Origin of the sequence: Marinobacter sp. DSM 26671, from assembly GCF_900112835.1 — a bacterium.
In the GTDB taxonomy this organism is placed as follows: Bacteria; Pseudomonadota; Gammaproteobacteria; order Pseudomonadales; family Oleiphilaceae; genus Marinobacter; species Marinobacter flavimaris.
In genome coordinates, this window is sequence record NZ_FONF01000003.1 from 287,080 (window position 1) to 344,394 (window position 57,315).

A 57,315-nucleotide genomic window follows, 5' to 3' on the forward strand; every position below is an offset into this window, starting at 1 on the left:
GTCGAACGACAAGGTGAACCATCTGATCGCCTTCCTCGAGCTCACCATCCTCACCCGGCTGGCCTGGCCGGAGCTCCGGCCCATCTGGTTTGCGCCGGCCCTGCTGGGCTTTGGCCTTGGCATTGAGCTTATCCAGGCAACCCTGCCCTATCGGGAATTTTCCCTGGCCGATCTGGCTGCGGACGGCGCCGGCATTGCCATCGGACTTCTTCCCTGGCCCGGCATCCGAAACACCGGAAAACCGGATTTGCGAAACTCGCCAGAATCGCTGTGAGATATCTCTTACAAAGGCGTGAGATCTTGCAGTGACGTTGTGTACGCGGCAGTGCCAGAAACTCTTCAGGGAAAAGCTAACTCACTGATAAATTTGTTTTATTGTAGACACCCACGCTGACATCTCCTGCGATGCGTGCACAGTTCACACGTTTGTCAGAATCCAGTTGGTATATTGTTGTTGTCAAGGATGACAGGGAAATGGACGACGCACTGGATGCACCCCGGCAAGGACCGCGGGGAGAGGTAGGGACACAAGGACGCCTCGCTTAAGGGATAACTATTCGGATAGCCGGCTCGGATGCCGGCACCACGGAGTGGCTCAAGGATCTCGCAACACGGCTGTTGCCAAATGCGCAAGGATGCGCCGACCTGTTCCGAGAAAGGGTAACCGTTTGGTCGCCCTTTATTTTTTTATACCTTCTTTTTTCTCACCTCTGATCCATCACTGGTTGTTCTCGGCCAGGTAGATACGAACCCTATTGAACTCCTCGAATTCGTTAAGATCCGGCCAGGTCCGGGCCTCAAGCGTTGTCTGCTTGCGGTAGGCATCGTCACCCAACACTTTCATCCGCGAATCCGCCAGCAGCACCCGAGGAGCCGCCTCGCGTAAAACGCCGAGCAACGGCCGGTTTTCCGGATCATAGAGCACATCCGCGGCGGTCACGACATCTATTTCGTCCGGTCGGGCTGCCCAGTCAGGGCAAAGGCCAACGGAAACACCATTGAGAGCCGCATTTGCATTGGCCGCGTCCAGCGCAGCCGGATCAATGTCACAGGCGATGGCTTCCTTCGCTCCGGCCATTGCCGCCGCGACAGCCACGATTCCGGATCCCGAGCCGAAATCCAGGACGCGCTTGCCCTCAACCCAATGGGGATTGTCCAGAATCCAGTTGGCGAGCACCTGGCCGCTGGCCCAGCAGAACGACCAGTAGGCGGGTTCGGCAACGACCGCCTGGGCCTCTTCGTGCGATAACGGCCCCTCAAGCACCCTCGGGTCAAAGAGGTACAGGGCAATGCGCTCACAACCGGCAGGACGGGAAACGGCCACCCGGCCTCGGGAGAGGGTTTTGCGCAGGTGCTGATTCAGACTGTCCACTGACATGGGGTACCCAACCTCAATTTTCCGGAAGGCGTCATTGTACCCGTGACCAGTCCGGGAAACAGGCGGCGACAAGCAGAAAAACCCCATTTCCGCTATACTGCCGCCTCCATCTGACAACTGGTTTACCGCTGAAATGGCAAGCAGACCCGACACCGACGACTACCTTTCCCTGTTCCTGAATGATGTGCCGCTGATGGACGTCCGGGCACCGGTAGAGTTCAGCCGTGGCAGCTTTCCGAATACCGAAAACGCGCCCCTGATGAACGATGAGGAGCGCCATCGGGTCGGCATCTGTTACAAGGAGAAAGGTCAGGACAAGGCGATTGAACTGGGGCACCAGCTGGTGTCCGGTGACATCAAGGCCCAGCGCATTGAAGCCTGGAAACGTTTTGTCGCCCGCCACCCGAACGGCTACCTGTTCTGTTTTCGGGGTGGCCTGCGCTCCCGGCTCACCCAGCAGTGGATCCGGGAGGCCGGAATTGACTACCCGCTGGTCAAAGGCGGCTACAAGGCATTGCGCCGATTCCTGATCGACAGTCTGGAAGCGCAGATCGAATCCGGCGAGTTCCGGATTCTCAGCGGGCGCACCGGCACCGGCAAGACCCGGGTACTGAAACAGCTCCCCAATCCGGTGGATCTTGAAGGCCTGGCCAATCACCGGGGTTCCAGCTTCGGGCGTCAGGTAACACCGCAGCCTTCACAAATCGATTTCGAGAACCGGCTGGCGGTAGCCATGCTCAAAGCCCGCCACCTGAACAGTGGTCCGGTCTATCTGGAAGATGAAAGCCGCCTTGTTGGCCGTTGCGCCCTGCCCGAATCCCTCAAGGAGCGGATGGCCAGGTCGCCGTTGCTGATCCTCGAGCAACCGATGGAAGAGCGTATTGGCATCATCCGCGAGGATTATGTTGAGGGAATGTACTCGGATTACGTGGACCGCGACGGGGCCGAAGCAGGCTGGCTGAATTTCCGGGACTATCTGCTGAGCGCCATTGACCGCATCCGCAAGCGCCTGGGCGGGGAGCGACACCAGCAGCTGCGCGGCCTGATGGACCAGGCACTCCTGCAGCAGGAAGCCACCGGAGAGACAGCGGCCCACAACGCCTGGATCCAGTCACTGCTCCAGGATTATTACGACCCAATGTACGACTACCAACTGGGCAAGAAAGAAGGCCGGATTCTTGTTCGTGGAGGCCCCAAGACCATTCTCGACTGGGCCAACAAAAGCTCGGTTGCGTAAGGCCCTGACTGAATATTACGCCTGCAGTACACACTCACGACATTTGTCTGCTATATAAAGAAGTAGACGAATCATGTTGTTGCAGGAATTTGTCCGTTAATCAGACACTTATGAAAAATACCAACGAACAAGGAGTCCTTTATGGAAGACCTATTTGGCGCTGAAGGCGGTGCCTCGGAACTCATGAATCAGGCCATGGCTCTGGTCATGACATACGCCCCCAAGGTCGTGTTGGCCATTGTCACTCTGATTGTGGGCATGTGGCTGATCAACCGGTTTGTCGGCGTTCTAGATAACAAGCTGGGCAAAAAAGACCCCACTCTGAACAAGTTTCTCTGCGGCCTGATCGGAGCAATCCTCAAGATTCTGCTGCTGATCTCTGTCGCCTCCATGGTCGGAATTGCCACCACCTCCTTCATTGCCATTATCGGTGCTGCCGGCCTGGCCGTCGGTCTTGCGCTTCAGGGCAGCCTCGCCAACTTCGCCGGCGGCGTGCTGATCCTGATCTTCAAACCGTTCAAGGTTGGTGACACGATTGATGCCCAGGGCTACCTCGGCTCCGTCCGCGAAATCTCCATCCTGTACACCATTGTCGACACCTTCGATAACCGCCGGATTGTGATCCCGAATGGTCAACTGGCCAACGCCAGCCTGACCAACCTGAGCGCCTATGAAACCCGTCGCTGCGACATGAGCTTCGGCATCGGCTACGGTGATGACATCGACAAGGCCAAGGCCATCTGCAAGCGCCTTATTGAAGAAGACGAGCGCGCACTGAAGGACCCCGAACCACTGATCGTTGTTGGTGCACTGGGCGAAAGCTCCGTCGACCTGACCGTTCGGGCCTGGACCAAATCAGGTGATCTCTGGCCCTTCTACTGGGACATGCATGAGAAAGTGAAAAAAGCATTCGACGCCGAGGGTATCAGCATTCCGTTCCCCCAGCGCGATGTTCATATGATTAAAACCGACTGAGATTCGCGATCGGTTTCTCATTGATACATCCGGTTACTCGCAAACTGCGTAACCTCAACTAAGCTGACCATTAATGGCGGGGTTGACCAACCCCGCCAGGCCATCGGGGCCAGGCAATTAGATCAACACAGGCTCCGGAACGCTGTCATTGCTGGTAGGAGGTTGTCACTATGCCGGTACAGCAGTTGAAGGAATTCCTCGATGAGGCGGGTGTGGAATACATGTGCCTCTCCCACCCTCCTGCATTTACCGCCCAGGAACTCGCCCACCACGTCAAGATTGCCGGCGACCGTGTCGTCAAAACGGTGATCATCGAACTGGATGGTAAAATGGCAATGCTGGTGATGCCGGCCACCTGGCGAATCCGCTGGGACAGGTTATCCCGCATCCTCGACACCGACTTTCTTGACCTCGCTGACGAACAGGAATTCCAGGACCGCTTCCCGGATTGCGAGGTAGGCGCCATGCCCCCCTTTGGCAACCTGTTCGGAATGACCGTCTATTGCGCCGAAGCGCTGACCGAGCAGCCCGAACTGGCGTTCGCCGCAGGCAGCCACAGCGAATCGGCACATATGAAAACCTCGGATTTCCTGACCCTCGTGCAACCCATGGTCCTGAACCAGGGATTCAACAAACCGGGTGCACAGAAGCCCGCCTGGCTGATCAAGAACCGTCGCAGGCCTGACGACGCTGCCGAGCCGCGGGTGTCAGGTATGGCAGGCTATTGAGGGTTTTCATTCCGGCTTGATCCCGGTCTCTTGTCTGGCTGCCGTCATCGCGTAAACTGAGGGCATCAGACAGGAAACCGATATGACTCAAGTCTTTGATATTGTCGTAGTTGGTGCCGGCATGGTCGGCGCTGCTCTCGCCACTGGCCTCGGCCAGAATGGCTTCCGCGTTGCCCTTGTCGACCGGGCTCCGCCCCCCGACTTTGACCCGGAAAGCGCCCCGGACATCCGGGTTTCTGCCCTGAGCGCCGGCAGTGAGCGCTATCTCCAGAGCCTGGGCGCCTGGGACCACATCCTCGGGATGCGCTCGACGCCCTATAGGCGACTGGCCGTGTGGGATGAAACCCGCTATCCACTGCAGAACCTGGTGCCCCGAAAACTGGCTGAGGTCCAATTCGACGCCACCGAGCTGGGCGCCCACCACCTGGGACACATCGTCGAAAACTCAGTAACCCAACAGGCGCTCTGGCAAACCGCCGAGGCCTGCCCCCAGATATCCCTGTTCCACGGTCAGGGTGTCGCCTCACTGGCGCAGTCCGGTGATACAGCCACGGTCACCCTGGATGACGACCGCGAGCTGCTAGCAAGCCTTGTAGTCGGTTGCGATGGCGCCCAATCCCGGATCAGGGACCTGGCCGGCATCGGCGTAACCCGTAACCAGTATGACCAGCAGGCAATGGTTATCTCGGTACGCTATCAGGGGCCGGTTGAAGACATTACCTGGCAGGGCTTTCACCCCTCGGGGCCCCGAGCCTTCCTGCCATTGCACAGTGCCGGTCCGGAACATCCGGGTGAAAGCTGGGGCTCCCTGGTCTGGTACGATTCGCCCGATGAACTGGCACGCCTGAAAGCCCTGGACGACAGCACCCTGATGAGCGAAATCCAGTCGTCGTTTCCCGCGAGTTTGCCCTTGCTGACCCACATCGACATCAAAGCCTCGTTCCCCATCGCCCGCCAGCACGCCAAACAATATCACTCTGGACGAGTTGTCCTGGCCGGTGATTCTGCCCATACCATCAACCCGCTGGCCGGCCAGGGGGTGAACCTGGGATTCCAGGATGCGCAAGCCCTCCAGTCAGCCCTCAAAGAGGCCAAGCGCGCCGGCGATGATCTGGCAAATCCGAAGTGGCTGAACCTCTACGAACAACAGCGCCGGCCGGCGAACCGCAGAATGATGCTGACCATGGATCTGTTCTACCATCTGTTCAGCAACCGGATTCCACCCGTCCACCTGCTACGCAACCTCGGCCTCGGCGCCGCCCGCGCCCTACCCTTCGCCCGCAACCGGGTTGCCCGCTACGCCATGGGCATCGACGAGAAACTGCCGGCCGTGGTGCGGCAGATAGCCTCCCGGATTCCGGGCCTGAATCAGCTTTAGAGCCAAACAACAATCCCAAGGACAAGTGCAAAGGAGCCACCATGTCAGAGACGATTTTCACCAAGATCATCAACCGGGAAATTCCCGCGGACATCCTCTACGAAGACGACATCGCCCTCGCTTTCAGCGACATAAACCCCCAGGCGCCGGTTCATTTCCTGGTCATCCCGAAAAAGGCCATCGCCACCATTAACGACATCACCGAGGAAGATCGGGAACTGGTGGGGCATCTGTATCTGGTGGCTGCGAAAATTGCCAAGGAGAAGGGCTTTGCCGACGACGGCTATCGAGTCGTCATGAACTGCGGGGAAAATTCAGGGCAGACGGTGTTCCACATTCATCTGCATGTTCTTGCCGGGAAGCCGCTGGGCTGGCCGCCGTATACCGAAAAAATGAAGCATGCCTGATTGCTTTAGGCTTGGGTGCCGGCAAGCGGTCCGGTAATGCTGTTTGGGACACGCTCAAGGCATCCATGCGCGCTTAGCTTTCGCCATCCCTGGCGAAAGATAGTCCCAAACAGCATTGCCGGCCCACTTGCTCAAACCTGGGAGCTATCGCTCGTAGGCGCCCAATTATCTGTTTTGTTAAGGGACCAGGCTGACTCCCAGCTCTGATCGGACGGCGTGTGGTGCGGCTTTCCGGGACTGTCTTTCGCCATGGATGGCGAAAGCCAAGCGACCATGGACGGCTCGAGCGTGTCTCGGAAAGCCGCACCACGCGGCGGCCCTCCTCCCAGGCCAAAAAATCAGCGGCCGACGACTTTCTCAGCCTCTTCAACCGGCGTATGACGAACGTCCTCGCCTTTGACCATGAAAATCACGTTCTCAGCAATGTTACATGCGTGGTCACCCACCCGCTCCAGGGCACGGAGCACCCACATCACCGACATGCACCGTGAAATGTTACGGGTATCTTCCATCATGAACGTCAGCAGGGTCCGAGCAGCTGCCTGATATTCCTCATCGACGCGCTTGTCTTCCTTCATGATCCGCAACGCCTGCTCGGAATCCAGCCGGGCAAAGGCATCCAGGGCATCGTGAAGCATGCTGAGCACGTGGGTGCCAATGTGGCGTACTTCCACATAGCCCCGCGGGGCCTGGCCCTCTTCCTGCAGCTTGATGGCCAGCTTGGCGATTTTCTTGGCCTCGTCGCCAACCCGTTCAAGGTCGGCCACCATCTTGATGACTGAGATCACCAGACGCAGATCCCGGGCCGTCGGCTGGCGACGGGCAATGATCAGGGTGGCCTCCTCGTCGATTTCCACTTCCATCCGGTCAACTTTCTTGTCGTTGGCACGGATTTCGTCGGCCAGATGACCATCGCCATCCACCAGGGCGAGGATGGCATTATCGACCTGGGCCTCAACCATGCCGCCCATTTTGAGGAACTCGGTCTTGAGCTCCATCAGTTCGTCATTGAACTTGTGGGAGATGTGATCCCCGTAAACGTCGTCCTTCTTTGTAGGCATACTGTTCTTCTCCAAAATTCCTCAGGTCCGGAATCAGCCAAAACGGCCGGTGATGTAGGACTCGGTCAGTTCATGTTCCGGCGAGGTGAATACCTTGTTGGTCTCGTTCACTTCAACCAGGTGTCCCAGGTGGAAGTAGGCCGTACGGTGAGATACCCGGGCCGCCTGCTGCATCGAGTGGGTCACGATAACGATCGTGTAGCTTTCGGACAGTTCGGCAATCAGCTCTTCCACTTTCGCGGTCGCAATAGGGTCCAGGGCCGAGCAGGGCTCATCCATCAGCACCACTTCCGGGCTCACGGCAATGGCACGGGCAATACACAGACGCTGTTGCTGGCCGCCGGACATGCCGGTTGCGTTGGCGTCCAGGCGATCCTTTACCTCTTCCCAGAGGCCGGCCTTGCGCAGACTGTTTTCCACTATCTCGTCCAGATCCGACTTGCGGTTGGCCAGCCCGTGAATCCGGGGGCCGTAAGCCACGTTGTCGTAGATGGACTTGGGAAAAGGGTTCGGCTTCTGGAATACCATACCGACCCTGGCCCGCAGTTCGACCACATCCCGCTTGGGGTCGTAAATGTCGTGGTCGTCCAGTTGCAGGGAACCCTTCACACGACAGATATCGATGCTGTCGTTCATGCGATTCAGGCAGCGCAGGAAGGTGGATTTGCCGCAACCGGATGGGCCGATGAAGGCAATGACTTCGTTACGGCCAATATCAAGGCTGATCTTCTTGATCGCGGGGGCATCCCCGTAGAATACCTCGACATCCCGAAGCTTGAACTTGGGGTCGTCCGAGTAAGGCTTACCGACGGTCTTGCCTTCCTCGATGATGGTTTCAGCGGGCTTCGATTCCTGAACTGGCACGGCAACCTCGTCCGGTTGGGTAACTTCACTGGTAATGGTTGTATTCACACTATTCATCTTGATTCTCCTTACCACCGGCGCTCGAGACGTTTGCGCATCCAGATGGCCAATGCGTTCATACTGATCAGGAAGGCCAGCAGCACCATGATGGCTGCCGACGCTCGCTCAATAAAGGCCAGCTCCGGGCTGCCCGCCCACAGGAACACCTGCACAGGCAGCACCGTCGCCGAATCGAAGAACCCGTCGGGTACGTCCACAATGAACGCCACCATACCGATCAGCAGCAGCGGTGCGGTTTCACCCAGTGCCTGGGCCATACCGATGATGGAACCGGTGAGCATACCCGGCATGGCCAGCGGCAGCACATGGTGCAGAACTACCTGCATCTTGGATGCACCGATACCTTCAGCGGCCTCCCGGATCGAGGGTGGTACGCTTTTGATCGCGGCCCGGCTGGAAATGATGATGGTCGGCAGAGTCATCAACGTCAGCACCAGACCACCAACCACCGGAACCGAACGTGGCATCCCGAACAGGTTGATAAACACCGCGAGGCCAAGCAGACCAAAGATGATGGAAGGAACCGCCGCCAGGTTGTTGATATTCACCTCGATAAAATCGGTGAATTTGTTCTGGGGCGCGAATTCTTCCAGGTAGATCGCCGCGGCCACACCAATCGGGAACGAGAGGATCAGGGTAACGAACATGGTCAGCAGCGAACCGACAATGGCGCCAAGAATACCTGCCTTGGACGGATCACGGGAATCGCCGCCACTGAAGAACACATCATTGAACGATGTCTCGATAACGTCCCGCTCCAGAAGCTCATCGACCCAGGTTTTTTGCTGGTCGTTCAGCTTGATCGAGTAGGCATCATCCCCTGCATGCTTGACGTAGACATCCACATCCGTGTGCGTGAGAAAGGTCATGGTCTGGGTGGTGCCCAACCAATCGGGGTTTGCCTTCAGGGCATCCCGTAGCGTCACCGAGGCGTACGGGTTGATCAGCTCGCGAACCTGATTCCGGTCATCCTCCGTTGCTCCAGGGATCTCCTTGATCAGTGCCTGAACCAGAGGCTCGACAAAATCGGCCATCTTGATCTGACGCTCGTCCGTGGGATCATCCAGATACATCATCTCACCATCCAACTGCACATCCATGGTGATGGTGGTCTTCACGAAGCCGGTATAACCCTTGCCGATGATATCGGTGAACAGGATTAACAGGGCCCCCAGGGCAATGGCGATTGCCATGATGCCGTAGGCGCGGAAACGGCGTTCCTTACGGTAGCGACGCTTGAGCGACTGGCGGACAATCTCCGCCTGTGAACGTTGGTCAGTCATACTGTTCCCGATATTTGCGTACGATTTTCAGTGCAATGACGTTGAGCAACAGGGTTGCCAGGAAGAGCATGGCGCCCAATGCGAAGGCAGCCAGCGTCTTGGCGCTGTCGAATTCCTGGTCACCGGTGAGCAGGGTCACGATCTGCACGGTTACGGTGGTAACCGTTTCCAGCGGGTTGGCCGTCAGGTTAGCAGCCAGACCAGCGGCCATGACCACGATCATGGTTTCACCGATGGCCCGGGAGACCGCCAGCAGAATACCGCCCATGATGCCGGGCAGTGCAGCCGGGAAAATCACCTTTTTCATGGTCTCGGACTGGGTGGCTCCGAGCGCAAGAGAGCCATCACGCATGGCCTGGGGCACGGCATTGATCACGTCATCCGACAGGGAAGACACAAACGGAATGATCATGATGCCCATAACGGCACCAGCGGCCAGGGCACTCTGGCTTGATGCCTCGATACCCATGGATGCGGCCAGATCGCTGATAAACGGAGCGACCGTAAGAGCGGCGAAGAAGCCGTAAACCACGGTGGGAATACCCGCCAGCATTTCCAGCAACGGCTTGACCACACCGCGCACCTTTCTACCCGCGTATTCCGACAGGTAAATGGCCGACAGCAAGCCCACCGGCACAGCCACAACCATGGCAATGGCAGAAATCAGAAGGGTACCTGTAAACAGGGGAATCATCCCGAAGGCGCCCTGAGAAGCCACCTGATCGGCCCTCAGAGCGGTCTGGGGGCTCCAGTGACTACCAAAGATAAATTCGGTGAACGGGACCTTGCCAAAGAAACGAAAAGTCTCGAACGCCACCGAGAAAATGATTCCGACGGTGGTCAATATAGCCAGGGCCGCACAGGCGAAAAATACCCACTTGAGAATGGACTCGACCTGGGAACGGGCATTCAGGCGGGGGCGAATTCTCAACCACCCGAGAAAACCCGCAAGCACGGCAACCGAGATTACAAGACCAGACATCAGGAACCGACTCTGCGTGCGCAGTGCCTGTAAACGCTCGGCGGCCTCAGCTATCGGTGCTTCAACGAAGCCAGGAGGCAAGGCTCCGCTGGCCACATTGCTGATCTTGCTCAACAGCAGGCTCGCCTCACCGTCGGTCGCCGGGATTATACCTTCAGGCAAACCACCAATAACGATCATCTGGATGACTTTGCCCTGGAATGCCGCCCAAAGACCAAGCACGATAAGAGCGGGGATACCGCTCCACAATGCCGCTCGGGCTCCGTAATAAAAAGGCAGGGACTTGAGGTGACGGATCCCACCCAGCGGCATCGCCAACGACCGGGAGCGAGCGTAACCGAGCCAATAGGCCACGATCGCCAGCACCAGAGTCAGTAATAAAAGATTAGCCGGTTGCATGAAAATTCCTGTATTCGACTTCGAATTGGCGCACAGTTTACAGATTCAGCTCTGAACTCGCACCGGATCGTCCAAACGTGCAAAAGGTGCGGGCCTCCAACGAGACCCGCACCTCCATTCTTGACCGGACGACGGTCTTACTTGAGCTCGTCCAGGGTCAGGTTCGGCATGCTTTCTGCCTTGTCCATCAGGTCCATCAAAGCAGCCCGCGGCGGCACGATCAGGCCCACATCTTTCAGGTAGCCGTTCTGGCCCATGGCAGCGTTGCTGGTGAACTCACTGACATACTCCGCAATGCCCGGAACCACACCAACATGAGCTTTCTTCACGTAGAAGAACAGCGAACGGGCCACCGGATACTCATCCGCAGCAATGGCTTCGGCAGTCGGGATCATACCGTTCAGAGTGGCAGCCTGCAGACGGTCTGCGTTTTCTTCCAGGAAGCTGTAACCGAATACACCGTACATGCCGGTGTCGCCAATCAGCTTCTGCACGATCAGGTTGTCGTTTTCACCCGCTTCGATAAAGGCGCCGTCTTCACGAACGCTTTCGCAGATGGAGGCGTGCTCGTCCTTGCTCAGGCTGGCGGCTTCAGGCAGCTCGTCGCAACCAGCGGCGAGAGCCAACTCGTTGAAGGAATCACGGGTGCCGGAAGTCGGGGGCGGACCCATTACACGAATCGGCTTGTTCGGCAGGCTGGAGTCAACATCGCTCCAGTTTTTGTTCGGGTTGGCTACCCACTCGCCGTTAACAGGCACTTTGGAACCGAGGGCCAGGAACAGCTGCTCGAGGGTGATATCGAGGTTCTCAGCTTCTTTAGAGCTGGCGATCACGATGCCGTCAGAACCAATGCGGAATTCGGTGATGTCTGTAACGCCGTTGCTCTGGCAGAGTTCGAACTCGGACGTCTTCATGCGACGTGACGCGTTGGTGATGTCCGGGTGCTGGGTGCCGATGCCCTGGCAGAAAAGCTTGAGACCGCCGCCTGAACCGGTGGATTCCAGCTTGGGTGTGCTGAAGTCGGTCTTGGTGCCGAAACGCTCGGCAACAACTGTGGCGAACGGATAAACAGTTGAGGAACCCACGATGCTGATGGTGTCACGGGCCATGGCTGGTGCAGACATGGCGGCTACGGAGCCGGCCAGTGCTACAGTCGCGAGTGCTTTGTTCAGTTTCATCACGTCATGTCTCCATTTTTTGGTTTGGACGTTTTGTCGGATGTGCTTTACCGATGGGTGCAGACTAATGGCACTCTGTGACAACTTTGTTACAGCTTCTGAAATATAGTCAGGAATGTTCAAATTTGCTTGCAGCGCTGCTTCAGCCCGCTACCATGCGTGTTAAAACAATTCCAGGCTCGCAAGAAGGCAGTACTATGACAGCGTTAGATGATGACAAACCCACGCCCCGTGGCGAACTCACCCTGCAGATTATCCCGCTCCCCTCAGACACCAATGCCAATGGCGATGTCTTTGCCGGCTGGCTGGTAAAACAGATGGATCTCGCCGCGGCGACCATGGCCGGACGGATTTCCCAGGGCCGTAACGCCACCGTGGCCATGGACCGGATGGAGTTCCTGTCACCGTTGCGAGTAGGGTCCCAGGTAGGTTGTTACTGCGAACTCGTCGATATCGGCCGCAGTTCCATGAAAATCAGCGTGGAAGTGTGGACCCTTGACCGCACTGCCAAGAATCCACGTAAGGTCACCGAGGGTCTGTTCGTCTACGTTGCCATTGATGAGCACGGTCGGATCCGCGAGGTGCCGGAGCAGGTTCTCTGACCCTGAGCCGCTCTATTTCCAGCCGTGCAGAAGGCGGGCGTAGTTAAGACGCTCCCAGGTTCGGGCATTGGGGGCGTTCGCCATTGACAGGACGCCCCGGGCTTCCGCCAGCGAGCGGTATCCCATTCCGGAGAGCCGAGCCGTCATTTCCCGGGTAATCCTCGACAGGGCGCCAGTACCCTCCGACAACACGGCCGAGACCACCTGCACAGCGGAAGCGCCCGAAAGAATGGCTTTTGCCGCATCGTCACCACTGTGAACGCCACCCGAAACCGCCATCTCCAGTGTTGTCTGGCCAAACAACATGGCGGCTGCGTGTAACCGCAACGGCAGCTCGGCACTGGTCGACAGCACCACCTCCCGGCTTAACTCCAGCTCATCCAGATCCATATCCGGCTGATAGAACCGGTTGAACAACACCACGCCCCGGGCCCCCGACTCTTCGATACCGGCGACGAACGCAGGCAAGGCCGAGTAGAAAGGCGATAGCTTGACGCTGACCGGAATGCTCACCTGCTCAGCCACTGACCTCACAACCGAGAGTTGTCTCTGTTCCAGTGCCTCCGCTGTTTCCTCCGGATCCGAGGCCAGGTCATAGAGATTCAGTTCGATAGCATGGGCGCCCGCCGCTTCCAGCTCACGTGCATGCCGGGTCCAGCCACCCGCTGAAATACCGTTGAGCGAGGCAATCACCGGCACACCCAGCGAATGTCGCAACAGCTCCAACCGCTGCAGGTAGCTGTCCGATCCCATCTCGAACAACTCGGATTCGGGAAAGAACGATCGGGCTTCGGCGTCCATGTTGATCCGCGAATCAATAAACCGGTGAGCCGCCATTTGCTCCTCCACCAACTGCTCCTCGAAGAGGGAATGCATCACCACGGCACCGGCGCCAGCGTCAACACAGGCCTTCAGCGCGTCCAGGTCATCGGTCAGGGGGCTGGCGCCGACCACAAGGGGGGAGCGAAGCTCCAACCCCAGCCAACGGGTTGCCAATTCAGTCATGACGTTCACCCTTTTCATTGTCAGCGTCAGAAGTTTCATGGGGCTCAAAGTGAATCCCCGCCAGCTGCTTGTAGAGCTCACGCTGTTCAGTGGCCGCCTCCGAAGCCGCAGCCACCAGCTGTTCATAGCGTTGGAGATCCCGCAGCTCCAGCATCCGGAAGCGGGCTTCTTCCTGCATGTAGGCTTTCATGGTGACTTTCTGACGCAGGGAGTCCAATTGCAGGGGCGGCAGCCCCTCGTGAATACGCCGGGGATCAAACCGGTACAGCGGCCAGGCCCAGCTGTCTACCGCCCGCTTCTGCTGTGCGGGCGAGTGCACCAGGTCGTAACCGTGGGCAATGCAGGGGCTGTGGGCGATGATCAGTGCCGGGCCGTCGAAGCTCTCGGCTTCCTGCAGGGCCTTGGTGGTGTGGTTGCTGTGGGATTGCATGGCAATCTGGGCCACGTAGACGTGACCATAACTCATGGCCAGCAGGCCCAGATCCTTCTTCCGGGTGGCCTTGCCGGCAGCGGCGAACTTGGCAATCGCACCCATGGGGGTGGCCTTGGACTGCTGCCCGCCGGTGTTGGAATAGACTTCGGTATCGAGTACCAACAGTTTCACATTCTGACCCGAGGCCAGGGCGTGGTCGAGACCGCCATAACCAATATCGTAGGCCCAGCCGTCGCCCCCTATTACCCAGACACTCTTCGGACAGAGCTCATCGGCCAGACTGTCCAGTTCCCGGGCCTCTGGCGTCTGCTTGTCTGCCAGCCAGTTCCGCAGCTGCTCAATGGCTGTGCGTCTGGCTGCCATTGCCCATTCATCAACGGTGGTGCAGGCGCTGGTCAGCTCCGGGTAGAGTCCGTCAGGTAGTTCTTCCCGGAACCCTTCCAGTAACTGCCAGGCCCGACCGACAAGCTTGTCCAGCCCCAGACGCATGCCCAGGCCCAGTTCCGCCGCGTCCTCAAACAACGAGTTGTTCCAGGTAGGACCACGGCCGTCGGCGTTCACTGTGTAAGGCGTGGTGGGCAGATTGCCACCATAGATCGAGGAACATCCGGTGGCATTGGCAATCAGCAACCGATCGCCCACCAGCTGGGTCAGCAGACGGATGTAGGGTGTTTCACCGCAGCCGGAGCAGGCGCCGGAATATTCGAACAGGGGAATCAGCAGCGGCAGGGATTTGAAGTCCCGGGGGATACGGTCTCTGGGCACAGCCGGCAATTGCCGGAAAAACGCCAGGTTCTCTGCCTCCACCTCACGGTGCGCTTCGATCGGCTGCATATTGATCGCTTTGCGTTTGGGCTGGGTGCGGTCCTTTGCCGGGCAGACCTCGACACACAGCCCACAACCGGTGCAGTCATCCGGCGCCACCTGAATCCGGTAATCCAGGCCCTCCAGTTCAGACGTCTGGGTTTCCGGCACCACCTCGAACGCCTCCGGCGCCCCTTTGACCGACTCGGGCTCAAACACCTTGCTGGTGATCGCGGTGTGCGGGCAAATCATCGCGCAGAAGTTGCACTGCACGCAGAGGTCGGATTCCCAGATCGGGATTTCCAGGGCGATGGTTCGCTTCTCGTACTGGCTGGTTCCCGTTGGCCAGGTACCGTCCGGCGGGAACGCACTGACCGGCAGTTTGTCACCCTGCCCCTCCAGTAACAGGCGAGTGACTTTCTGCACAAAGTCCGGCGCATTCTCGGGCACCCTTGGCGGTCGGGTGCGTGTTGCCGTCACCTTGTCCGGGACCGGCACCTCATGCAGGTTGTCCAGGGCCGAGTCCACCGCTTCCACGTTGCGGCGCACCACCTCCGGCCCACGGCGGCCCCAGGTTTTGCGAATGGATTCCTTGATATGGGCAATGGCCTCTTCCCGGGGCAGGATATCTGCCAGGGCGAAGAAGCAGACCTGCATCACGGTGTTGATCCGCCGCTCCAGACCCGCCTTTTCCGCCACCTCGGCGGCATCAATCACGAACAGCCGAGCCTTGCGCTCGACCAATACCCGCTGGACCTCGACCGAGAGCCGATCCCAGATCTCGTCCTTTGACCAGGGCACATTGAGCAGCACCGTGGCGCCCTCGGCAGCGTGTTCGAGCACATCAAACCGCTCCAGAAACTGGGGCGCGTGAATGGCGACAAACTGGGCCCTGTTGATCTGGTAACTGGAGCGGATCGGCAGCGGCCCAAATCTCAGATGGGAGACAGTGGTAGCGCCGGATTTCTTGGAGTCATAGACAAAATGGCCCTGGGCAAACAGCTCCGTGCCCTCACCCAGGATCTTGATGCTGGCCTTGTTGCTGCTGACAGTGCCATCGGCACCGAGACCGAAGAACAGCGCCCGGCGGGTTTTCGGGGATTCAATATCCAGTTCGCTATCCACCTCCAGGGAAAGGTGGCTGACATCGTCCCGCACGCCGACGGTGAAGCGGGTTTTCGGCGCTGCCGCTTTAAGTTCGTCGAAAATGGCGCAGACCATGGCCGGCGTAAACTCACGGGAAGACAGCCCATATCGGCCGCCAATCACCCGGGGCAGTACCTTCCGATCCCCCCGGCTGTAGGCCTCCATCAGGGCACCGCTGACTTCCAGCAACAAGGGCTCACCCTGGGCTCCCGGTTCCTTGGTGCGATCCAGCACCGCGAGATGTTCGACGGTATCGGGCAAAGCGTCCAGAAAACGCGACGTGGCAAAGGGCCGGAACAGGCGGACCTTGAGAACCCCGACCTTCTCACCCTGCGCCAGCAGCCACTCCACCGTTTCATGGGCGCATTCGGCCCCGGAACCCATCAGGATGACCACTCTGTCGGCCTCAGGGTGCCCAACATAATCAAACAGACGGTATTGCCGACCGGTGATACCGGCGAAACGGTCCATCACGGCTTCAAGCTTCCCCGGGAATGCCTGATAGAAGGGATTGATGGCCTCCCGGGCCTGGAAGAAGGCGTCCGGGTTCTGGGAGGTGCCGCGAACCACTGGCCGGTCCGGTGTCATCCGGCGGCTGCGATGTGCTTCAACTCCGTCGTGCGATACCAGCGCCTGCAAATCCTGGTCACTGAGCGCCGCAATCTTGGAGATTTCATGGGAGGTGCGAAAGCCGTCGAAGAAATGCATCACCGGCACCCGGCTTTCCAGGGTGACGGCGTGGCCGATGGCCGCAAGGTCCTGGGCCTCCTGTACCGACCCCGAAGCCAGCAGGGCAAAGCCGGTACCGCGGGCACTCATTACATCGGAATGGTCGCAGAAGATCGACAAGGCATGGGTGGCAACGCTGCGCGCAGCAATATGCATGCAGAAGGGCGACAGCTCACCGGCAATCTTGTACAGATTGGGCAGCATCAGCAGCAGCCCCTGGGACGCAGTAAAGGTGGTCACCAGTGAACCGGCCTGCAGTGCCCCGTGCATGGCACCCGCGGCACCAGCCTCGGACTGCATTTCGACCACACTTGGCACCTGCCCCCAGAGATTGGGCTTGCCCAGGGCCGCCCAGTCATCGGCATGCTCGCCCATGACCGAAGCAGGGGTAATCGGATAGATGGCAATGGTCTCGCTCAGGCGATAAGCCACCGAAGACACCGCTTCATTGCCATCGAGGGTATGAAACTCCATGGCCACAACTCCTTGTGGTGAGGCCGAAAGACAGTTCTGAGTCTAGTATCGGCCGGGCCAACCGCAAAGGAACGGGATTGATCTGAGACAGATTTGAGGAAGAAACAGGTTCAGGAACTGGCTGATCCTGCCTGAATCAAATCCTGGAACAGGGAATGATAATCGCCGGCCAGGCTGGATGCCCGCCAATCCTCCGGCGGGCAGGCCAGAAGCTGTCCTTCCAGCAGCTGTTCAAGCGTGTCGGCAACCACTTCAGCCTCCATCGCCGCATTTTCCTGATGACTCTCATAGCGACACAGATCCGGCACGTATTCGCGATAGGCCAGGCGATCCGGCGCCAGTGGCACGCAACCTGAAGCCATGGCTTCCAGCATCGACAGCCCCTGGAAATCGTGCAGTGCCGTGGAGATCACAATATCGGCCTGACGCAGCAACTGATCATAGTCTTCACGATTCTCGAAAAACCCCCAGTGTTCGATGCAAGGACCAAACTGTTCCCGGATCCGGTCAAATGCCTTCGGATAGCTGCGAAATCGCTCACCCACCACACTCAACCTGAACGGCATCGAACGCTGGTCCAGCACCTGCAGGAACTTCAGCAGACGGTCAGGCCCCTTGTCATATTCCCAGCGATGGTTCCAGAGCAGATGGGGGCAGGCCCGGTTCATAAGTGGCCGGCGATCAGCAAACAACCGGTCCTCGATCGGCACCGGTATCACCCTCGACTTGTCCCGCAGGGTTTCGATCAGGCCCTCGGGCACTGCGTCGGGCAGCTTCTTGAGGAAAGAGTCGGCGCCAGCCAGAAAACTGTCCCGGTTCCAGCCACTGTTGAACACGACACAATCGGCCGAAAGCGCGCTGTACAGGTTCACCATCTGCGGATCGGCACTGGCGTTCTGGCCACTGGATACCGGGAAGGCGAACTGGTTTTCATGCATGTACAGCAGGCAGGGGGTATTGGCCAGGCGCGGATGTAGCCCCCGCAAGGTTGCCAGGTCCACCATGGAGGTGGCGATGATCAGATCCCAGGATTCCTGCAGGAGCGGCTCATTCAGCCAGCTCAGTGGATTGCCACGGATACGCCAGCGGAAGAATCTTGGCGGCAAAGCAAGAAACTGCCATTCATAACGCGGAAACATGGCGCTCAACTGCTCCCGCCAGCGCCTGTGACTGGCGGCATCGTAGCCAGACAGAAGGAGTATTCTCGGCGTGGTTCCAGAGGTCGTCATACGATGTCTCACTAACCAGCCTGAATCTCAGGCCGAGCCCGGGAGAGTGCCCAAAGCCCGAGCACCGGACCGGGGAACAGCAGGAGAACCACCCAGACATTCAACTGGCCCCAGAGCCCACTGGTCAGCCAGATGGCCGGCAGCGTCAGACCAAACCCGACCGCATTCATCACCGCCAGAGAGGAGCCTACCGACTCCCTCGGCGCCGTTGCCGAGGCCAGCGCCGAGAATTGAGGTGAGTCGGCAACCACAGCAATGCCCCAGACAATGAGCAAAACGATCAGCAAGGCCGGCGATAGTCCGTTCAGCCAGGGGTAAACCAGGCAGAAGGCCCCGGACACCATCAGGGCTCGCCGGGCCACCCATTCACTACCCCGTGTTCGGCTGAGCCGGCCACCACCGACGCAACCTGCCGCACCAATGCCAATGACAGCAAACGACAACCAGGGAATAAGTGCGTCACTCTGCCCCATCCGCTGCAGCTCCCGGCCGATGAGCAGGGGTGTTAATGTCCAGAACGCGTAGAGCTCCCACATATGGCCGAAGTAACCACCGGCCACTGCCCGGAATCTCGGGATGCGCAGAGCCGCCAGCCCCTGGCTGAGGGGCAATCGCCCGCTGCTTCTAGGCAGGTGCGGGCCGTCACCCAGCAGAAACACCAGCAGCCCTCCGGCCACGGCAAGACAGGACGCCGCCATCAGCGGCCACTCCCAGGGCATGCCCAGGGTTGCTCCGCGCATCAGGTGGGGCAGCGCCGTTCCCAGTGTCAGCATGCCCACCAGCCAGGCCAGGGCAGCCCCGGCATACTTTGGCGTCCAGGCAATGACCATTTTCATGCCCAGGGGATAGATCCCGGCCAGACACAGCCCGGTGGCAAAGCGCAGGAGGAAATCGAGCGGCGGCGCACCGGCAGCGAAAATAAATCCACCGTTAACCAGAGCCCCCAACAGGCTCGACAGCGCAAAGATCCGACTCGCGCCAAAGCGGTCGGCCAGGCCGGTCACCGCAATGGTCAGGGTGCCTGCGATAAACCCGGCCTGCACCGCCAATGTCAGCCGCCCGAGATCACTTTCGGTCAGGCCAAGCTCGCCGGCCAGCGACAACCAGACACCGTTGATACTGAACCAGAGCGAAGTGCCGAAAAGCTGGGCCAGAACGATCACAGGGAGGGGGTAACGTCGTAGCAGGTCGATCATTGTTTCACCAGTCGGTCCAGTCGCAGGCGCTCCCGGTCGTCGAACAGTCTTCGCCCGCCCCAGGAAACTGCCATCAGGGCACCGAATCCGGTGCCGACGGTGATGATCAGCATCACCAGAATCTGGTATTTCACCGCCACTGCCGGCGGGCTGCCTGCGAGAATCTGGCCGGTCATCATACCGGGCAGGCTGACGATGCCGGCAGCGGCCATGGCGTTGATGGATGGCATCATACCACTGCGCATGGCGTCCCTCCGGATATCCTCCAGCGCCTGCTTCCAGGTCTGGCCCAGCATCAGGCGGTTCTCGATGACGGCCCGCTGCCGCCAGACCGATTCGTTCAAACGATCCAGCGCCAGGCTGACGCCTGTCATGGTGTTTCCGAGCATCATGCCCAGAAGGGGAATGGCATACTGTGGGGTGTACCAGGGGTCTGGGCCGATCACTACCGAGAGCGCCAGTACCGTCACCGAGAAGGACGATACGAACATCGATCCGGTGCCGATACCGAACGCCCACCAGCCCTGGAGTCTTCGGCCCTGACGTGCCACAACCTCCCGGCCGGCAACCAGAAGCATGACCAGGGCCATCAGGGCGATCCAGTAGAACCCGGACGACGCAAACAGTGCCTCCAGAACCAGCCCGATCAGCGCCAGCTGAATCACCGTTCGAAGTGCAGCGATCAACAGGTTTCGGGTAATGCCCAGCCGGGCCAGATACCCCGTCCCAGCCAGGGCGAGCACCAGCAGCGCCGCCAGCCCCAACTTCCACCAGGCCAGATCAATCACTTCCATCTGCGCGCTCCAGACTGGTGCCAAGAATCCGGTAATGGGCATCGGCCACCCGATGAATCTGGCCAACATCATGGGCGACCCAGAGCACTGCGATCTGCCGCCTCCGGATTTCCTCAAGCAACCAGGTTTCAATCGCTTCTGTGCTGTCGTTGTCGAGGTTGGCGGTGGGTTCGTCCAGTAAGAGAACCTCAGGCTCAAGCAGCAGGGCCCGCCAGAGCGCCAGCCGCTGCCGCTCACCGGAAGACAACCGGCTTACCGACCACTCCAGCACCTCGGACGGGAAGCCCAGCGCTGACGGCAAATCTGCCTTCACATGATCCGGGAAGTGACCTCCAACCTCATCAAACCACCACTGGCTGTCTGCCGGCACCATCACCACCCGGCTTCGCCATTGGTGGGCGGGCAAATCCTCCTGGCAGGTATCAGCCACAGACACGGTGCCCCCATGGGGCTCCAGGTCCGCCACGGCTCTCAGCAGCCGACTCTTGCCACTGCCTGACGGACCGGACAGACAGACAACCTGTCCACCAGGTACCGTCAAAGACACGTTACTGAGAGTGCCAACACAGAGATTTTTCAGGACCAAATCTGTCAAGATAGCCTCATCAGGGCTCGCCAATGTTCATAACGGATATACCATTGCACAGTGTCCTGCCAACAACCAGCCACACAGGCCAGGGATGTATGAAGCTTCGATCTCTTGTTACGTTCACACTGGCAGTTGCACTGATTGCCCCGCCGTTGGCAGCAGAGGTCAGTCTGGCACCGTTTGCCGGTTTTCGCATGAGCAGTTCGGTGGATATCGAGACCGCTGGCGCCAGCACCTCAGACCAGATCGACTTCCGGGATTCTGCCAGCCAGGGACTGGTGTTCAATTTTGATCTGGCGGAGCCCGGCAAACAGGGAGAGATTTATTTCGGCCGGCAAAGCACCTCGGCCCGACTGGACAATGGTCTGTTTGCACCGGGCCAGGATTCCATCGACCTGACCATTTACCAGCTACAGTTCGGCGGGCTGTATTTCCCGGGTGGCCAGAATCATGGCGGGTTTGTCTCTGGCGTGTTCGGCCTTACCCGCCTAGAGCCGGACGATTCACGGTATGAAACCCACCACCGGGCCGCCCTGTCCATTGGCGGCGGGTACCAGTTTTTCCTGACTGAACAACTGCGCCTGAGGCTGGATCTGCGCGGTGTTTACACAGCCCTGAACTCGGGCGGTTCCGCGTTTTGCTCCGGCGGCTGCGAACTCAGATTCGACAGCAGCGGCTACCTGCAGGTGGAAGCCGCCGCAGGGCTGGCCATTCGGTTCTGAGGCCCGGTCAGGCCGTCAATGGCCGCCGCTGGGGCAACAAAACCGACAGCAACGCGGCCATGGCCACCAGACCCGACGATATCCACAAGCAGGCCTCCAGCCCCCAGGCCTGGTAGACCCACCCTGACAGAATGGTTCCCAGCAGCCGGCCGGCGGCATTGGACATGTAATAGAACCCCACATCCAGCGACACGCCATCACCACGGGCATAGCTGACAATCAAATAACTGTGCAAAGAGGAGTTGACGGCAAACAGCACGCCAAACAACAGCAGGCCACCAACAATCACGAACTGGGGTGACCAACCCGCTGCCAGGCCGATGGCAATCGCTGCCGGAATCAGCGCCAGCGCTGCTGCCCAGAGCACAGCAGGCTGTTTGCCTTCCATGTTGCCGGTGATGCGCGGGGCAATGGTCTGGATAAAGCCATAGCCGATAATCCAGCTCGCCATAAAGCCGCCTACTTTCCAGAAATCCCAGCCAAAGACCGTGTGCAGGTATACTGGCAAGGCCACCACAAACCAGACATCCCGGGCGCCGAACAGAAACATCCGGGCTGCGGACAAAACGTTGATGGCCCGGCTTTTGGAGAGGATCTCGCTGAACTTCGGTTTGGCTTTGCTCTTGCCCAGATCCTGTCCCAGCAGGAACAGGCTGGACAGCCAGACCAGTCCCAAAGCCACCGCCATGATAATCACGGCACCCTTGAAGCCGGCCGCCATCAGCAGGAGCCCACCGAGGAAAAAGCCCACACCTTTGAGGGTATTCTTGGAGCCCGTCAGAATGGCCACCCACTTGTACAGGGTGCCCTGCTGCTCATCCGGCACCAGCAGCTTGATGCCGCTCTTGGCGGACATCTTGTTCAGATCCTTGGCAATGCCTGAGAGCGCCTGCGCCGCCATTACCCAGGGCACGGTCAGCATCGCCGCCGGTACCGCCAGCATGGCCAGCGCCACAATCTGCAGGAACAACCCGATGTTCATGGTGCGGTTCAGCCCCATGCGGGCGCCCAGGTAACCACCCACCAGATTGGTGACCACCCCGAAGAACTCGTAAAAGACGAACAGCAGGGCGATTTCCAGGGGCGAGTAGCCCAACTGGTGAAAATGCAGCACTACCAGCATCCGCAGGGCGCCATCGGTAAGGGTGAAAGCCCAGTAGTTGCCGGTGATTACCAGGTAGTGTCGGATGGCAGCCGTCATATCAGGCCAGACCCACCCTGCGCGCCAGTTCCGCGGTGCGGTTGGCGTAGCCCCATTCGTTGTCGTACCAGGCGTAGATTTTCACCTGGGTGCCATTCACCACCATGGTGGACAGGGCATCGACGATGGAGGAACGCGGGTCGGTCTTGTAATCGATCGACACCAGCGGTCGCTCTTCGTAACCCAGGATGCCTTTGAGCTCGCCTTCCGCGGCTTCTTTCAAGAGCTGGTTTACTGTATCCCTGTCCGTGGCCGTTTCAACTTCAAACACGCAATCGGTGAGCGACGCATTGGTCAGCGGAACGCGCACGGCATGGCCATCCAGACGCCCTTTCAGCTCGGGGAATATTTCGATAATCGCCGTTGCCGAACCGGTGCTGGTAGGAATCAGTGAACTCCCGCAGGCCCGCGCCCGGCGCAGGTCCTTGTGGGGCGCATCAATAATGGTCTGGGTGTTGGTCAGGCTGTGAATGGTGGTGATAGAGCCGTGCTTGATGCCCAGCTTCTCGTGAATCACCTTTACCACCGGTGCCAGGCAGTTGGTGGTGCAGGAAGCAGCGGTCACAATGCGGTCGCTGGCCGGCTCGAAAATATCGTCGTTCACACCAACCACAATGTTCTTGGCGCCCGCCTCCTTCACCGGTGCGGTGACCACGACGCGTTTCACGCCCTGATCCAGATACGCCTGCAGGGCACTGACCTTCTTGTTGACGCCACTGGCCTCGATCACCAGATCGCAGCCGGACCAGTCAGTTTCGCCAATGGTGCGGTTATGGGTCACGCGGATGCGCTTCCCTTCGATCTCGATCTCCGTTCCATCGGCTGTTGCGTCATGGCTCCAACGACCATGGATGCTGTCAAAGTTGAGCAGATGCGCCAGCGTAGCTGCGTCGGCACCCGGATCGTTGATGGCTACAAACTCCATGTCTGGCCAGCCCCAGGCGGCCCGCAAGGCCAGACGACCGATACGGCCGAATCCATTAATGCCTACTTTGATCTTGCTCATGTTGTGCTCCTGATAAACCTGTTCCGTACATTAGACCCTGCGGACATTACAGACATTGGACAGATGGGCGGTCTGCCATGGCCTGCAATCGCGCAAGCGGGTTCTCTATCAATCGGCCGTTATGGCTGGCGGTTTCATCCAGCACCCGGGCCAGCCACTGCGGAATGCCCGGGTTCAGGGAATAGTAGATCCACTGGCCCCGACGCTCCGTGGCCAGCAGGCCGGCATCCCGCAACGTGGCCAGATGCCGGCTGACTTTCGGCTGGGGCGCTTCAAAGGCTTCGGTAAGCTCGCAGACACAGAGTTGCCCCTGGCTGCGGATCATTAACAGCGCCGCAAGGCGGAAATCGTCGGCCAGCGCCTTGAACACCGTGACCGGGTCATAGCTGGCGGGTTTCGCTCCAGTTTCTTTCTGATGAATGAGTGCGAACAGGGCGACTCGCTCTTTGATCTCCTTAAGCCTGAGGGCGAAAGTGGAATGGCGGTTTGCTGGTACCGGATCGGCAAAATCCCAGGCAATCTGCTGGGCCGGCTGGCAGACCGCACCGCACTCGCTGGAAGCTTTCTCGCAGAGGGTAATCACGTAATCCCAATACTGTTCCTGCAAATCTGCCAACCGCTTGCTAGAAAGCCCTTCCGTCGATACGCCGGCTTCCTCAAGAACCTGCAATGCCATCGGGTGGGGCTCGGTTGGCTCGGTACCGGCGCTGGCCACTTCAAACCGGTCCCCGGCTATGTCCCGCAGCAAGGCTTCTGCCATAAGAGAACGGGCACTGTTGGCGGTACAGACAAACAAAACGCGGCGCTTCATATCTGCTTCCCCATATATTCGGCTTTATGGATATCCAATTTTGTGCATAATAGATTCAGTCTCCCTACGAGTAAAGGAATCATCAAATACGATGAGCACCAACACAGAAATAACCCGGGCTGAAGACGCCGACGGCGGCATGGATTTGTTCGGCAAGTTCCTGTCGGTATGGGTAGCCCTGGCCATCATCGCCGGCGTGGCGCTCGGTCAGCTCGCACCAGTGGTACCCGAGACCCTGTCCCGTTTCGAATACGCGCAGGTCTCCATCCCCATCGCCATTCTGATCTGGGCGATGATTTTCCCGATGATGGCGCAGATTGATTTCAGTGCGGTGGTCGGTGTACGGAAAGAACCGAAAGGCCTGGCGATCACTACCATCGTCAACTGGCTGATCAAGCCCTTCACCATGTTTGCCATTGCCTGGTTCTTTCTGATGGTGGTGTTCGAGCCATGGATCGCGCCGGGACTGGCCAGCGAGTACCTGGCCGGGGCGATCCTGTTGGGTGCGGCGCCCTGCACCGCCATGGTGTTCGTGTGGAGCTTCCTGACCAAAGGCGATGCCGCCTACACTCTGGTGCAGGTATCGCTTAACGACATCATCATGCTGTTTGCCTTCGCGCCTATTGTTGTTTTCCTGCTGGGCATTTCCGACATCCAGGTGCCCTGGGATACCGTGCTGCTGTCCGTCGTCCTGTACATCGTGATTCCGCTAACAGCCGGCTACCTGACCCGTCGCGCCCTGATTTCGCGCCACGGTCAGCAATGGTATGACGACGTTTTCATGAAGCGCCTCAGCCCAGTCACCCCGGCGGCGCTGATCGTCACCCTTGTGCTGCTGTTCGCCTTCCAGGGCGAAGTGATCCTGAATAATCCCCTGCACATCGTGCTGATCGCCGTGCCATTGATCGTTCAGACCTTCCTGATTTTCTTCCTGGCCTACGGTTGGGCGAGGCTATGGAAAGTCCGCCATTGCATCGCTGCGCCAGGCGCCATGATTGGTGCCAGCAACTTCTTCGAACTGGCCGTGGCTGCGGCCATCGCATTGTTCGGCCTGCAATCCGGCGCAGCGCTGGCAACCGTCGTCGGGGTTCTGGTGGAGGTACCTCTGATGCTGGTGCTCGTTCGCATCGCCAACAAGACCCGGGATCGGTTCCCGGCATAAATCGCGGCGGCCAGCGCCGGGCTTTTGGTCACGGCGCTGACCTCACTCGCATTACCTGTTCAGCTCACCGTCACCCTGCTAATATCGCGGCCACATTTCTGACGCACTGACTCTGACGGAATCCACGCAATGGACGTTTTCCAGGCCCTTTTCCTTGGCCTTCTCCAGGGACTGACCGAATTCCTGCCCATCTCCAGCTCCGCTCACCTGATCCTCACCCCGGCGCTGTTCGGCTGGACCGATCAGGGCGTAGGCTTCGACCTGTCGGTGCACGTCGGGACCTTACTGGCGGTTGTGCTCTATTTCCGAAGGGATGTTTTTGGTATTGCCCGGGACGGTCTGATTTCCGTCAGCCGCCGCAAAATCGTTGGCCAGGGCGCCCTGGCCTGGTACCTCGTCATCGGCACCATCCCTGCGGGCCTGGCCGGCCTGGCGTTGCTGGATATGATCGACAATGAACTCCGGGCGGTGGAAGTCATCGTCTTCACCACCCTGTTCTTCGGCCTGCTCCTCGGCCTTGCAGACTGGCTGCCCAAACGTCAGCGCACCCTCGACAAACTGAACTGGAAAGACGCCGTCCTGGTAGGCATTGCCCAGGCCATGGCCCTCGTCCCCGGCACCTCCCGTTCCGGCGTAACCATCACCGCCGGCCTGTTCCTGGGCATGACCCGCGAAACCGCCTCCAGGTTCTCATTCCTGTTGGCAATTCCCATCATCGTGCTGGCATCGGCGGTGAAACTGCTGGAAGTAGCAACTTCGGATGTGATCGTCGACTGGAGTGGTTTTCTGATTGGCGGGGTGACTTCGTTCCTTATGGCCATTACCGCGATCCACTTCTTCCTGAAGTGGCTCAACAAGGTAGGCATGTGGCCGTATGTTATCTATCGGATTGTTCTGGCGGGTGTGATTTACGCAGTTCTGATGTAGGCCTGCTTACAATTAGCAGGCCTCTAGAGGCGCATACGCCAGAACCAGCCACTTGGCGCCCTCATCAAAATTCACCTGCACCCGAGTATGGTGCCCGGTGCCCTCCGAATTCATCACGATACCCTCGCCAAACTTGGGATGGCGCACCCGCTGCCCCAGGCTAAACCCGGATTGCTGTGCTGAATCCTGACTGAACATGCTTTGGTTGGGGCGTTCGACCATGGCCGGACGGGTGACGGTATTGCGCAGCCGCACTTCCTGCAGACAGTCGCCCGGAATCTCCCGCACAAACCGGGACAACGCGTTGAACTTTTCCTGACCGTACAAACGCCGGGATTCGGCGTAAGTGAGTACCAGCTTCTTCATGGCCCGGGTTATGCCCACGTAGGCCAATCGGCGCTCCTCCTCCATGCGACCCGGCTCTTCCAGGGACATGCCGTGGGGAAACAGCCCCTCTTCCACGCCGGCCAGGAACACCAGGGGAAACTCCAGGCCCTTGGCAGAGTGCAGGGTCATCAGCTGAACGCTGTCTTCATGATCCCCGGCCTGGGACTCACCCGCATCCAGAGCCGCCTGGGCAATGAATTCCGACAGCGCGTCGACGCCATCCTCCACTTCGTAATCAGACAGGGCATTCACCAGTTCCTCGAGGTTTTCCACCCGGGCCTGGCCTTTCTCGCCTTTTTCGCTGGCGTGATAATCCTTCAAGCCGCTGTTTTCGATGGTCTGCTTCATCAGGCCATGCAATGACGCATCGCCGACCATTTCGGAGAGGCCTTCGATGATGGCAATGAAAGACTGCAGGCCGGTTTTGGCCCGGCCTTTCACCTGCCCGGCGTCCAGCAGCCGCTCGGCGGATTCCCACAAGGAGATGCTTTGCTCGGTGGCGTATTCCCGAAGCTCCGCGAGGCTCTTTGCGCCAATGCCGCGGGGCGGCACATTCACCACTCGCTCAAATGCCGCATCGTCGCGACGATACTGGACCAGCCTCAGGTACGCCAGGGCGTTTCGGATTTCCTGGCGGTCATAGAAACGCAGACCTCCATAGACCCGATATGGGATCCCCTGGCGCATCAGCGATTCTTCCAGCACCCGGGACTGGGCGTTGGAGCGATAGAGAATCGCGGATTCACTGCGCAGATTGCCGTCCTGCACCCAGGCGGAAATGCTGTCGGCAATGTAGTTGGCTTCGTCCTGTTCGTTGAACGCCGCGTAAAGGCTGATCGGTTCGCCTTCCGGACCGTCGGTCCAGAGCTCCTTGCCCAGCCGGCCCTGGTTGTTGGCGATCACCGCGTTGGCCGCCTTCAGGATCATCTGGGTGGAGCGGTAATTCTGCTCCAGACGCACCAACCGGGCATTGGGGAAATCCCGCTGGTACTGCTGGATGTTTTCGACCTTGGCGCCCCGCCAGCCGTAGATAGACTGATCGTCGTCCCCCACCACCGTCATTGGCACGCGATTGCTGGCCAGCACCTGCAGCCAGGCGTATTGAATGGTGTTGGTGTCCTGAAACTCGTCCACCAGGATATGCTGGAACCGGCTCTGGTAATGGGCCAGCAGCTCCGGACGATGCAGCCACAGTTCATGGGATCGCAGCAACAACTCGCCAAAATCCACCAGACCACCCTGCTGGCAGAGTTTTTCGTACTGGCGATAGATCTTCAGCATGATCGACAGGAAATGGTCGCCCGGATTCTCCTGGATATGATCCGCCCGCAGCCCTTCGTCCTTCTGGCTACTGATAAACCACTGGGCCTGCTTCGGCGGCCACTTGCTCTCATCAATCTGGTTTTCCCGCATCACCCGCTTGATCAGCCGCAGCTGGTCGTCACTGTCCAGAACCTGGAAGTTCTCCGGCAAGCCAGCGTCTTTCCAGTGCGAGCGCAACAGACGGTGCGCGATGCCATGAAAGGTGCCAAACCAGAGGCCGCGAGCCGGAATGTCCATCATCTGCTCAATGCGGTAACGCATCTCCTTGGCGGCCTTGTTGGTAAACGTAACCGCCAGGATGCCAGTGGGCGGCACCCGATCCACGGTCATCAACCAGGCGATCCGGTGCACCAGAACACGGGTTTTACCACTTCCTGCACCTGCCAGAACCAAAAGGTGATCGTTCTGAGCGGTAACAGCTTCACGCTGGGCATCGTTCAACGGATCGATGATGTGGGAGACGTCCATAAAGAATCGGTTCGCTACTGGTTAAATAAACAGGTCTGAGAGTATAACAGGAGAAATGCGGGATTTCTTTTGGGCTTGGGTTAGCCCTTTTCTTGAGGGGAAAAGCACGAGGGCGGGGCTCTGTTCAGGACACGCTACGAGCACATCCATGTGCGCTTGGCTGTGGCCATCCCTGGCCACAGACAGTCCTGAACAGAGCCCCGCCCCCGCGCTTATCTCGCTTTGGAGATGGCTTCTCTGTTAAAAACCCCTTGGTACAGTCTGCGCTTCAACAAACTCGAACAGACCTTCCAGGCCGCCTTCACGACCAATACCAGAGGCTTTCATGCCACCAAACGGCGCTTCCGGTGTCGGGCCGGTGCCGGTGTTCCAGCCGCAGTGGCCGAAACGAAGGCCAGCAGCCACGCGCTGGGCGCGTTCGGCATCGTTGGTGAACACGTAGGAGGCGAGACCGAACTCGGTGTCGTTACCGGCTTCGATGACTTCCTCTTCCGTGCGGAACAGGGCCATGGGCACCAGCGGGCCGAAGGTTTCTTCCTGGTAGCAGTACATATCCCGGTTTACGCCGTGCACGACGGTCGGCGGGAAGAACAGGTCGTTACCCAGATCTTCCGGTTTCTTGCCGGCAACCAGGGTAGCGCCTTTTTCAAGGGCGTCCTGTACGTGGCGTTTGACCTTGTCGTAGCCAGCCTGGTTGATCAGGGGGCCAAGATCCACGTCGCCGTTGATGCCGTCACCGACGGTCATCTTGTTAACACGCTCGGCAAGCTTTTCACCGAAGGCATCGGCCACTTTCTCATGCACGAAAATCCGGTTGGCACAAACACAGGTCTGGCCACCACCACGGAATTTGTTGGCGATGAGGTTATCCGCCGCAGCGTCCAGATCGGCGTCGTCGAAGACGATGAACGGTGCGTTGCCGCCCAGCTCGAGGGCCAGTTTCTTGACCTGATCTGCGGTGTCGACAATCAGCTTACGGCCCACTTCGGTGGAACCGGTAAAGCTGAGCATGGGCACGTCGGGGCTCTCACAGAGAACCTTGCCGATCACACTGGCTTTACCCATCACCAGGTTCACCATGCCGTCAGGTATGTCGGTGTGCTTATCCATCAGGCTGAACAAGGCAATCATGGTCAGCGGGGTTTCACTGGCCGGTTTGATCACCGAGGGGCAGCCTGCCGCCAGCGCAGCGGAGAGCTTCTTCGCGATCATGCCAATTGGGAAGTTCCAGGGCGTGATCAGGCCGGTGACGCCAATGGGCCGGTAGTGAACGGTCCAGGTGCAGTCTTTTGGCTTTTCCGGAATGGTATGGGCATCCAGGGCCTGGATGTGCTTGGAGCAGTAATCGAAGAACCCGGCGGCGTAATCCACTTCGCCCTGGGCCTCCTGCAGCGGCTTGCCATGCTCCATGCACAGGATCCGACCGACTTCCTCCTTGTTGGCCTTGAGCGCATCCCGGATGTCTTCCAGCCACTTCCGGCGGGTCTCGATGCTGTAGGGACTGGTCAGTCGCAGTGCCGACTTGCCGGAGGCAACGGCGGCGTTCACTTCGTCTTCCGACATGGATGCGACCTGGGCGATCACCTTACCCGTTGCCGGGTTATAGACATCGAAGGTGTTGCCATGTTCATTGTCAGTCCAGCGACCACCGATATAGCCGGTCAGCTTTTCCAGCAGGGGTGACTCGATCATCTCGGCTCCTCTTCTGTGATTGGCTCCGCCCCGAGTGGGGCGCAGTAAAGGTAATCTGGTTGCGTCAGTGTTTTATGTCTTTCATAGTGGATGTTGTATCCCAACCTGTAAAGTCAAGGGCAGGCTTTTGATCATCGCCTGAGTGTGCCTATACTCGGGGGATCAGCCACCCAGGAGACCGAACAATGAAGGCATTTTTCCATCCCGCACAGGATGAGCATGTTCCACAGACCTACTTTACCCGGGGACAGATGCGCCAGCCCCAGGAAATTCCTGCCCGCACTGGTGAAATGCTGGGCGGACTCAGGGAACTGGGCATCTCTGTGCTGCAGCCAGCAGACCAGGGCGCGGGGCCGATTTCAAAAGTCCACGATCTGGGCTACCTGCGCTTTCTTGAATCTGCGCATCGGCGCTGGAAGCAGATGGATGACTGGGGCGATGAGGTTATTTCGAATATTTTCGTCCGTTCCCCGAATCACCTGACTGGCATTCTCGCAGAGGCGGCCCGCTATCAGGCTGATGGCAGCTGTCCGATTGGCGAACACACTTGGCATGCCGCGTACTGGTCTGCCCAGAGCGCGTTGGGTGCGGCTGATGCACTGATCGCCGGCGACAGAACGTCGTACGCCGTGTGCCGTCCGCCTGGGCACCATGCCCGCCGGGATGCCGCCGGTGGTTTCTGTTACCTCAACAACGCCGCAATTGCTGCCGAGCATATGAAGGCACGGTTCCCGAAAATCGTTATCCTGGATACCGACATGCACCACGGCCAGGGTATCCAGGAGATTTTCTACGATCGCAGCGATGTGCTGTACATCTCCATCCACGGCGATACCACCAACTTCTACCCGGTAGTCAGCGGCTTCGAGAACGAACGTGGTGAAGGGGAAGGTTTTGGCTACAACATCAACATGCCGATGCCCCATGGTTCCTCGGAAGATGACTTCTTCGCGAAACTGGACGACGCCCTTGCAGCGATCAAGCTGTTCCAGCCGGACGCCATAATCCTCGCCCTCGGGTTCGACATCTACAAGAACGATCCCCAGGCCAAGGTATCGGTATCATCGGAAGGTTTCTGCAGGCTCAGCACCCATGTGCGCCAGCTGGGACTGCCTACTCTGGTGGTGCAGGAAGGCGGATATGACCTGGACGCCCTGAGCGAGAACGTCCAGCAGTTCTTCAAAGGCCTGGCCGGCTGATATTTCAGGCCGCGGGCGCGTAAACCTTTACGTTTTCGTGCCCCTCGGCCCTGAGGTGCCCCGCATGCATGCGGCTCATGGTGCCGCGATCGCAATACAGGAGATACTGCCGGTTGGCCGGCAACTCCGGCAGCTGTTGATTCAGCTCGTAGAACGGAATCTGCAGAATTTCGTTGTTAGTCAGTTTCAGCGGTGACTGCTCCCCCTCGGAAGGGTGGCGGACATCAATAATCACGTCATCCACGGAGGGCGTCTGCACCATTTCCACTTCCTCAGGGGTCACGGTCGTTTCCAGCAACCGATTGACCGGCGTTTCTTCCCGGGCCTCGATTGCGCTTGCAAGCACGGAAGCATCCATCCGGGATTCATCTTCCTCTACCCGGTGTAACTTGGCACGAGTGGCCGGCTTCTGGGAAATCACACCACAGTATTCCGGCATGTTGCAGGCGTAGACTTCGGTACCAATCTCCCTGGCGATGCGGATAATGGATTCCTTGTCCATGGACACCAATGGGCGCAGGACCACCTCGTCACTGGCCCGATCCACCACATTGAGGTTGCTCAGGGTCTGGCTGGACACCTGGGCCACGGCATCTCCTGTCACCACCCCCGAGGCGTTGTTCTTGCGGGCAATCTCTGCTGCCGCCATCAGCATCTGACGCTTGAGCACCACGCCCCAGTGACGGTGACTCACCGAACGCATGATTTCAGCGACAACACCCTCGAAGGGCACCGAGATAAACTTGGCACTGTGGGAGGCACCGTAGCGATCCCACAGGTAGTGCACCACCTGGCGCACACCAACCTCGTGAGCCGTGCCTCCGAGGTTGAAAAACAGGAAGTGATTGCGCAAACCCCTTCGCATCATCAAGTAAGCCGCCACCGAAGAATCATAGCCCCCGGAAATCAGGGTCAGCACATTTTCGACACTGCCCAGCGGATAGCCGCCCAACCCCCGGTGCTTGCGATGGGCAATATGGAACTGGTCGTCCTGGACTTCAATCCGCACCTCAACCTGTGGGGATTTCAGATCAACCCCACTGGCACCCGATGCCTGCATAAGCGCGGCACCCACGGTGCGCTCCAGATCAATAGAGCGGAAACTGTGTTCACCGTGACGTCGGGCCCTGACGGCAAAGGTTTTGCCAGCCAACCGGTCCGCAAAGGCCTCAACAGCCTTCTCGGCAACGTCTTCCAGACTGACAAATGGAAACGCTCCGATTTCCTGGATCGTGGAAATGCCCGGTATGCGCAAAAGCAGCTCAAGGGCCGGCCCGGACAACCCACGACCGTCTGGCACCTCCACGTCCACCCTGTCCCAGCTGCCTTCAACCCGAATCTCCGGATCAAGCCGCGCCAGCAGCTTTCGGATGTTCTGGCGCAGATGACGCATCTGCTGGCGACGGACGGGTTTACTCTTGATAGCAACTTCCGGAGCGGGACGAATAAGCAGTTTCATAAATCGGAATTTTGTCGGGTGGCGTATTGTACTGAAAGGCCTTAGTCTACCCTTTTGACTGCGTGCCTCAAAATCGGGCATTTCCGCAACATCCAGGAGTTTCACCGTTAATGCAGGAAACCACCATCAATGCCCTCGTCTCACCAGAGGGCAGCCTTGAAATTCTCTCCAATCATGAGGTCAACCGCCTCAAGGACCGCAGCGAAGGCGGCCTTTACCGGCTGTTCCGCCAATGCGCGCTGGCGGTTCTCAATACGGGCATCGAGACTGACGACTGCAAGGCATTGATGGAATCCCATGCCGACTTTGATGTCCGCCTGGTACCGCAGCCCCGGGGCCTCAAACTGGAACTGATCAATGCGCCCGGCCATGCCTTTGTTGATGGCGAAATGCTGAGGGCGATCCGCGAGCACCTGTTCTCGGTTTTACGAGACATTATCTACTCGCATTCGATCCCTCAGACAGCCGCCGGTTTTCGCCGGGATGATCCAGAAGACCTGACCAATTACGTATTCCACATTCTCCGCAACGCCCGGGTGCTGCAGGCAGGACGACAACCGGACCTGGTGGTCTGCTGGGGTGGCCACTCCATCGGGCATGAAGAATACCAGTACAGCAAGGATGTCGGTCATCAGTTGGGGCTCAGGGCCCTGAGCATCTGCACCGGATGTGGCCCGGGTGCCATGAAAGGGCCCATGAAAGGTGCCACCATTGGCCACGCCAAGCAGCGGGTAAAGAACGGTCGCTACATCGGTATTACAGAACCCGGCATCATTGGCGCCGAAGCCCCAAACCCTATCGTCAATGAACTGGTCATCATGCCGGACATTGAAAAGCGCCTGGAAGCGTTCGTCCGCTGTGGTCACGGCGTGATTGTATTCCCGGGCGGTGTCGGCACCGCCGAGGAAATTCTCTACCTGCTCGGGATCCTGCTGCATCCGGACAATGCGGATCTACCCTTCCCGGTGGTATTTACCGGCCGGCAGGAAAACGCGGAATACTTCGAGATGATCGACAAGTTCATCCGGAACGCCCTCGGGGATGAGGCTGCGAGCAAATACGAGATCATCATCGACGATCCGGTGCGCGTGGCCCAGACCATGAAAAAAGGGATGAAGGAGGTCGAGACGTTCCGGCGCGCCATGCAGGATGCCTATTATTTCAACTGGATGCTGAAGATCGACCCGGTGTTCCAGCTGCCGTTCGAGCCCAATCACGACAACATGCGGGCGCTGGAGCTGCACCGGGACCAGCCTGTGCACCTTATCGCTGCGAATTTGCGCAAGGCCTTCAGTGGCATTGTTGCCGGTAACGTCAAGGAGGGTGGCATACGACAGGTTCAGGAGAAGGGGCCATTCGAAATCGCAGGCGACCCGACTCTGATAAAACCGCTCGAAGCCATGCTCGAGCAGTTTGTGACCCAGAACCGGATGAAACTACCGGGTTCTTCGGCTTACAGACCGAGCTATCGCATCGTCAGCGGAGCGGCCTGAGCCGCTTCGCTGACAGGGTAAGGCTTACTTGCCGCCGTCTGCCGGCAAGCTCGCGAAGTAGGCCGCCAGATTGGCAATGTCGGCGTCACTCAGGGCAGCAGCCTGCCCCTGCATAATCGCGGCCTGGCCGCCAGAGCGTTGCTTGTTCTTGTACGCCTTCAGGGCCGATACCAGGTACTGCTCGTTCTGGCCCGCCAGGTTGGGGTATGTCGGGATCTGCGCGAGACCATTCTGGCCATGGCACGCAGCACAGACAGCCGCCTTGGCCTTGCCGGCTTCGGCATCTGCGGCAGAAACTACTGCAGGCACAGCAGCGCCAAGCGCAAAAATTCCCGCAACAGCGTAGTGTTTCAGATTCATTGTTATTACCCTCTCATCGTCATTTTCCAGATTTTAAGGCCGGTTCGGAGGCCGGGCACTAAACTGACTTGCACTTATAGCACAGAGCGGGGCAACCTCAAATGCGATAGGTCAAGGACATCTTTTCGACGTTAGTCCTCTTTCCTGTTCTGGCTATTAGGGTGAAAGTACGTTCGATTCCGTATCCAAGATTGATTTAATTCTCCGGAGAAAACGCCAATGTCTGTAGAGGCCGAGGAACTTGCATGCCGCGAAGGGCACATGGGTGTTCTGACACTGAACTCCCCGGGCACTCTCAACGCGCTTTCCGAACACATGATCGAGCAGATCCAGGACATCCTGGACCGCTGGGCCAATGATGACCGAATCTGCATCGTGGTCATTCAGGGCGCCGGTGAGAGAGCCTTTTGCGCCGGCGGTGATATCCGCGAACTCTATGATGCAATTCTCGACGGGCAAGAGCCGGAGAAACCGGTACGGTTTTTCAGCCGGGAATACCGGATGGATTACAACATCCATCGCTTCCCAAAGCCCGTGCTGGGTATAGCCCACGGCGTGGTGATGGGCGGCGGTCTTGGTGTGTTCTCAGGCTGCCGGTATCGGCTGGTTACGCCCGATGTCACGCTGGCAATGCCCGAGATCACGATCGGGCTGTTTCCGGATGTGGGTGCCAGCTGGTTTCTGAAACGGCTCCCAGGAAGGTTGGGGCTGTTCATGGGGCTGACTGGCGCCCGTTTGAACGTCAGCGATACGCTGCGGGTTGGTCTCGCCGACATGGCCATCCTGCCGGAGGACCGGGATCGCCTGATTGACCGACTGGCCTCGGAACGCTGGACCGGCCAAACCGCCGCCGATGACAATCGACTGTTCAGGTTACTCAACCAGATCCAGACACCGGATTACCGGACACTGCCACCCAGTCACCTCGCCCGGCACGAACAGCGGATTGCCAGGCTGAGCGCCGGCGATGAACTTCCGGATATCGTTGATCAGCTGCTGGCAGCGGAGGTGGACTGCGACTGGTGGCATGCCTGTATGAACACGCTCAGAAACGGATGTCCGGTCTCTGCATGGCTGGTCTGGACCCAGTTACAGAAAGCGCAGCAAATGTCCCTGAAGGACGCCTTCCGCATGGAACTGGCGATGGTTTCCGAATGCATCCGCCGGCCTGATCTGGCAGAGGGAATCCGGGCTCTGGCTATCGACAAGGACCGCCAGCCAAAATGGAGTTACCCGAGCGTGGCCGATGTGCCGGAAGACGTGGTTGCGGCTCATTTCACCCCGGAGTGGGATGACGAGACGGATCCGATGGGCCTGGAGTAAGCCGGTCGGCGCTAGAACTCGGCGCCCGCCTGCACCAGCAACATTTCCAGATCCCGATTGTTGGTGGCGCGGGCAACGTCCAGTGCCGTTTGGCCGTCGCTCGCCTCGTAATTGACGTCGGCTCCGGCCGCCACCAACCGCTCCGCCGTCAGCAAATCCCCGTTGGCCACGATTTTCATTAGCAGGGATTCGCCCCCCTGACTCACGTTGACGTTGGCACCGGCTGCCACCAATACCTTCACCACCGACAGATGGCCGTTTTCCGCCGCCCGCATCACGGGGGTATACCCGTACTGGTCACTGGTGTTCACATCGGCGCCGGCCGACAACAACAGCTGCACGCGCCGCTTTTCACCATTTCCGGCGGCTGAAACCAGCAGTGCATCCGCCTCGGCCAGGGCCTCGGGGCTCAGGGCAACCGGTTGGTTCGGGGAGGCGCAGGCGGACAGGAAAACAACAAGCGGAAGCAATATGAGCAAAAAACGGAAGGCGCCGGTTCCCTTGGCCATAACAAACAGTCTCTGTAGATCTCGTTAAAGGATACGAGGGCCCATTCTGGGCAGACACCGGCGGAAATTAAATCGAGCGAGTCACAAACCCGGGCCATCCTTCAAAAGATCACGCACCACCTGCCGCAGACGATCTTCCCCTTCTCTCTGGCCCAGGCAAAGTCTATCCGCCTGCAGCGCGGACCAGGGCCGCCCCTGAAGAACACCCTGGCACCAGACCGCAAGCGCCTCATGGCTTTTCAGCCACGCAATGATCCCCGGCACCTGACTCAGCTTCCGCAATACCGGGACAGTAACCTGAAAGCCACGATGCCCATTGGCGAAATTGCGGAGATCCCGCAAATCATCCTTGTCCAGCGTCGGCCCGGTGGGCAGATCGGCGGTTATCCCGGCCAGCAATGTTGGCTCCAGCCCCTGCCAGTTGCCGGGCAAGAGAGTAAGCCAATGATCGGCCAGGCGGTTGCGGATGCGTTCTTCCAGATCGCGACCAGCCTGCGAAAAGCCGGCCACCATCTGCAGTGGGTATTCGCCACTGGATGCTTCCTGCTGCAAGCCAACCCTGACAACATGCAGACTGCAGGTCTGCCAAAACGCGAGCAGGTCAGCGCTGCCACCGAAGCTGGTTCCGAGGTAATCAACATCCTGCTCGGCGGCATACGCCCTGGCAGCCTGCACCATGCTTTGGCCAATGCCCGCGCGTCTGACCTCGTCTGATACTGCAATGCGGACAACCCTCAGACCCCGCAGGACCGCGGCCTCGGGATAGCCGCTGTGGCTGGCCAACGATTGCGGCAGCAGATGGCCCCGTATTCGCCGGGTGCCCAGACTGACCTGTTCTGCCAGCTCAGCCGGAAGGCCACCCTCAAGCGCGCACCAGAGCACACCAACCGTCTGATCGCCAATTCGCGCGCGCCAGCTACGGGCGGCCGGGTCATCCAGCCACTGCCTCAGATCAGCGGGGCTGGTCCGGTAATGGGCATCCACCAGCAACCCAAAGGCACGGGACAGGGCTCCGTCACTTGCCTCTGCCGGCTCCCAGGGTTCGATGACCAGCTCCCCGGCGCTGTATTCAGTTTTCCCGGGCAAGCGACCACCGTCGGCAGCCAGCAGAAAGAGTCGGGTGATCAGGGCTTCCAGCGGATCGTTCAGGGTCCAGCGTACCGGCTCGCTCAACGTTACCGACTGCCACTGGGGCGTTGATTGATCAAGGACCTGCCGAAAACGAATGGCAAAGCCCCGGCCGGCCCCTTCGTAACCATGGACCGTGGTGGCGAACGCCACTCTCGGCCAGCCGAGCAGAACCGATTTCAGCAGCGGCGCCGGAATCGCTGCTGCCTCATCCACCAGGACCACTTCGGCTTCCGGCCGCAAAGTCAGCAATTCACGTACCGGCATAAACCTCAGGCGGCCACCGGCTCGGGAGCTGAGTATCCCTGGGCTGGCTTCGGCCAACTGGTCTCCGAGAGTCTCACAGGCGTGGCGAAAGAGGGTCTCCACATTCTGCTCCGAGGGCGCGGTAACCACGATGTCCTGTCTGCCTTGGCGCAACAATTCGGCTGCAGCCATACCCATCGCCGCAGATTTGCCACGGCCCCGGTCCGCCGTAACTACCAGCGGCCTGCGCCGGCGGCCCAGGCCAAAACGGACGAGGCGCTGAACCAATTGTTCCTGATCCCGGGTGGCGGCGATTCGAAAGCGTTGCTCAGGCAGGGGCGGAACCGGCGGCCGTGATTCCGGACGGTCGGGCGACACCCGGATGACCGCATCATCGTCGGCAAGCAGGTCGGCCATGCGGGCAGCAAACGGATGGTTCGGACCATGCTCCAGACCGGTTCTCGAGTAATCGGGATCCGCAAAGCGGGACCACTCTGCCAGCGGCGGCATCAGCCAGAACAGCAGGCCACCAGCGGTGAGCACACCCGAGAGCGCGGCAAAGGCATCCGGAGGATTGCCGTGCCAGCCATCCCAGACGATAAGCGAGACTTCACACCCGAGCCACTTTCGAGCCCCGGGAGGCGTGACCCGGGTCAGCCGGGTATCGGGGCTATGATCCGCTGGTCCCGTCCAAAGGCCGCTCTGGATTTCCAACCCGGGTAACAGACCGGAAAGCCACCTGAGGTTCTGTTCCCGATCACCCTCAAGCAGAACCAGTCGGCGTTCACCGTTGGCGGTGAGGCTGTCCTGCAGGGCACGCCAGGCGGACGGATCCGCTTTGGCATCGGGTCCGGAATGGCTCATCAGCTAAGGTCGGCACCATGAGACTTGAGGTCGTCCAGGGCGCATTTTTCAAGGGCAGCCCGATGGGTAGCCCGCAGTCGAACCCTGGGGGCACAGCCGGCTTCAAAGGCTTCCTGCCACCGGCCGGCACACAGGCACCAGCTATCGCCCGCTTTCAGGCCTTCGAAGCCGAATTCAGGCCTGGGGGTGCTGAGGTCGTTGCCCTGGGCTTTGGAGAATTCGAGGAATTCGTCGGTTACCACGGCGCAGACGGCGTGCAGGCCAAAATCATCCGGGCCGACGTTGCAGCAGCCATCGCGGTAAAAGCCGGTGATCGGGTCTTTGCCGCAGGTTTCGAGTTTTTCGCCAAGTACGTTTACCGATTCGGACATTTCCATGTTTAAGACCCTTTCGCTCTCATGTTTTGATCGCAATTATGCGGGAGCGGTATCCGCTCTACCAGCAGGCCGTTACAATACCGGCCATGCCGACCGAACCCCAAATTCCTGAGACCACCAACCTTCCGGATTTCCTCACCGATGAGCAGCGGGCGATTATCACCGCGGGCTATGAGCATTCGGTGATTACCGCCGTAGCCGGCAGTGGCAAGACGTCGACGCTGGCCTGGCGAATCCGGTATCTGCTGGAACAGGGCCACGATCCGGACCGGATGCTGGTGTTGATGTTCAACCGCAGCGCCCGGGTGGATTTCGAGCGCAAGCTGCAGGAGGTGTGCGCCCGGAGCGGGCTGGCGCTGCCAGAGATACGGACGTATCACGCCATGGGCTTGAGGTTGTACAAGAGGTTTGTTCGGGAGGGCTATCTGCCGGGGTTTTCGGACAAAATCCTGACCGAGCAGGAGATCAGCTTCCAGGCCTGGCAGTTGACCCGACGGCTGGCGCCGGAGGATCTGGCGGATGAAATCCGGCGCAACAAGAAGGATTTTGTCGAGACGGCGACGGGGTTTATTGATCTGGTAAAAACAACGCTGTCGCCGGCGGAAATCGTGTTTGAGGAACTGGGGTACTCGGACAAGCACAAATACCTCATTGACCTGTTCCACAGCTTTGAACAGTGGCGTAAGAGCCAGGGACGGATCAGCTACGCCGACATGCTGTACGAGCCGGTGATGGCGATTCACCAGAATCCGCCTTTGCAGCGGCTGGTAGGCAACAAGATGGATCTGATTCTGGTAGATGAGTACCAGGACACCAATGAAATCCAGCACCTGCTGCTGCGCTACGTGGCTGGAGACCGGGCCCGGGTGACGGTTGTTGGCGACCCGGACCAGACGATCTACGAGTTCCGGGGCGCAAAGCCCGAGTTCATTCTCAAGCGGTTCAGCGATGAGTTCGAAAGCCCGCTCGAGCAGACGCTCAGCTATACCTTCCGGTACGGCCATCGCGTCGCTTTGCTCGCCAACCATCTGATCTGTCACAACACCGGTCGCAAGGATGTGCTTTGCCATTCCCACGCTTCCACGCCCGGCACGGAGATCACCCTGCATCGGTCGGAAAGCGATGCCGATACCGTGCTGCAGATTCTTCAGGGCCAATCGGAACCGGCTCTGGCAGGCACGGCCATACTGTTCCGGGTCTGGAGTCAGAGTGTCCCTATCGAGCTGAAGTTGCTGGCTCGTCAGATTCCCTACCGGATTGATGCCGGCAAAGGCGCGCTGTTCAGCCGGGAAGTTCAGGCGATCACTGCCCTTCTGATGGTGGTGACCGGGAAACTGGAAAACCTGCCGGACGAGGATCGCCTGGAGCTGGCACGACAGCTGTTGCGCTTTCCTCATGTGGGTCTGAAAGAGCCGGAGCTGGAGCAGTTGGCGCGTTTCCTGGCAGGATTTTCCAGTGGCTGGCACGAACGTCTGCTGGCGATGGACTTCGACGCGCTGGCGCCCATGGCCGCCCGCAAGCTCAGGAAACTCGGCGAAGTGCTTGCCCAACTGCGCAGCTACGGAGGCCCGGTTGCAGGACTGATCAGTGTCTATGCCGAGCACACTGATCTTTACGAGGGCATCCGCAGCCTCGCGCTGACGCATGAGAGTGCCGAGGAACGGATCGATACGATACAAGGATTCCGGCAGTACCTTAAAAGCCTTGATGTCACAGCTGAAGGCGCCCTGGAGCACCTGAAAACCCTCAAGCAGCAGGCAGGTGAAAAACAGCAGGGTGGAGTGCTTCTCTCAACGATTCACCGCACCAAGGGTCTGGAATGGCCGACAGTTATCATTCCCGGACTGCAGGAGAAATACCTGCCGTACAGCCCCCGCCCCCAGGACAATGCCAGAGCATTTCTGGAAAGCGAGCGACGGCTGCTGTATGTGGCCATGACACGCACACGCCAGCGGCTGCACATGATCACCCGACCGGCCAGCAAGCAACCGCACCTGGACGGCGATCTGGGCCCAAGCCGTTTCGTGGAAGAGTGCTGTTTTGAACTTGCCGAGGAATTCGGTCGCTGGCTGGATGATCGATCTCCGGCAGAAACATCAACCATTCGGTTAACTGCCCCCCTGACACCGGTCAGCCAGCGTTACGCCGACCGGGAGAGCGTCACCCTTGAGGGCCAGGCTGCAACATTCGAAAACTCAACGGAACCACTCTGGCATCAAAAACGTCTTGGCCACGCGATCTTTGGTCCCGGCTCGGTGGTCGCCGAAGATGAGAATTCTTTCGAGGTGCATTTCGACAACGGCGAGATGCTTAACTTCAGTAAAAAAAGCGCGCATCTGTATTTTTCCGCTCTGGCCTGAAACGACCTCGGGGTCGTAAAGGTCAACTGTGTACAATTGCGGACGTAACAATCCGTATCATTTTTTTGTTTTTTTTGGCCTACTGGCCTAAATTCCGGGTATACAAGCACTTATCATGAGGAAGTGCGGTACCACAACGACAATGAACAGGAGGTTCTGCATGAACGTCATGCGTCCGATTTCCGCGGCTGTATTGGCCGCTACCCTGGCAACCCCGGCCATGGCCGATCGTCAGGAAACCGTTTACATCAACCCGTTTGCAGGTTTTCAGCTGTTTGACGACAAACGCGATCTGAGCGAAACCGGCACCTTCGGCGTTGGTGTGGAATACCGCTTCCGTCCTCATTGGTCGGTGGAGGCGCTTTACTCACGTGCCGATGCAGACCGCAAATACGTGCCGGGCGAATCGGAATTTGATGAAGTTCGGGTTGACGGTACCTACTACTTTGCAGGGCCGGACGAAGCCTGGAACCCATACGTGTCTCTGGGCGCAGGCCATGCAGACTTTGGTTCGGACAACAGTGGCGTTCGCACTGCGGGCAGCAACCATGACGAAACCCGAGTGAACGTGGGTACCGGCTTCCGTTACAACATCAGCGACGCCGTATCACTGCGCGGTGACCTCCGTGAATTCCACGGCATTGATGAAAGCACCTTCGACACTCAGGTCTCTCTGGGCATTAGTTTCGCGTTTACCCGCACCGTGGCGCAAGCCTCTCCGGCGCCTGCGCGTCCGGCAGATGCAGATGGTGATGGCGTGCCGGATTCACGGGACCAGTGCCCCGGCACCCCGGCTGGCGCAACCGTTGACAGCAATGGCTGCGAGCCGGATTCGGATCGCGACGGCGTGGCCGACAGTCGTGACCAGTGCCCAGACACACCGCGCGGCGCGGAAGTTAACAGCCGTGGTTGTGAACTGGATAGCGATAACGACGGCGTGGTCAATAGCAAAGACCAGTGCCCGGACACCACCGCTGGCGCAGACGTGGATGCATCCGGCTGTGAAGGTGTCGTTGAGACCATCCAGACTTTCACCATCGAAGTGAATTTCCCGACCAACAGCTCTGTGATTGGGAACGCCTACGACAGTGAAATCAGTCGTGTTGCTGATTTCATGAAAGAAAATCCGGAAACCATCGTGGAGATTGCCGGTCACTCTGACAGCCGCGGCGACGCGGACTACAACCAGTTCCTGTCGCAGCGTCGCGCTGAAGCAGTTGCCGGCCGTCTGACCGGGCCTCTGGGTGTTGATCCGGCACGAGTGGAAGCCGTAGGTTATGGTGAGGAGCAGCCGATCGCGTCCAACAACACAGCGGACGGCCGAGCTGCCAACCGCCGGGTTGAAGCGCGCATTCAGGTTCGCCGTTAATTTAAGGTTTTACCTGAGTGGTTTGAAAAGGCGCCTTCGGGCGCCTTTTTTGTTTCTGCAAAAATGCGAGGAACCGATGCTCAGAGCCATGGCACTGATCTTCACGCTCTCTGTTCTGGCAGTGCCGGCGCAGTCCCAGGTTTTTCGCTGCGAAAAAGACGGCAATACGGTGTTCTCGGACCAGCCCTGCGGCGAGAATGCTGAATCGCTTGAGCTACGGGATAACCGCATTGGCGGCAGTTTCAATCAGAACCTCCCGGTGCAGGAGTCCCCTGATCCAGAAGAACAGATCGAAGAGTCAGAACAAGAAAAAGAGGCCGGCACATGCCGTTTTATCAACTCCACCGATTTGCGTCGTTATCTGGTTCGCGAGCAGGTGGTGCGGGGCATGACCCGGGACAACGTGCGCCGTGCTTTCGGCAACCCTCCTGAAACCTACACCAGCCCCCAGGAAGTCTGGATCTACCAGACCCGCTATTATGGCGCGCTCTATGAGCTGACCTATGTGTATTTCAGGGATGGCTGTGTTGAACGGGTTGAGTACCGGAAACCCTGACCGCATCAAGCAGGAGGTTGCGGGGTGTCAGTGAACGGTCGCAGAAATGCCCCAGCCTGACCCTGTACCCCTGTTCTTCCAGAAAAAGCGCGTAATCCAACACCATCCAGAGTTCCAGAGGGCGCCGGAACAGATGCCTGACCAGCTCATGGCGGCGAACCTCGGCCAGCCGTTGCACGCCAAACGCCTGCCAGTGATCAAAGTCCACCGTATCGGGTAATCGCAGCTGTTTTTTTGCCGCCGCCCAACGGCAAAAGGCGGGAAAGCCTTTGTTCAAAAGGCGGGGCGGATTCGAAGGAACCGGCAGATACTCATCACACCCACGAAGTTGCCGCTGCAGACCATCAAATCCCAGGCGCCACTGGCTGACAAGGCGGGTCTGTTCCCTCACCCGGGCCGGTGCCGTCACGGTTTCCTGAACCGCAAGCCGAAGATCGTTCCGGCTCGGCTGCAGCGTCTTTTGGTAATTTGCCGCTCGCTGGGAAAGCGGCCGGTAGTGTTCCATCTCGGTGAGGTGGTAGCAGCAGGGCGAGACGCTCAATCTTGGCAACCCGGCTTCACTGCCTCGTTTCAGCAACTGTCGGTGCAGATCGCCACAAGCATGCAGTGCAACACCGTGGTGACGGCTGGGAAGCGACAAATCCTCCGCCATGACATCCTGGCAGCGGATCGACACTGGATCTCCGAACTGTTGTGCCAGTCGGTTGCCATCGCGCACCAGCTCCGGATTCCACTCGAAACCCTGTATCTCACTGGGGCAAAACGGCGCCAGCGTCCGGGACAGATGGCCCTTACCACAACACCAGTCCAGGGCGGGGTGTTCCAGCGGTGTCAGTGCCGCCGTATAGGCGCCCGACTGCAGGCGTTTCCGACCGGGCATATCCGTGGCCCGGATTTCCGGGAGAGTCGCCTCTGATGCCTTTTCGGGTGCCGGTAACAGCTCCGGCAGTTGAACCATGTCGGCGTAACGGTCGAGGGACGGCAACCATGAGGCAACCCGAGCCGCCAACTCAACCGGGCTGCCATCCAAGTGCTGGCATTCCCCATCGGTTAGTTCCGCCAGCATGGCGGCCAGTTCCGGATAACGACGCGCCCAGGCAGGCTCCGGCGTCATGAACGGCGCCGGTTGCCAAAACTCGGAATGCTGTACCAGCCAGTCGTTCAGCTGCTGCCAATGCTGGTAAAAAGATTCCGCGCCGTGGTGTAAACTCGCCGCCGGAGGTAACGTCATGCAACTGGCCTTTGTACTTGTTGAACCCAAGGTTCCGGAAAACGTCGGTGCAGCCGCCCGTGCGCTGTGCACCATGGGCTTCGGCGAACTGTGGTTGGTCAATTCCGATCTGCACACCCGCCCGGAAGCCCACTGGCTGGCCCATGGCAGCGACCATATCCTGGACAATGCGCGCATTTTCCCCGATCTGGCTGCGGTAAGAAACTCCGTAGACCTGCTGATGGGGACCTCCGCCAAGACCCGGCATCAGCGCCAGGATTGGCACGGCCCCTCAGATCTGCGGAAGGTTCTGGCCACGAAGGGTGCGTCCGTGGCAACCGCAGCACTGGTGTTTGGCCGGGAAGATCGCGGGCTGTCCAATGAAGAGCTGGCGCTCTGCGATCTGTTAACCGGCATCCCCATGAAGGTCACCTACCCCTCCCTGAACCTTGCCCAGTCGGTGATGCTCTATGCCTGGGAAATGTCCGGACTATCGGTCGCTACGGAGAGCCAGATTGAGCCCGCAGGTGAACATCGTCTTGGCGCGCTTCGTGGACGACTCGAAACCTTGCTACCGGAACTGGACACACCGCCTGAGGGAAAACTGTCCCAGTGGGTTTTCGAGCGTTTGCCCTTGTTGTCTGATCGGGATATCGGGTTTGTTCATACGCTGTGTTCGAACATTGAGCGCGCTGTGGATTGCAGATCTCAGTCGCGCTCGAATTCCGAGGCGGAGCAGGACGGATAGCCCCTCCCGGGATACGCTGTGAATACGTCCATGTACGCTCGACGAAAACATCCATGTTTTCGACGATCCCGGGAGGGGCTATCCGCCCTGCTCTCGGGCCTTTTGCGCGCACCGGGGTATTGAGCCTACTCCTGGAATCTTCCTGGGCGGAAGGCATCCAGGCAAACGGACGGCTCCTCGCCTTCGATTACCTGGGCGATGACATCGGCACTGCCCGCGGACAGGGTCCAGCCGAAGGTGCCGTGGCCAGTGTTGAGGTAGAGGTTGTCTCGGGGACCGCGGCCGATAATCGCAGGGCCATCCGGGGTCATGGGGCGGAAGCCGGTCCAGGTTTCCGCGGCGTCGAGATCGGCGCAGCCGGGGAACCGGGACTCCACCGATTTTCGGATCGTGGCCAGCCTCGCCTCCGGAATGTCTCTGTTGAAATCCGCTAGCTCGACAAACCCTGTGGCGCGTAATCGATTGCCCAGACGAGTAGAAACCACTTTGTAGTTGTCATCGTGAATGGTGGAAGCGGGGCCTCGTTCCGGGTCCTTCATGGGGACCGTCAGGCTGTAACCTTTTACCGGATAGATGGGCAGTTCGAGGCCCAGGGGCTGAACTAGGTGGTTGGACCAGCAGCCGGCGCTGATCACCACGGCATCCACTTCCAGGGCTTCCATGACTCCATCGCTGTTTCTGACTGAAATTGCGCTGACCCTCTGGTCATCGGCAATCAGCTTTTCCGCTTCCACGTTGTAACGAACCACTATCCCCTTTGCCTCGCAGACTTTAGCGAGTTCCCGGGAAAATTTGTGGCAATCGCCGGTTCCGTCGGTGTCATAGCTCAGGGCGCCATAAAGCGGACCATTGCCAACCATGCCGGGCTCGGCGTCGCGCACCTGTTCGGGTGTGAGCAAACGGGAAGGGATGCCCAGTTCGTTCAGCAATTCATGGGTCGTCCGGTAGCCTTCCAGCGCTTCCGGTGTGCTCGCCAGGTGCAGCAGACCCTGGTGGTCGCCATCGAAGGACAGATCAAGCTCCTTCTCAAGCGCCAGGAATCGCTCCCGGCTGTGGATACCGAGGCGCAACATGGCGCGGCGATTCAACCCGAACAGCCCTGGCGACCAGGCGTAACGGAGCGTGGCGAACATGAACTTGAGTGTTTCCACAGACGGCGGGAAGCGTAGCTTCAGGGGGCCATCCTGCTTGAGGATCCAGGGGATGGCCTTGAACACAATCGCGGGATCGGCCCAGGGATACACCACGCCATAGGATCGCTGGGCCGCGTTGGCCTTGCTGGTCTCGTTGCCGGCCATTGAATGACGTTCCAGCACCGTCACCTGGTGGCCCCGGCGATTCAGTTCATAGGCGGTGGTCATTCCCACCACGCCGCCACCAACAACAGCAATGTGCATGCATTCCTCCCCTGTGTTTATTTCACGCCGCTTTTCGCCAGCAGACGCCGGTACTCTTTCAAAACGCTTTCATCTTCTTTCGGATATTCCGGCGCCAGATTCTGCAATTGCTCAGCCAGTATGGCTGCGACAATCGGGCGCGCCTGGGGCTTCCGATCTCCCGGCACGATAAACCAGGGTGCCTGCTCTGTATGGGTCGCGGCAATGGCTTCCTCGGCAAACGCTTCGTACTCCCTGCGTTTTTCCCAGCCATCGATATCGGACCGATCAAACTTCCAGCGCTTGCGCGGCTTGTCCAGACGCTTGAGAAGCCTCTGGCGATGCTCATCCTCAGACAGGTTGAGCCAGATCTTGATCACCGTGGTGCCCTCTTCCACCAGATGATTCTCGAAGTTCCGGATGGAGCGGTAACGGTTTTGCCAGTTGTAGCTTTCAGGCGCGTGGACCGGCCAAACCCGCTCGGCGATCACCGCTTCATGATGGCTGCGGTTGAAAGCGACCATCTGGCCAAATCCGGGCAGAAACGGCGTTACCCGCCAGAGAAAGTCATGGCGGGTTTCGGCGCCCCTGGGCCGGCTGAACGACCAGGCATGGAAACCAGCGGGGTCGGCGTAGGTTGCCAGAGTACGGATCAGGCTGTCTTTTCCGCTGGTGTCCGGGCCGTGGGTAACCAATAGAACCGCCCTGGACTGGTTTGCCCAGAGCCGGCGCTGATATTCACCAATCTGATCCAGACTGGCTTCCAACCCTGGCAGGGTGGTGTCATCGCCATCCAGAAAAGTCGGGTAATCCCGGAATCTCGGTTTCCCGGGTTCATAAAGAAACGAACTGGTAAACGCCGACAACCTCATCAAATTACTCCGTGCAAGTCCCTATGGAGGTAATACAGGTCAACAATCGTACAAGCTGGTAAACTTGTGAGCCCGAATTCACAGAATAGCAGCCTGTTTGCAGGTTGCGATGGAGTGTAGTACCCGGCAATGAGTAAAAAACGTCGCGAGATTCCCGTATTTGATCACCCGATCATTGAAACCCACTGTCACCTGGATTACCTCAAGGACCGTCCGCTCGAGGAAACCCTGGAGCAGGCACGAGGGGTCAATATCGAGAAAGTGATCACCATCGCGGTCTCCCCGGACAACCTCGCCAGAGTACGCGAACTCAGCCAGGTTGCGCCCTGGGTGTATGGCACCCAGGGCATCCACCCCCACGACGCTGAAAGCTATTCTGATGACGTGGAAGCCGAAATCCGTGCCCACGCCCGGGACGAGAAGATCGTTGCGGTGGGCGAGATCGGGCTGGACTATTTTTACGACAACGCCGACCGGGACGTGCAGCGCGAGGTGTTCCGGCGCCAGCTCCAGATCGCCTGTGACACAGACAGACCCGTGGTGATTCATAGCCGGGAAGCCGACGAGGATACCATCGAGATCCTGGGCGAGTTTGAGACCACCCTCAAGCGCCGTGGCGTCATTCACAGCTTCACGTCCGGCCCCGGGCTTGCCCGTTATGCCCTGGATCAGGGCTGGTGCCTGGGCTTCAACGGCATCACCACGTTCAACAAGGCGGAGAACGTGCGTGACATCGTGCGTATGGCGCCGATCGAGCAGATCCTGCTGGAAACCGATTCACCCTTCCTGACCCCGGTGCCCTACCGCGGGAAGGAAAATGCACCGTTTTACCTGCCTTTTGTCGCCGAAAAAATCGCCGAGGTGAAAGAACTTCCCTTGGACGAGGTGATTGGTAAGACTTACGCAAACAGCCTGAGGACGTTTTTCCCCGGCGAATGATCAAGCGCGTCCCCATTTCCGCACTCAAGGTCGGCATGTACATAACCGACCTGAACAACGACTGGATTCCCCACAACACCCAGCGCAAGCGAGGTGTTATCAAAAAAGAGGAAACCATCGAGAAAATCCGCCGGATGGGGGTGGAGTTCGTTTATATCGACGCTTCAAAAGGCCTCGATTCCCAGGACTCGGAAACGGCCGCCGAAGTGGATCGTCGGAACGAGTCGGCCCTGCAAAAGGCGGGTGAACTGACGCCGGGCTTGCGGCCGCATGTTCCGCTTGCGGAAGAAATCGTGATTGCGCAGCAGATCCATAGTCAGGCCCAGGGGCTGGTGGGCGAGTTCATGAACCACGCCAAGGTGGGCAGCGCTATTGATGTGGCGCCCATCCACCAGTTGGCGGACGAACTGCAACACTCCGTGCTCAGGAATGCCAACGCACTAAGCTGCCTGGGGCGCATCCGGGAAAAGGACAATTATCTTCTGGAACACTCGGTCAACCTGAGTGTGCTGATGTCCCTGTTCGGAAACCATCGTGGCCTGTCGTCTGACGTTCTGCACCAGACTATCGTTGGCGCCCTGCTCCACGACCTGGGCAAGATCCTTACACCCGACGAGATACTGCACAAACCCGGCCGCCTGACTGCCGAAGAGTTCGAGGTGATGAAACTCCATGCCCGTCATTCACGGGACATTCTGGCTACCACAGAGGGCATTGGTGAGCTCACCGTCATCACGGCCGCTCAGCACCATGAGCGCCTCGATGGCACAGGCTATCCAGAGGGCCTGAAGGGTGATGAGATCTCGGAATACGGTCGCATGGTGGCGATCAGCGATGTATACGATGCCATCACCGCAGACCGGGTCTATCACAAGGGTATGACACCAACACAGGGTCTGAAGAAGCTTCTGGAGTGGAGCGGCACTCACCTCGATCCCAGTCTGGTCAAACAGTTTATCCGGTGCCTGGGCCTTTACCCGGTGGGTTCGCTGGTGCTTCTGGAAAGTGGTCGCCTTGGCGTCGTGGTTGAAGCCAATGAAAGTGACCAGAGGCTGCCGACTGTGCGCGTTATGTACCACACCAAATTCCGCATGCCGATCACAGTAGATACCCTCGATCTCGCGAAACCGGGCACACAGGACCGGATTCTGCGAGCCGTTGATCCGGAAACCTACAAGATTGATGTCAGGAAATTCCTCGCCTGAGAACGCTGACAGCCGCGGACAGCTCGGAATAGAGTGGTTCAACGGCTGCTATCAGGAAGATGGATCAGAGAATCGGACATAGCGATTGCGGCCCCGGTGCTTGGCCTGATACATGGCCTGGTCGGCCTGGCGCAGGAGCTGGTCGCCGTCCAGATCCTCTGCCTGCGGGAACAGCGTGTAGCCGATACTGGCTGAAACTTCGACGCTGTGATCGGCAACCCAGACAGGTTCTGCCACCCGCGCCAAAAGACGTACCAACAGGGTCTCAAGAGATGCGTCGTCCTGAACATTCATCACGATGGCCGCAAACTCATCACCACCGAGCCTCGCCAGAGTATCCTCTTGCCGGAGTTCCGAACGCATACGGGCGGCCACCTCGACAAGCAACTGGTCACCCGCCTCATGACCGAAGGCATCGTTTACCGGCTTGAACTCGTCCAGATCAATATAAACCACCGCCAGTTTGCCGCTCTGACGCCGGGTAAGAGCCATGCCTTGCTGCAATCGGTCGGCAAACAGAACCCGGTTAGGCATTCCGGTCAGGGCATCGTAATGGGCCATGATCCGGAGCTTTCTTTCCTGCTCTTTAAGCCGACTGATGTCACTGAAAATACCGACAAAATGCGAGACTTCGCCATGATCGCCACGAACACTGCTCAGTGTTACCGACAAGGTAATCGGCTCGCCATCATTGCGTCTGCTGGCAAACTCTCCGGACCAGAAGCCCTGAGACCGGGCACTGGCGAAAATACCACTGCCTTCCTCCACCGGTAGGGGTGGCAGTCTTCCTATTGCCCGATTGCGGGGCCGGCCGGTTATCGCCAGATACGCATCGTTGGCATCAATCACGATGCCGTGATTATCAGTAATGAAAATAGCCTCGCGGGCGTATTCGAAGACGCTCGCCGCCAGCCGCTGCCGCTGTTCCGCGTGTTTCCGGAGAGTGATTTCATACAGGGAGCAAAGAATCAGAGCTTCCGGTTCGTCCTCGGTGTGGACGGGCGCCATGGTAAGCTCCACCCAGATCTCCGTGCCGTCAGAGCGATTCAGAACCCATTCGCACTGTTCCACCTGACCCGCCGAAACCCGGGCCAGCATGGGCGCCATTTTCTGTCGGGAAATCTGCCCGTCTGGCTGGAATTCCGGCGAAAAGACCGCCAGATCCTTGCCGACCAGTGATTCACTGGAGGTGTACCTGAGCAGGTCAACAGAAGCCCGGTTGGTGTCGATGAAAAGTCCACCGCGGATCAGCAATGCAGCTTGTGGCCAACCCCGGATAAGCTGGCGCAGACGCCTCTGTTCCGCGGCCAGCTGCCGCTTGCTCTTGCCCAGCCAGAGCGACGATGCCACCAGCAACATGAGCAACACCAGAATGGTAAAGACCCAGAGCCGATACTGGTGCAACGCATCCACCCAGGTAAGTTGGGGCACCTGGTCGTAGGGCGGCACCCGCAGAGTGCGCGCCAGATACTCAACCGACTGGTAGTCTGCAGGCGGCGAAAAACCCGAAATGCCGACTGACCGCGCCACCTCGTCTTCCGGCTCAATGGCAAAAAGCGCCGACGCGATACGACGGACGGCCCGCTCGTTTACATGGGGCAGCGCCACCAGGGGCCATTCCGGGTATAGACGGGTTGAAACAACGTAGGGGAAACCCGCCAGCCGCTGACGGTTCAGAACCTTCACCTTGGTAAACAGATCAGGGTCTTCCTGCGCCATCTGCTCCAGAATGCTGGTTCGGATAAAGCCAACATCGGCATCTCCGGAGAGAACCGAACGAACCACTCGGTCGTGGGTGCCCATAAACCGGATCAGATTCACTCTGCGGATATCAATACCGGCATCCATCAGCTCGAGAACCTGGGTCTGGTAGCCCCCGAGGAAATGAACGCCGGGTGAGGCAATGGTCTTATCACGAATATCGGCGAGCTGCTCAATGTCGTCGCGCTCGGCCCTGGTAAAGATCACGCCACCAAGACTGCCGGTCGCAGACTGGCCGGAGCGCCTGACCAGAGTCGCCAGAACGCCGGTCAGACTGCGTTCGCTTCGGATCAGCAGAAAATGGCTGGGATTGGTAAGAAAAAAATCCAGCCGGTTGGCGGCGATCGCCCGACTCATATTCTCCTGGCTGAGAATCTCGAGCTCTATCTGGATGCCGGTTTCTAGGGTCAGGTAGTCGGTCAAAGGCTGGTAGCGTTCCCGGAGCACGTCATCCGGGCGGTAGGCGAATACGCCCAGAGTCAGTGTTTCATCAGCATTGGCTGATGTCATCGCCACAAATTCCGTGGCAAACAGAAAACAAAGACAGACAGCAAACCGGCGAATGTTCAAGAGACCCTCGCCGGCAAAAACGAAGAATCTGACAAGCGCTGGATGACCGGATTCTGATCAATCATCCCCTCTGCCAGCATCAGGCGAGACAGGGATCCGGCCCTGGTTTCGATGGGTCCGGCTGCCCTGAGGTAACGCTGGTTTGCGGCCAGATCCGGCAGCATAACGCTTCCCAGCGCCGTTCGGACCGCATCCGGACTGATCCCTTGACGGGTGGCAATCCGGTATACCGAGTCGTGCATGCTACGCACCAGATGCTGCAGGCCGGTAAAATGTCCGGTCACCAGGTCGCGAACCGCACTGGAGTTTTTCTCGACTGTTTTCCGGGTCACCACCAGCAAATCGAAAATGGTTTCCGGAACGTCGCTACTATCGAAGAGCCTGACGCCTCCGGCGCTCTCTATGAGTGACGCTGTTGGCTCATAACACACGGAAGCATCCACTTCACCGCGGGACCAGGCTTGTGCATGCTGGCTTACCGGCAAATCCACTTTTATCACGTCGCTGCGACCGAGCCCCGCGACTTCGAGGATTTTAAACAGCATAACGCCGGAGACACCGTCCAGCTCTACCGCAATCCGCTGCCCCTTGAGGGCTGTCAATTCGGTGATTGATGGCTTGACCATCAGAACATCGGCGCCGGCGGACACATCAGCGACAGCAACCACAACCAATTCCAGCCCTCTCGACCAGACGCGTATGGTTTCATCCAGAGTCAGCGCCGCCCCATCAAGCGCCCCTGAAAGAAGGCCTTCCATGGAGTCTTTGGCAGACGTGCCCGGCACCAGCGCAACCGTATCCGGCAACCAGTTGAAATCACGGGCAAGGTACAGTGGCTCGTAGCCGATCCAGGGGTGAATACCGAACCTCAGCGGGCCGGAATCGCTGCAACCCGGCAATCCCGCCGCGGACAGTCCGGCTGCTATCGATAAACCAAGGAATTCACGGCGTTGCATCAGGCTCCGGACCGGGTAAAGACATTAACATTTGTCAATAAACGATAGTTTACTGTTTCACATACTACCCGTAAAACCGCAACTTGCATTGCACCGCGTCAATTTATCCCAAAGACAGGAACACCCCCATCAACACCGGCGAGAGAAAAGACAGCAAGAAACCGGAGGCAATCGCCACCGGAACACAGGTCAGCCCGCCACTGCTTCGGATAACCGGCAGGGTGAAGTCCATGGCGGTAGCGCCACCATAACCAATGGCCATCGCCGGCCTGTTGGCAATCAGCAGGGGGATGATGGCCAACGCGACGATTTCCCGAAGCACATCGTTAAGGAAGGCCACGCCGCCCCAGGCTGGCCCCAGGGCTTCGCCTATGACAATGCCGGACAGCGAGTACCAGCCAAACCCGGACGCAACAGCCAGGGCGTCGTGCCAGGGCAGCCCAAGCCAGGGTATCAACAGGCCACCGGCCACCAGGGAACTGAGCGTCAGAGCCAGCGCGATACCGAGCCCCTGACGATTCATCAGAAGTTTGCGCAGCGAAAGCCCGGCATTACGCAACTGCAGGCCGATAAGAAACAGCAGCAACATCAGAGACCACGTCGCCAGCTGTTCCGCCATGGGCATGTCCGGCAACAGGTAATAACCGGCCAGCAGCCCGGCAATAACCGCCACCAGGGGTTTCAGGCCGGCCAGAAAAAGCCGGCGGTATCCGGGGCTGGCATTGCCCTCGACCCGCTCGACAGACATTGGCTGCCAGCGGTGGAACATCCAGAGCCCAAACATGTTGGCTACGAAAAGCACCAGCACCAGCGCCAGTACCTGAGTCGCCATGCCACCCAGTTGCGCCGCCAGGCCCTCCATCTGGCCAAGCCCCAGGCCCAGCAGCAACAGGATGAAGTAAACCAGTCCTTCCACCGTATAATGGATCACCGTCATGGCCCGGCGGTTTTCCAGGGCGATGGCAAAACCCAGAAACAGGGGAGCAAGAATGAGCAAGGCTCCAGTCAGCATGGCGTCCTCGAAACGAAAAGGGGGTTATCTGGTCAGGGGTTTGAACTGGTCGGGGTCGGCATCCGGGCCGGCCTGTTCACCCTGCGGAACTCCGATGGTGCGGGCAAGACGTTGGGCGGTAACGGACCAGACCGCATAATCTCCGGGCTTCGGCTCGTAGCCTTTGCCCATCATGCTGCCGGCGACGCTTCTGAGAACCGATTCAGCCCGGGCCTGGGTTGGCCAGGGCCCACGGCAGAACTGTCCATCCGGCCGCCCCTGATCAGGGCCAGAGAGGGCTACCAGGCCCCAATGGCCGCCGCCGGCTGGCCGGATGTGCAGCTCGATGCGTTGGCCGTCTTTCAGCATGACAAGATGCCGAAGCGGGCTACGACCGTGGAAATAGTGGAGCTTCATGATGCCGTGCTGTCAGTGCAGAACATGCCCTGACCTGTCCTGCACGAGAACCCAGGGTGCGATGACGACCGCCCAGAGTTCCGCATTGCGATCATACCAATCCTGCGCGGTGTCCGGCGCAACCTCACCAACGCGACCATCGTTCATCCACTGCTCGAAACGAGCTTTGCTATCCGCCGCCAACTCAGTCGCCACTTCAAGCAGATCCAGGTCCGGCGACACCCTGACGACCTGTCCCCTCGCAAAGTAGGTCTGCAGTTCATGCCAGCGGATGCGAGAAGTCTCAAGATTCAGCTTGGCTTTCAGTTCGTCCCGGGACTGGGAGGAAGACATGGATACCTCATTTAAAATTCAGAACTCAAGGCTCGCCAGACTACCGGAAATTACACTCACTCGCACCTTTCCACCGCCAGTGAAGAAACCCTGCTTTACCACTGCGCACCTTGCACGATCTCTGCAATCTGCTCAGACAAGGTCATTGGGTCAAATGGTTTTGGGATCACGCCCAGGGCGCCCAGTTCCTGGTATTCTCTGATTTCCGACTTCTGCAGCCGCGCGGTCATGAATATCACGGGAACATCGGCCATACCATCGAGCTCTCGCAAGGCTTTGAGCGTTGTCGGACCGTCCATACCGGGCATCATCACATCCAACAGGATAAGTTCAGGATCAAATCCCGGTGCGGTCTCGACAGCAACGGCGCCGGACTCGCACAACGCGATTTCGAAACCACCAACATCCTGAAGGGCGATTTCAGCGATCGCTCGGATGTCCGGGTCGTCCTCAACGTACATTACCCGAGAGATTGAGGGACTGTTGACTGCTGTCATGTCGTCAATCCTTCACTGGCGCTTCTGTATCAATTCCCAGACGCCGTAGAAGCCGCTGGCACTCTTCGGAGCGATCACTGCCAGCGGCCAACATAGCTGCGGCGCGCATGATAAGTCTATCCTCCTGGGTGGAGTCCGTTGGCAAAAAGTGGACGGCCCCGATCAACTCCCTCACTCGTAATGGCAAGCGCCACTGCACTTTGAGGCGGTTGCCATAGCCCTGGGCCCATTTGCGCACCAGCTGCTCCGCTTCAGGCATCTCGAGGGTGCCACCCAGCGCAATATAATCGTTGAGAACTTTAAGAACCGCCAACTCGCCGACACGGCTCAGCAAACCGGCTTTCTGCAGAGACACCGGCTGCTTTTTCAGTTTAATGGCCAGGCCCTGGGCCTTTTTAGCAACCTGAAGCGCGGCATCATAGTGCGTCTTGGACAACTCCTTCAGCACCTCGTGCTTAAGCTTGCCAGACACATCCAGAGAGAGTGCCAGAACCTGATTAAGCGTCAGGGCTACACCCATGGAGGAAATGGCATCTCTCAGGCTTTCTACCGGTTTGCCCGTGCGTCGAAAGGACGTGCTATTGGCTACATCCATCAACCTTGCGGTTATGCTCGCCTCTTCCCGCCAACGCTCAGCCAGTTGCGCCGGTGACAAATCCTCCTGACGGCTGATCAGTTCGAGAACATCTGCGGGATCGACATCGGATGGCAACTGAACAACCTCTTCCAGCGAGCTCTCAAGCAATTCGGAAACATCAGGAACGCTCGTCTGCGAAGGTTTTAGTACTTTCACCAGACGCTCGTGCAACTGCTTCACGTCGAACGGCTTGGTCATGTATCCGTCGATACCAAAATGAGCGGCCTGTAGCACAGAATCACGATCTGATCGCCCTGAGACCATGACGATGGGCACGTCGGTATCTGTTTTTCGAATCTGTTTTACAAGATCAAGCCCGGCCCCATCCGGCAAATTCCAATCGGTAATGAAGAGATCGAACGTGTTGGCCCTTACACATTCATAAGCTTCGTCCAGGGTTTCTGCGATTTTAACCAGAGCGCCCGGGTATATCCCGGCAACCACTGTCTCCAGCAGTTCGGATACCAGATCATCATCTTCCAGGATTAGCGCTTTCAAACGACTACCACCCAATATGTAGAAAACACCATCATTACTGCGCGTCGTGAATTGTAACCCCGGCGCGACCCCCACGCTTGCGGCGATAAAGCGCCTGATCTGCTGCTTCCAGGGCCGACTCTCCACTTTCGAAGTCATTGATGCCTGCGACCCCGGCACTGAGCGTGACATGAAAGCTTTTTTCACCAACCGGAAAGGTCAGCTCGGAAAAGCTCTCGCAGATGCCACTGACCAGTTTTGCCGCTGCCTGCACCGAACAATCCGGCAAAACCAGCATGAACTCCTCACCACCGTAGCGGCCAATCATATCCGTTTCTCTCAGGCGATTCCGTAACAGATTTGCAAGCGCCCGTATCACAATATCGCCGTAGCGATGGCCCCAGGTATCGTTGACTTGCTTAAAGTAGTCCAGATCAATCATCACGACACTGG

Annotated in this window: 52 protein-coding genes (2 of these 52 cut by a window edge); 19 read left to right on the top strand and 33 right to left on the bottom strand. The window is 58.9% G+C overall.

The genetic code is table 11. From position 1 onward, the window contains the following. A protein-coding gene (locus tag BM035_RS05240) for a VanZ family protein (RefSeq protein ID WP_014578558.1) crosses the window boundary here: on the top strand, positions 1–274 show its 3' portion. Its footprint begins 131 nt before the window's first position; the window shows 274 of its 405 coding nt (coding positions 132–405); its start codon lies beyond the left edge, outside the window; the stop codon is at positions 272–274. Between the two features lie 444 nt (positions 275–718). On the opposite strand, the gene BM035_RS05245 is transcribed toward BM035_RS05240, so the two are convergent. Further along, the gene (locus BM035_RS05245; RefSeq protein ID WP_041645686.1) at positions 719–1,378 is read right to left on the bottom strand and encodes a class I SAM-dependent methyltransferase; all 660 of its coding nucleotides are present in this window, start codon (positions 1,376–1,378) and stop codon (positions 719–721) included. 133 nt (positions 1,379–1,511) lie between these two features. Between BM035_RS05245 and mnmH the strand changes: the two genes are divergently transcribed. The 5 genes from mnmH (at position 1,512) to BM035_RS05270 (ending at position 6,103) form a co-directional block, all read left to right on the top strand. Next, positions 1,512–2,615 carry a tRNA 2-selenouridine(34) synthase MnmH gene (gene mnmH, locus BM035_RS05250; RefSeq protein ID WP_092030556.1) on the top strand — a complete coding sequence of 368 codons (1,104 nt, stop codon included), beginning with the start codon at positions 1,512–1,514 and terminating at the stop codon, positions 2,613–2,615. A 141-nt stretch (positions 2,616–2,756) separates the two neighbouring features. Then, entirely contained in the window at positions 2,757–3,590 is an 834-nt protein-coding gene (locus BM035_RS05255) for a mechanosensitive ion channel family protein (protein WP_053113204.1), read from the top strand. Positions 3,591–3,760: 170 nt separating this feature from the next. Then, positions 3,761–4,318 carry an aminoacyl-tRNA deacylase gene (locus BM035_RS05260; protein ID WP_053113205.1) on the top strand — a complete coding sequence of 186 codons (558 nt, stop codon included), beginning with the start codon at positions 3,761–3,763 and terminating at the stop codon, positions 4,316–4,318. A gap of 82 nt (positions 4,319–4,400) precedes the next feature. After that, a complete protein-coding gene (locus BM035_RS05265; protein WP_053113206.1) occupies positions 4,401–5,696 on the top strand; it encodes an FAD-dependent monooxygenase in 1,296 nt (431 codons plus the stop codon). Positions 5,697–5,737: 41 nt separating this feature from the next. Continuing rightward, on the top strand, positions 5,738–6,103 hold the full coding sequence (locus BM035_RS05270; protein ID WP_053113207.1) for a histidine triad nucleotide-binding protein: 366 nt from the start codon (positions 5,738–5,740) through the stop codon (positions 6,101–6,103). Positions 6,104–6,441: 338 nt separating this feature from the next. Here the strand turns inward: BM035_RS05270 and phoU are convergent, their stop codons facing one another. The 5 genes from phoU to BM035_RS05295 form a co-directional block, all read right to left on the bottom strand. Then, positions 6,442–7,164 (bottom strand): phosphate signaling complex protein PhoU, encoded by a 723-nt coding sequence (phoU, locus tag BM035_RS05275; protein ID WP_008172965.1) that lies wholly within the window; start codon positions 7,162–7,164, stop codon positions 6,442–6,444. Between the two features lie 33 nt (positions 7,165–7,197). Further along, entirely contained in the window at positions 7,198–8,085 is an 888-nt protein-coding gene (pstB, locus tag BM035_RS05280; protein ID WP_041645688.1) for a phosphate ABC transporter ATP-binding protein PstB, read from the bottom strand. Positions 8,086–8,096: 11 nt separating this feature from the next. Then, the gene (pstA, locus tag BM035_RS05285) at positions 8,097–9,371 is read right to left on the bottom strand and encodes a phosphate ABC transporter permease PstA (RefSeq protein ID WP_053113208.1); all 1,275 of its coding nucleotides are present in this window, start codon (positions 9,369–9,371) and stop codon (positions 8,097–8,099) included. Further along, positions 9,364–10,752, bottom strand: a complete 1,389-nt coding sequence (pstC, locus tag BM035_RS05290; RefSeq protein WP_008172968.1) for a phosphate ABC transporter permease subunit PstC — start codon at positions 10,750–10,752, stop codon at positions 9,364–9,366. Before pstC ends, pstA begins: the two co-directional genes overlap by 8 nt. Positions 10,753–10,889: 137 nt before the next feature. After that, complete coding sequence (locus tag BM035_RS05295) at positions 10,890–11,930, bottom strand: substrate-binding domain-containing protein (protein WP_008172969.1); 1,041 nt, start codon at positions 11,928–11,930, stop codon at positions 10,890–10,892. Between the two features lie 197 nt (positions 11,931–12,127). Between BM035_RS05295 and BM035_RS05300 the strand changes: the two genes are divergently transcribed. Next, positions 12,128–12,532 (top strand): acyl-CoA thioesterase, encoded by a 405-nt coding sequence (locus BM035_RS05300; protein ID WP_008172970.1) that lies wholly within the window; start codon positions 12,128–12,130, stop codon positions 12,530–12,532. Positions 12,533–12,544: 12 nt separating this feature from the next. On the opposite strand, the gene BM035_RS05305 is transcribed toward BM035_RS05300, so the two are convergent. The 6 genes from BM035_RS05305 to BM035_RS05330 form a co-directional block, all read right to left on the bottom strand. Further along, positions 12,545–13,537, bottom strand: a complete 993-nt coding sequence (locus BM035_RS05305; protein WP_053113209.1) for a dihydroorotate dehydrogenase-like protein — start codon at positions 13,535–13,537, stop codon at positions 12,545–12,547. Continuing rightward, complete coding sequence (gene nifJ, locus BM035_RS05310; protein WP_053113210.1) at positions 13,530–17,123, bottom strand: pyruvate:ferredoxin (flavodoxin) oxidoreductase; 3,594 nt, start codon at positions 17,121–17,123, stop codon at positions 13,530–13,532. The genes BM035_RS05305 and nifJ overlap by 8 nt, the downstream gene beginning before the upstream one ends. Before the next feature lie 110 nt (positions 17,124–17,233). Then, the gene (locus BM035_RS05315) at positions 17,234–18,352 is read right to left on the bottom strand and encodes a tRNA-queuosine alpha-mannosyltransferase domain-containing protein (protein WP_053113211.1); all 1,119 of its coding nucleotides are present in this window, start codon (positions 18,350–18,352) and stop codon (positions 17,234–17,236) included. Positions 18,353–18,363: 11 nt separating this feature from the next. Next, positions 18,364–19,548, bottom strand: coding sequence for an MFS transporter (locus BM035_RS05320; protein ID WP_053113212.1), 1,185 nt, complete (start codon positions 19,546–19,548; stop codon positions 18,364–18,366). Further along, a complete protein-coding gene (locus BM035_RS05325) occupies positions 19,545–20,342 on the bottom strand; it encodes an ABC transporter permease (RefSeq protein ID WP_041645695.1) in 798 nt (265 codons plus the stop codon). The genes BM035_RS05320 and BM035_RS05325 overlap by 4 nt, the downstream gene beginning before the upstream one ends. Then, a complete protein-coding gene (locus tag BM035_RS05330) occupies positions 20,329–20,937 on the bottom strand; it encodes an ABC transporter ATP-binding protein (protein ID WP_092030625.1) in 609 nt (202 codons plus the stop codon). Before BM035_RS05330 ends, BM035_RS05325 begins: the two co-directional genes overlap by 14 nt. 89 nt (positions 20,938–21,026) lie before the next feature. Between BM035_RS05330 and BM035_RS05335 the strand changes: the two genes are divergently transcribed. Continuing rightward, complete coding sequence (locus BM035_RS05335) at positions 21,027–21,653, top strand: hypothetical protein (protein WP_053113213.1); 627 nt, start codon at positions 21,027–21,029, stop codon at positions 21,651–21,653. 7 nt (positions 21,654–21,660) lie between these two features. On the opposite strand, the gene arsJ is transcribed toward BM035_RS05335, so the two are convergent. Genes arsJ through BM035_RS05350 form a run of 3 tightly spaced genes read right to left on the bottom strand, consistent with a single transcriptional unit; the run spans position 21,661 to position 24,671 of the window. Continuing rightward, positions 21,661–22,854 carry an organoarsenical effux MFS transporter ArsJ gene (gene arsJ / locus BM035_RS05340; RefSeq protein WP_053113214.1) on the bottom strand — a complete coding sequence of 398 codons (1,194 nt, stop codon included), beginning with the start codon at positions 22,852–22,854 and terminating at the stop codon, positions 21,661–21,663. A gap of 1 nt (position 22,855) precedes the next feature. Continuing rightward, complete coding sequence (locus tag BM035_RS05345; RefSeq protein ID WP_014578578.1) at positions 22,856–23,860, bottom strand: ArsJ-associated glyceraldehyde-3-phosphate dehydrogenase; 1,005 nt, start codon at positions 23,858–23,860, stop codon at positions 22,856–22,858. Between the two features lie 46 nt (positions 23,861–23,906). Further along, on the bottom strand, positions 23,907–24,671 hold the full coding sequence (locus tag BM035_RS05350) for a metalloregulator ArsR/SmtB family transcription factor (protein ID WP_008172983.1): 765 nt from the start codon (positions 24,669–24,671) through the stop codon (positions 23,907–23,909). 91 nt (positions 24,672–24,762) lie between these two features. Here BM035_RS05350 and arsB point away from each other — a divergent pair, with 91 nt between their 5' ends. Next, the gene (gene arsB, locus BM035_RS05355) at positions 24,763–25,833 is read left to right on the top strand and encodes an ACR3 family arsenite efflux transporter (protein ID WP_008172984.1); all 1,071 of its coding nucleotides are present in this window, start codon (positions 24,763–24,765) and stop codon (positions 25,831–25,833) included. A 129-nt stretch (positions 25,834–25,962) separates the two neighbouring features. Beyond that, positions 25,963–26,760: an undecaprenyl-diphosphate phosphatase gene (locus BM035_RS05360; protein WP_053113215.1), complete on the top strand. Its 798-nt coding sequence runs from the start codon at positions 25,963–25,965 to the stop codon at positions 26,758–26,760. Between the two features lie 12 nt (positions 26,761–26,772). On the opposite strand, the gene uvrD is transcribed toward BM035_RS05360, so the two are convergent. Then, positions 26,773–28,938, bottom strand: a complete 2,166-nt coding sequence (gene uvrD, locus BM035_RS05365) for a DNA helicase II (RefSeq protein WP_053113216.1) — start codon at positions 28,936–28,938, stop codon at positions 26,773–26,775. 240 nt (positions 28,939–29,178) lie between these two features. Continuing rightward, positions 29,179–30,630, bottom strand: a complete 1,452-nt coding sequence (locus BM035_RS05370) for an NAD-dependent succinate-semialdehyde dehydrogenase (RefSeq protein WP_008172988.1) — start codon at positions 30,628–30,630, stop codon at positions 29,179–29,181. Between the two features lie 185 nt (positions 30,631–30,815). Between BM035_RS05370 and BM035_RS05375 the strand changes: the two genes are divergently transcribed. Beyond that, positions 30,816–31,829 (top strand): histone deacetylase family protein, encoded by a 1,014-nt coding sequence (locus tag BM035_RS05375; RefSeq protein ID WP_008172990.1) that lies wholly within the window; start codon positions 30,816–30,818, stop codon positions 31,827–31,829. Between the two features lie 4 nt (positions 31,830–31,833). On the opposite strand, the gene thiI is transcribed toward BM035_RS05375, so the two are convergent. Continuing rightward, positions 31,834–33,288: a tRNA uracil 4-sulfurtransferase ThiI gene (gene thiI / locus BM035_RS05380; RefSeq protein ID WP_092030558.1), complete on the bottom strand. Its 1,455-nt coding sequence runs from the start codon at positions 33,286–33,288 to the stop codon at positions 31,834–31,836. A 110-nt stretch (positions 33,289–33,398) separates the two neighbouring features. Between thiI and ppnN the strand changes: the two genes are divergently transcribed. Beyond that, on the top strand, positions 33,399–34,781 hold the full coding sequence (ppnN, locus tag BM035_RS05385; protein ID WP_014578587.1) for a nucleotide 5'-monophosphate nucleosidase PpnN: 1,383 nt from the start codon (positions 33,399–33,401) through the stop codon (positions 34,779–34,781). 24 nt (positions 34,782–34,805) lie between these two features. Here the strand turns inward: ppnN and BM035_RS05390 are convergent, their stop codons facing one another. Then, positions 34,806–35,141 (bottom strand): c-type cytochrome, encoded by a 336-nt coding sequence (locus BM035_RS05390; RefSeq protein WP_014578588.1) that lies wholly within the window; start codon positions 35,139–35,141, stop codon positions 34,806–34,808. A gap of 219 nt (positions 35,142–35,360) precedes the next feature. On the opposite strand from BM035_RS05390, the gene BM035_RS05395 reads away from it, so the two are divergent. Beyond that, positions 35,361–36,464 (top strand): enoyl-CoA hydratase/isomerase family protein, encoded by a 1,104-nt coding sequence (locus tag BM035_RS05395; RefSeq protein ID WP_092030559.1) that lies wholly within the window; start codon positions 35,361–35,363, stop codon positions 36,462–36,464. 11 nt (positions 36,465–36,475) lie between these two features. Here the strand turns inward: BM035_RS05395 and BM035_RS05400 are convergent, their stop codons facing one another. The 3 genes from BM035_RS05400 to BM035_RS05410 all read right to left on the bottom strand — a co-directional run bounded on the left by BM035_RS05400 (position 36,476) and on the right by BM035_RS05410 (position 39,588). Beyond that, positions 36,476–36,973 (bottom strand): ankyrin repeat domain-containing protein, encoded by a 498-nt coding sequence (locus BM035_RS05400; protein ID WP_008172997.1) that lies wholly within the window; start codon positions 36,971–36,973, stop codon positions 36,476–36,478. An 81-nt stretch (positions 36,974–37,054) separates the two neighbouring features. Continuing rightward, positions 37,055–39,211, bottom strand: a complete 2,157-nt coding sequence (locus BM035_RS05405) for a tRNA(Met) cytidine acetyltransferase TmcA (RefSeq protein ID WP_092030561.1) — start codon at positions 39,209–39,211, stop codon at positions 37,055–37,057. Continuing rightward, a complete protein-coding gene (locus BM035_RS05410) occupies positions 39,211–39,588 on the bottom strand; it encodes a DUF2237 family protein (RefSeq protein WP_008173000.1) in 378 nt (125 codons plus the stop codon). The genes BM035_RS05405 and BM035_RS05410 overlap by 1 nt, the downstream gene beginning before the upstream one ends. Before the next feature lie 38 nt (positions 39,589–39,626). On the opposite strand from BM035_RS05410, the gene BM035_RS05415 reads away from it, so the two are divergent. The 3 genes from BM035_RS05415 to BM035_RS05425 all read left to right on the top strand — a co-directional run bounded on the left by BM035_RS05415 (position 39,627) and on the right by BM035_RS05425 (position 43,873). Then, a complete protein-coding gene (locus BM035_RS05415; protein ID WP_092030562.1) occupies positions 39,627–41,948 on the top strand; it encodes an ATP-dependent helicase in 2,322 nt (773 codons plus the stop codon). Between the two features lie 160 nt (positions 41,949–42,108). After that, the gene (locus tag BM035_RS05420; protein WP_092030564.1) at positions 42,109–43,317 is read left to right on the top strand and encodes an OmpA family protein; all 1,209 of its coding nucleotides are present in this window, start codon (positions 42,109–42,111) and stop codon (positions 43,315–43,317) included. A 49-nt stretch (positions 43,318–43,366) separates the two neighbouring features. Beyond that, positions 43,367–43,873 carry a DUF4124 domain-containing protein gene (locus tag BM035_RS05425; RefSeq protein ID WP_254775375.1) on the top strand — a complete coding sequence of 169 codons (507 nt, stop codon included), beginning with the start codon at positions 43,367–43,369 and terminating at the stop codon, positions 43,871–43,873. On the opposite strand, the gene BM035_RS05430 is transcribed toward BM035_RS05425, so the two are convergent. Further along, the gene (locus BM035_RS05430) at positions 43,830–45,104 is read right to left on the bottom strand and encodes a methyltransferase (protein ID WP_092030567.1); all 1,275 of its coding nucleotides are present in this window, start codon (positions 45,102–45,104) and stop codon (positions 43,830–43,832) included. The two genes, BM035_RS05425 and BM035_RS05430, sit on opposite strands and share 44 nt — an antisense overlap. On the opposite strand from BM035_RS05430, the gene BM035_RS05435 reads away from it, so the two are divergent. Further along, positions 45,103–45,831: a tRNA/rRNA methyltransferase gene (locus tag BM035_RS05435; protein ID WP_008173009.1), complete on the top strand. Its 729-nt coding sequence runs from the start codon at positions 45,103–45,105 to the stop codon at positions 45,829–45,831. The genes BM035_RS05430 and BM035_RS05435 overlap by 2 nt on opposite strands. Before the next feature lie 125 nt (positions 45,832–45,956). Here BM035_RS05435 and BM035_RS05440 read toward each other — a convergent pair whose 3' ends face one another. Both BM035_RS05440 and BM035_RS05445 read right to left on the bottom strand, forming a co-directional pair. Next, complete coding sequence (locus BM035_RS05440; RefSeq protein WP_092030568.1) at positions 45,957–47,228, bottom strand: D-amino acid dehydrogenase; 1,272 nt, start codon at positions 47,226–47,228, stop codon at positions 45,957–45,959. Positions 47,229–47,245: 17 nt separating this feature from the next. Continuing rightward, entirely contained in the window at positions 47,246–48,079 is an 834-nt protein-coding gene (locus BM035_RS05445) for a polyphosphate kinase (RefSeq protein ID WP_092030570.1), read from the bottom strand. Positions 48,080–48,208: 129 nt separating this feature from the next. Here BM035_RS05445 and BM035_RS05450 point away from each other — a divergent pair, with 129 nt between their 5' ends. Then, complete coding sequence (locus tag BM035_RS05450) at positions 48,209–49,018, top strand: TatD family hydrolase (protein WP_092030572.1); 810 nt, start codon at positions 48,209–48,211, stop codon at positions 49,016–49,018. Next, positions 49,015–50,223, top strand: a complete 1,209-nt coding sequence (locus BM035_RS05455) for an HD-GYP domain-containing protein (protein WP_092030574.1) — start codon at positions 49,015–49,017, stop codon at positions 50,221–50,223. Before BM035_RS05450 ends, BM035_RS05455 begins: the two co-directional genes overlap by 4 nt. 51 nt (positions 50,224–50,274) lie before the next feature. Here BM035_RS05455 and BM035_RS05460 read toward each other — a convergent pair whose 3' ends face one another. The 8 genes from BM035_RS05460 to BM035_RS05495 form a co-directional block, all read right to left on the bottom strand. Then, positions 50,275–52,494, bottom strand: coding sequence for a PhnD/SsuA/transferrin family substrate-binding protein (locus BM035_RS05460; protein WP_254775376.1), 2,220 nt, complete (start codon positions 52,492–52,494; stop codon positions 50,275–50,277). Between the two features lie 56 nt (positions 52,495–52,550). Next, positions 52,551–53,510 (bottom strand): ABC transporter substrate-binding protein, encoded by a 960-nt coding sequence (locus BM035_RS05465; protein ID WP_092030578.1) that lies wholly within the window; start codon positions 53,508–53,510, stop codon positions 52,551–52,553. Between the two features lie 103 nt (positions 53,511–53,613). Beyond that, the gene (locus BM035_RS05470; protein WP_092030579.1) at positions 53,614–54,522 is read right to left on the bottom strand and encodes a lysine exporter LysO family protein; all 909 of its coding nucleotides are present in this window, start codon (positions 54,520–54,522) and stop codon (positions 53,614–53,616) included. A 24-nt stretch (positions 54,523–54,546) separates the two neighbouring features. Next, positions 54,547–54,918 (bottom strand): PA4575 family protein, encoded by a 372-nt coding sequence (locus BM035_RS05475; RefSeq protein ID WP_092030581.1) that lies wholly within the window; start codon positions 54,916–54,918, stop codon positions 54,547–54,549. A gap of 12 nt (positions 54,919–54,930) precedes the next feature. Next, the gene (locus BM035_RS05480) at positions 54,931–55,251 is read right to left on the bottom strand and encodes a DUF2288 domain-containing protein (protein ID WP_092030583.1); all 321 of its coding nucleotides are present in this window, start codon (positions 55,249–55,251) and stop codon (positions 54,931–54,933) included. Between the two features lie 95 nt (positions 55,252–55,346). Beyond that, positions 55,347–55,748: a response regulator gene (locus BM035_RS05485; protein WP_092030585.1), complete on the bottom strand. Its 402-nt coding sequence runs from the start codon at positions 55,746–55,748 to the stop codon at positions 55,347–55,349. 4 nt (positions 55,749–55,752) lie between these two features. Further along, complete coding sequence (locus BM035_RS05490) at positions 55,753–56,883, bottom strand: response regulator (protein ID WP_254775378.1); 1,131 nt, start codon at positions 56,881–56,883, stop codon at positions 55,753–55,755. 34 nt (positions 56,884–56,917) lie between these two features. Then, on the bottom strand, positions 56,918–57,315 hold the final stretch of the coding sequence (locus tag BM035_RS05495) for a diguanylate cyclase (RefSeq protein ID WP_254775380.1). 1,267 nt of this gene lie beyond the right edge of the window; only the last 398 of its 1,665 coding nucleotides appear in the window; its start codon lies off the right edge, out of view; the stop codon is at positions 56,918–56,920.

Coding starts and splice junctions, on each gene's coding strand:
- BM035_RS05245 (WP_041645686.1), bottom strand. CDS start 1,378: ATGTCAGTGGACAGTCTGAATCAGCACCTGCGCAAAACCCTCTCCCGA.
- mnmH (WP_092030556.1), top strand. CDS start 1,512: ATGGCAAGCAGACCCGACACCGACGACTACCTTTCCCTGTTCCTGAAT.
- BM035_RS05255 (WP_053113204.1), top strand. CDS start 2,757: ATGGAAGACCTATTTGGCGCTGAAGGCGGTGCCTCGGAACTCATGAAT.
- BM035_RS05260 (WP_053113205.1), top strand. CDS start 3,761: ATGCCGGTACAGCAGTTGAAGGAATTCCTCGATGAGGCGGGTGTGGAA.
- BM035_RS05265 (WP_053113206.1), top strand. CDS start 4,401: ATGACTCAAGTCTTTGATATTGTCGTAGTTGGTGCCGGCATGGTCGGC.
- BM035_RS05270 (WP_053113207.1), top strand. CDS start 5,738: ATGTCAGAGACGATTTTCACCAAGATCATCAACCGGGAAATTCCCGCG.
- phoU (WP_008172965.1), bottom strand. CDS start 7,164: ATGCCTACAAAGAAGGACGACGTTTACGGGGATCACATCTCCCACAAG.
- pstB (WP_041645688.1), bottom strand. CDS start 8,085: ATGAATAGTGTGAATACAACCATTACCAGTGAAGTTACCCAACCGGAC.
- pstA (WP_053113208.1), bottom strand. CDS start 9,371: ATGACTGACCAACGTTCACAGGCGGAGATTGTCCGCCAGTCGCTCAAG.
- pstC (WP_008172968.1), bottom strand. CDS start 10,752: ATGCAACCGGCTAATCTTTTATTACTGACTCTGGTGCTGGCGATCGTG.
- BM035_RS05295 (WP_008172969.1), bottom strand. CDS start 11,930: ATGAAACTGAACAAAGCACTCGCGACTGTAGCACTGGCCGGCTCCGTA.
- BM035_RS05300 (WP_008172970.1), top strand. CDS start 12,128: ATGACAGCGTTAGATGATGACAAACCCACGCCCCGTGGCGAACTCACC.
- BM035_RS05305 (WP_053113209.1), bottom strand. CDS start 13,537: ATGACTGAATTGGCAACCCGTTGGCTGGGGTTGGAGCTTCGCTCCCCC.
- nifJ (WP_053113210.1), bottom strand. CDS start 17,123: ATGGAGTTTCATACCCTCGATGGCAATGAAGCGGTGTCTTCGGTGGCT.
- BM035_RS05315 (WP_053113211.1), bottom strand. CDS start 18,352: ATGACGACCTCTGGAACCACGCCGAGAATACTCCTTCTGTCTGGCTAC.
- BM035_RS05320 (WP_053113212.1), bottom strand. CDS start 19,548: ATGATCGACCTGCTACGACGTTACCCCCTCCCTGTGATCGTTCTGGCC.
- BM035_RS05325 (WP_041645695.1), bottom strand. CDS start 20,342: ATGGAAGTGATTGATCTGGCCTGGTGGAAGTTGGGGCTGGCGGCGCTG.
- BM035_RS05335 (WP_053113213.1), top strand. CDS start 21,027: ATGAAGCTTCGATCTCTTGTTACGTTCACACTGGCAGTTGCACTGATT.
- arsJ (WP_053113214.1), bottom strand. CDS start 22,854: ATGACGGCTGCCATCCGACACTACCTGGTAATCACCGGCAACTACTGG.
- BM035_RS05345 (WP_014578578.1), bottom strand. CDS start 23,860: ATGAGCAAGATCAAAGTAGGCATTAATGGATTCGGCCGTATCGGTCGT.
- BM035_RS05350 (WP_008172983.1), bottom strand. CDS start 24,671: ATGAAGCGCCGCGTTTTGTTTGTCTGTACCGCCAACAGTGCCCGTTCT.
- arsB (WP_008172984.1), top strand. CDS start 24,763: ATGAGCACCAACACAGAAATAACCCGGGCTGAAGACGCCGACGGCGGC.
- BM035_RS05360 (WP_053113215.1), top strand. CDS start 25,963: ATGGACGTTTTCCAGGCCCTTTTCCTTGGCCTTCTCCAGGGACTGACC.
- uvrD (WP_053113216.1), bottom strand. CDS start 28,938: ATGGACGTCTCCCACATCATCGATCCGTTGAACGATGCCCAGCGTGAA.
- BM035_RS05370 (WP_008172988.1), bottom strand. CDS start 30,630: ATGATCGAGTCACCCCTGCTGGAAAAGCTGACCGGCTATATCGGTGGT.
- BM035_RS05375 (WP_008172990.1), top strand. CDS start 30,816: ATGAAGGCATTTTTCCATCCCGCACAGGATGAGCATGTTCCACAGACC.
- thiI (WP_092030558.1), bottom strand. CDS start 33,288: ATGAAACTGCTTATTCGTCCCGCTCCGGAAGTTGCTATCAAGAGTAAA.
- ppnN (WP_014578587.1), top strand. CDS start 33,399: ATGCAGGAAACCACCATCAATGCCCTCGTCTCACCAGAGGGCAGCCTT.
- BM035_RS05390 (WP_014578588.1), bottom strand. CDS start 35,141: ATGAATCTGAAACACTACGCTGTTGCGGGAATTTTTGCGCTTGGCGCT.
- BM035_RS05395 (WP_092030559.1), top strand. CDS start 35,361: ATGTCTGTAGAGGCCGAGGAACTTGCATGCCGCGAAGGGCACATGGGT.
- BM035_RS05400 (WP_008172997.1), bottom strand. CDS start 36,973: ATGGCCAAGGGAACCGGCGCCTTCCGTTTTTTGCTCATATTGCTTCCG.
- BM035_RS05405 (WP_092030561.1), bottom strand. CDS start 39,211: ATGAGCCATTCCGGACCCGATGCCAAAGCGGATCCGTCCGCCTGGCGT.
- BM035_RS05410 (WP_008173000.1), bottom strand. CDS start 39,588: ATGGAAATGTCCGAATCGGTAAACGTACTTGGCGAAAAACTCGAAACC.
- BM035_RS05415 (WP_092030562.1), top strand. CDS start 39,627: ATGCGGGAGCGGTATCCGCTCTACCAGCAGGCCGTTACAATACCGGCC.
- BM035_RS05420 (WP_092030564.1), top strand. CDS start 42,109: ATGAACGTCATGCGTCCGATTTCCGCGGCTGTATTGGCCGCTACCCTG.
- BM035_RS05435 (WP_008173009.1), top strand. CDS start 45,103: ATGCAACTGGCCTTTGTACTTGTTGAACCCAAGGTTCCGGAAAACGTC.
- BM035_RS05430 (WP_092030567.1), bottom strand. CDS start 45,104: ATGACGTTACCTCCGGCGGCGAGTTTACACCACGGCGCGGAATCTTTT.
- BM035_RS05440 (WP_092030568.1), bottom strand. CDS start 47,228: ATGCACATTGCTGTTGTTGGTGGCGGCGTGGTGGGAATGACCACCGCC.
- BM035_RS05445 (WP_092030570.1), bottom strand. CDS start 48,079: ATGAGGTTGTCGGCGTTTACCAGTTCGTTTCTTTATGAACCCGGGAAA.
- BM035_RS05450 (WP_092030572.1), top strand. CDS start 48,209: ATGAGTAAAAAACGTCGCGAGATTCCCGTATTTGATCACCCGATCATT.
- BM035_RS05455 (WP_092030574.1), top strand. CDS start 49,015: ATGATCAAGCGCGTCCCCATTTCCGCACTCAAGGTCGGCATGTACATA.
- BM035_RS05460 (WP_254775376.1), bottom strand. CDS start 52,494: ATGACATCAGCCAATGCTGATGAAACACTGACTCTGGGCGTATTCGCC.
- BM035_RS05465 (WP_092030578.1), bottom strand. CDS start 53,510: ATGCAACGCCGTGAATTCCTTGGTTTATCGATAGCAGCCGGACTGTCC.
- BM035_RS05470 (WP_092030579.1), bottom strand. CDS start 54,522: ATGCTGACTGGAGCCTTGCTCATTCTTGCTCCCCTGTTTCTGGGTTTT.
- BM035_RS05475 (WP_092030581.1), bottom strand. CDS start 54,918: ATGAAGCTCCACTATTTCCACGGTCGTAGCCCGCTTCGGCATCTTGTC.
- BM035_RS05480 (WP_092030583.1), bottom strand. CDS start 55,251: ATGTCTTCCTCCCAGTCCCGGGACGAACTGAAAGCCAAGCTGAATCTT.
- BM035_RS05485 (WP_092030585.1), bottom strand. CDS start 55,748: ATGACAGCAGTCAACAGTCCCTCAATCTCTCGGGTAATGTACGTTGAG.